At 65.2% G+C, this 52,258-nt stretch carries 68 protein-coding genes (1 of these 68 cut by a window edge); 32 read left to right on the top strand and 36 right to left on the bottom strand.

The genetic code is table 11. From position 1 onward, the window contains the following. On the bottom strand, positions 1-222 hold the 5' portion of the coding sequence (locus HB677_RS09865) for a hypothetical protein (RefSeq protein WP_213815537.1). Its footprint begins 339 nt before the window's first position; only the first 222 of its 561 coding nucleotides appear in the window; it begins with the start codon at positions 220-222; the stop codon falls past the left edge of the window. 74 nt (positions 223-296) lie between these two features. Next, positions 297-1,121 (bottom strand): pyrroline-5-carboxylate reductase, encoded by an 825-nt coding sequence (proC, locus tag HB677_RS09860; RefSeq protein WP_213815536.1) that lies wholly within the window; start codon positions 1,119-1,121, stop codon positions 297-299. Positions 1,122-1,144: 23 nt separating this feature from the next. On the opposite strand from proC, the gene HB677_RS09855 reads away from it, so the two are divergent. Beyond that, positions 1,145-2,107, top strand: coding sequence for a cation diffusion facilitator family transporter (locus tag HB677_RS09855; protein WP_213815535.1), 963 nt, complete (start codon positions 1,145-1,147; stop codon positions 2,105-2,107). A gap of 24 nt (positions 2,108-2,131) precedes the next feature. Here the strand turns inward: HB677_RS09855 and tadA are convergent, their stop codons facing one another. Further along, positions 2,132-2,584, bottom strand: a complete 453-nt coding sequence (gene tadA / locus HB677_RS09850) for a tRNA adenosine(34) deaminase TadA (RefSeq protein WP_213815534.1) — start codon at positions 2,582-2,584, stop codon at positions 2,132-2,134. Positions 2,585-2,612: 28 nt separating this feature from the next. On the opposite strand from tadA, the gene upp reads away from it, so the two are divergent. The 3 genes from upp (at position 2,613) to HB677_RS09835 (ending at position 4,988) form a co-directional block, all read left to right on the top strand. Further along, complete coding sequence (upp, locus tag HB677_RS09845) at positions 2,613-3,245, top strand: uracil phosphoribosyltransferase (protein WP_213815533.1); 633 nt, start codon at positions 2,613-2,615, stop codon at positions 3,243-3,245. Next, positions 3,232-3,840 (top strand): pentapeptide repeat-containing protein, encoded by a 609-nt coding sequence (locus HB677_RS09840; protein ID WP_213815532.1) that lies wholly within the window; start codon positions 3,232-3,234, stop codon positions 3,838-3,840. Before upp ends, HB677_RS09840 begins: the two co-directional genes overlap by 14 nt. 374 nt (positions 3,841-4,214) lie before the next feature. Next, complete coding sequence (locus tag HB677_RS09835) at positions 4,215-4,988, top strand: winged helix-turn-helix domain-containing protein (protein ID WP_213815531.1); 774 nt, start codon at positions 4,215-4,217, stop codon at positions 4,986-4,988. 10 nt (positions 4,989-4,998) lie between these two features. On the opposite strand, the gene HB677_RS09830 is transcribed toward HB677_RS09835, so the two are convergent. Further along, the gene (locus HB677_RS09830) at positions 4,999-5,295 is read right to left on the bottom strand and encodes a putative quinol monooxygenase (RefSeq protein WP_213815530.1); all 297 of its coding nucleotides are present in this window, start codon (positions 5,293-5,295) and stop codon (positions 4,999-5,001) included. A gap of 109 nt (positions 5,296-5,404) precedes the next feature. Between HB677_RS09830 and HB677_RS09825 the strand changes: the two genes are divergently transcribed. The 4 genes from HB677_RS09825 (at position 5,405) to HB677_RS09810 (ending at position 7,495) form a co-directional block, all read left to right on the top strand. Further along, the gene (locus HB677_RS09825; RefSeq protein WP_218624620.1) at positions 5,405-5,674 is read left to right on the top strand and encodes a hypothetical protein; all 270 of its coding nucleotides are present in this window, start codon (positions 5,405-5,407) and stop codon (positions 5,672-5,674) included. Between the two features lie 108 nt (positions 5,675-5,782). Beyond that, positions 5,783-6,226: an SRPBCC domain-containing protein gene (locus HB677_RS09820; protein ID WP_213815528.1), complete on the top strand. Its 444-nt coding sequence runs from the start codon at positions 5,783-5,785 to the stop codon at positions 6,224-6,226. A 34-nt stretch (positions 6,227-6,260) separates the two neighbouring features. Then, entirely contained in the window at positions 6,261-7,031 is a 771-nt protein-coding gene (locus HB677_RS09815; protein WP_213815527.1) for an MBL fold metallo-hydrolase, read from the top strand. Between the two features lie 65 nt (positions 7,032-7,096). Continuing rightward, positions 7,097-7,495 carry a RidA family protein gene (locus HB677_RS09810; RefSeq protein WP_213815526.1) on the top strand — a complete coding sequence of 133 codons (399 nt, stop codon included), beginning with the start codon at positions 7,097-7,099 and terminating at the stop codon, positions 7,493-7,495. A gap of 577 nt (positions 7,496-8,072) precedes the next feature. Here HB677_RS09810 and HB677_RS09805 read toward each other — a convergent pair. The 5 genes from HB677_RS09805 to HB677_RS09785 form a co-directional block, all read right to left on the bottom strand. After that, a complete protein-coding gene (locus tag HB677_RS09805; protein WP_213815525.1) occupies positions 8,073-8,282 on the bottom strand; it encodes a hypothetical protein in 210 nt (69 codons plus the stop codon). After that, positions 8,279-9,523 carry an inorganic phosphate transporter gene (locus HB677_RS09800; RefSeq protein ID WP_213815524.1) on the bottom strand — a complete coding sequence of 415 codons (1,245 nt, stop codon included), beginning with the start codon at positions 9,521-9,523 and terminating at the stop codon, positions 8,279-8,281. The genes HB677_RS09805 and HB677_RS09800 overlap by 4 nt, the downstream gene beginning before the upstream one ends. Positions 9,524-9,593: 70 nt before the next feature. Continuing rightward, complete coding sequence (locus tag HB677_RS09795) at positions 9,594-10,094, bottom strand: SRPBCC domain-containing protein (protein ID WP_213815523.1); 501 nt, start codon at positions 10,092-10,094, stop codon at positions 9,594-9,596. A gap of 376 nt (positions 10,095-10,470) precedes the next feature. After that, on the bottom strand, positions 10,471-10,818 hold the full coding sequence (locus HB677_RS09790) for a DoxX family protein (protein WP_213815522.1): 348 nt from the start codon (positions 10,816-10,818) through the stop codon (positions 10,471-10,473). 11 nt (positions 10,819-10,829) lie between these two features. Beyond that, positions 10,830-11,843 (bottom strand): LLM class flavin-dependent oxidoreductase, encoded by a 1,014-nt coding sequence (locus HB677_RS09785; RefSeq protein WP_213815521.1) that lies wholly within the window; start codon positions 11,841-11,843, stop codon positions 10,830-10,832. A gap of 63 nt (positions 11,844-11,906) precedes the next feature. On the opposite strand from HB677_RS09785, the gene HB677_RS09780 reads away from it, so the two are divergent. Further along, positions 11,907-12,275 (top strand): helix-turn-helix domain-containing protein, encoded by a 369-nt coding sequence (locus HB677_RS09780; protein ID WP_213815520.1) that lies wholly within the window; start codon positions 11,907-11,909, stop codon positions 12,273-12,275. A gap of 213 nt (positions 12,276-12,488) precedes the next feature. Here HB677_RS09780 and HB677_RS09775 read toward each other — a convergent pair whose 3' ends face one another. After that, positions 12,489-13,085, bottom strand: a complete 597-nt coding sequence (locus HB677_RS09775; protein ID WP_213815519.1) for a TetR/AcrR family transcriptional regulator — start codon at positions 13,083-13,085, stop codon at positions 12,489-12,491. Positions 13,086-13,176: 91 nt separating this feature from the next. On the opposite strand from HB677_RS09775, the gene HB677_RS09770 reads away from it, so the two are divergent. The 4 genes from HB677_RS09770 (at position 13,177) to HB677_RS09755 (ending at position 15,432) form a co-directional block, all read left to right on the top strand. Continuing rightward, the gene (locus tag HB677_RS09770; RefSeq protein ID WP_213815518.1) at positions 13,177-13,590 is read left to right on the top strand and encodes a nuclear transport factor 2 family protein; all 414 of its coding nucleotides are present in this window, start codon (positions 13,177-13,179) and stop codon (positions 13,588-13,590) included. Positions 13,591-13,664: 74 nt separating this feature from the next. Then, positions 13,665-14,030, top strand: coding sequence for a DoxX family protein (locus tag HB677_RS09765; RefSeq protein WP_213815517.1), 366 nt, complete (start codon positions 13,665-13,667; stop codon positions 14,028-14,030). An 86-nt stretch (positions 14,031-14,116) separates the two neighbouring features. Further along, on the top strand, positions 14,117-14,503 hold the full coding sequence (locus HB677_RS09760; protein ID WP_307852561.1) for a DUF6640 family protein: 387 nt from the start codon (positions 14,117-14,119) through the stop codon (positions 14,501-14,503). Between the two features lie 35 nt (positions 14,504-14,538). After that, positions 14,539-15,432: an NAD(P)-dependent alcohol dehydrogenase gene (locus HB677_RS09755; RefSeq protein ID WP_213815515.1), complete on the top strand. Its 894-nt coding sequence runs from the start codon at positions 14,539-14,541 to the stop codon at positions 15,430-15,432. Between the two features lie 64 nt (positions 15,433-15,496). Here the strand turns inward: HB677_RS09755 and HB677_RS09750 are convergent, their stop codons facing one another. From HB677_RS09750 to HB677_RS18950, 3 genes are all read right to left on the bottom strand, one after another. Beyond that, the gene (locus tag HB677_RS09750) at positions 15,497-16,093 is read right to left on the bottom strand and encodes a TetR family transcriptional regulator (RefSeq protein WP_213815514.1); all 597 of its coding nucleotides are present in this window, start codon (positions 16,091-16,093) and stop codon (positions 15,497-15,499) included. Positions 16,094-16,213: 120 nt separating this feature from the next. Continuing rightward, the gene (locus HB677_RS09745; RefSeq protein WP_213815513.1) at positions 16,214-16,846 is read right to left on the bottom strand and encodes a hypothetical protein; all 633 of its coding nucleotides are present in this window, start codon (positions 16,844-16,846) and stop codon (positions 16,214-16,216) included. Next, positions 16,843-17,613 (bottom strand): TnsA-like heteromeric transposase endonuclease subunit, encoded by a 771-nt coding sequence (locus HB677_RS18950; protein ID WP_213815512.1) that lies wholly within the window; start codon positions 17,611-17,613, stop codon positions 16,843-16,845. The genes HB677_RS09745 and HB677_RS18950 overlap by 4 nt, the downstream gene beginning before the upstream one ends. A gap of 515 nt (positions 17,614-18,128) precedes the next feature. Between HB677_RS18950 and HB677_RS09735 the strand changes: the two genes are divergently transcribed. Further along, positions 18,129-18,581 (top strand): MarR family winged helix-turn-helix transcriptional regulator, encoded by a 453-nt coding sequence (locus HB677_RS09735; RefSeq protein WP_213815511.1) that lies wholly within the window; start codon positions 18,129-18,131, stop codon positions 18,579-18,581. A 40-nt stretch (positions 18,582-18,621) separates the two neighbouring features. After that, entirely contained in the window at positions 18,622-19,977 is a 1,356-nt protein-coding gene (locus HB677_RS09730; protein ID WP_213815510.1) for a deoxyribodipyrimidine photo-lyase, read from the top strand. Here the strand turns inward: HB677_RS09730 and HB677_RS09725 are convergent. The 3 genes from HB677_RS09725 to HB677_RS09715 all read right to left on the bottom strand — a co-directional run bounded on the left by HB677_RS09725 (position 19,974) and on the right by HB677_RS09715 (position 22,836). Next, positions 19,974-20,867, bottom strand: a complete 894-nt coding sequence (locus tag HB677_RS09725) for a PfkB family carbohydrate kinase (RefSeq protein WP_213815509.1) — start codon at positions 20,865-20,867, stop codon at positions 19,974-19,976. The genes HB677_RS09730 and HB677_RS09725 overlap by 4 nt on opposite strands. Next, entirely contained in the window at positions 20,860-21,774 is a 915-nt protein-coding gene (locus tag HB677_RS09720; RefSeq protein WP_213815508.1) for a pseudouridine-5'-phosphate glycosidase, read from the bottom strand. The genes HB677_RS09725 and HB677_RS09720 overlap by 8 nt, the downstream gene beginning before the upstream one ends. Positions 21,775-21,879: 105 nt before the next feature. Further along, on the bottom strand, positions 21,880-22,836 hold the full coding sequence (locus HB677_RS09715) for an NAD(P)/FAD-dependent oxidoreductase (RefSeq protein ID WP_213815507.1): 957 nt from the start codon (positions 22,834-22,836) through the stop codon (positions 21,880-21,882). Between the two features lie 93 nt (positions 22,837-22,929). Between HB677_RS09715 and HB677_RS09710 the strand changes: the two genes are divergently transcribed. Further along, entirely contained in the window at positions 22,930-23,529 is a 600-nt protein-coding gene (locus tag HB677_RS09710) for a helix-turn-helix domain-containing protein (RefSeq protein WP_213815506.1), read from the top strand. On the opposite strand, the gene sigJ is transcribed toward HB677_RS09710, so the two are convergent. After that, a complete protein-coding gene (gene sigJ, locus HB677_RS09705) occupies positions 23,526-24,446 on the bottom strand; it encodes an RNA polymerase sigma factor SigJ (RefSeq protein WP_213815505.1) in 921 nt (306 codons plus the stop codon). The genes HB677_RS09710 and sigJ overlap by 4 nt on opposite strands. Positions 24,447-24,594: 148 nt before the next feature. On the opposite strand from sigJ, the gene HB677_RS09700 reads away from it, so the two are divergent. Further along, positions 24,595-25,443, top strand: a complete 849-nt coding sequence (locus tag HB677_RS09700; protein WP_213815504.1) for an alpha/beta fold hydrolase — start codon at positions 24,595-24,597, stop codon at positions 25,441-25,443. 16 nt (positions 25,444-25,459) lie between these two features. Here HB677_RS09700 and HB677_RS09695 read toward each other — a convergent pair whose 3' ends face one another. From HB677_RS09695 to HB677_RS09685, 3 genes are all read right to left on the bottom strand, one after another. Further along, a complete protein-coding gene (locus HB677_RS09695) occupies positions 25,460-26,119 on the bottom strand; it encodes a VOC family protein (RefSeq protein ID WP_213815503.1) in 660 nt (219 codons plus the stop codon). Positions 26,120-26,141: 22 nt separating this feature from the next. Next, positions 26,142-26,804, bottom strand: coding sequence for a DedA family protein (locus HB677_RS09690; RefSeq protein WP_213815502.1), 663 nt, complete (start codon positions 26,802-26,804; stop codon positions 26,142-26,144). A gap of 132 nt (positions 26,805-26,936) precedes the next feature. Then, on the bottom strand, positions 26,937-27,602 hold the full coding sequence (locus tag HB677_RS09685; RefSeq protein WP_213815501.1) for a response regulator transcription factor: 666 nt from the start codon (positions 27,600-27,602) through the stop codon (positions 26,937-26,939). A gap of 135 nt (positions 27,603-27,737) precedes the next feature. Here HB677_RS09685 and HB677_RS09680 point away from each other — a divergent pair, with 135 nt between their 5' ends. Beyond that, entirely contained in the window at positions 27,738-28,016 is a 279-nt protein-coding gene (locus tag HB677_RS09680) for a GlsB/YeaQ/YmgE family stress response membrane protein (protein ID WP_213815500.1), read from the top strand. A gap of 117 nt (positions 28,017-28,133) precedes the next feature. On the opposite strand, the gene HB677_RS09675 is transcribed toward HB677_RS09680, so the two are convergent. Together HB677_RS09675 and HB677_RS09670 are read right to left on the bottom strand one after the other, a co-directional pair. After that, on the bottom strand, positions 28,134-28,919 hold the full coding sequence (locus HB677_RS09675; protein ID WP_307852549.1) for an alpha/beta hydrolase: 786 nt from the start codon (positions 28,917-28,919) through the stop codon (positions 28,134-28,136). A gap of 62 nt (positions 28,920-28,981) precedes the next feature. Further along, positions 28,982-29,203: a DUF1232 domain-containing protein gene (locus tag HB677_RS09670; protein WP_213815498.1), complete on the bottom strand. Its 222-nt coding sequence runs from the start codon at positions 29,201-29,203 to the stop codon at positions 28,982-28,984. A gap of 95 nt (positions 29,204-29,298) precedes the next feature. Between HB677_RS09670 and HB677_RS09665 the strand changes: the two genes are divergently transcribed. Further along, positions 29,299-30,063: an alpha/beta fold hydrolase gene (locus HB677_RS09665; protein ID WP_213815497.1), complete on the top strand. Its 765-nt coding sequence runs from the start codon at positions 29,299-29,301 to the stop codon at positions 30,061-30,063. On the opposite strand, the gene HB677_RS09660 is transcribed toward HB677_RS09665, so the two are convergent. Next, positions 30,044-30,742, bottom strand: a complete 699-nt coding sequence (locus HB677_RS09660) for a triacylglycerol lipase (protein WP_213815496.1) — start codon at positions 30,740-30,742, stop codon at positions 30,044-30,046. The two genes, HB677_RS09665 and HB677_RS09660, sit on opposite strands and share 20 nt — an antisense overlap. A gap of 168 nt (positions 30,743-30,910) precedes the next feature. Here HB677_RS09660 and HB677_RS09655 point away from each other — a divergent pair, with 168 nt between their 5' ends. The 3 genes from HB677_RS09655 (at position 30,911) to HB677_RS09645 (ending at position 32,466) form a co-directional block, all read left to right on the top strand. Further along, positions 30,911-31,102 (top strand): hypothetical protein, encoded by a 192-nt coding sequence (locus tag HB677_RS09655; protein WP_213815495.1) that lies wholly within the window; start codon positions 30,911-30,913, stop codon positions 31,100-31,102. 81 nt (positions 31,103-31,183) lie between these two features. After that, on the top strand, positions 31,184-31,567 hold the full coding sequence (locus tag HB677_RS09650) for a VOC family protein (protein WP_213815494.1): 384 nt from the start codon (positions 31,184-31,186) through the stop codon (positions 31,565-31,567). Then, positions 31,567-32,466 (top strand): SDR family oxidoreductase, encoded by a 900-nt coding sequence (locus tag HB677_RS09645; RefSeq protein WP_213815493.1) that lies wholly within the window; start codon positions 31,567-31,569, stop codon positions 32,464-32,466. The genes HB677_RS09650 and HB677_RS09645 overlap by 1 nt, the downstream gene beginning before the upstream one ends. Positions 32,467-32,536: 70 nt before the next feature. Here the strand turns inward: HB677_RS09645 and HB677_RS09640 are convergent, their stop codons facing one another. Then, positions 32,537-33,268 (bottom strand): alpha/beta fold hydrolase, encoded by a 732-nt coding sequence (locus HB677_RS09640; protein WP_213815492.1) that lies wholly within the window; start codon positions 33,266-33,268, stop codon positions 32,537-32,539. A gap of 160 nt (positions 33,269-33,428) precedes the next feature. Between HB677_RS09640 and HB677_RS09635 the strand changes: the two genes are divergently transcribed. After that, positions 33,429-34,031 (top strand): TetR family transcriptional regulator, encoded by a 603-nt coding sequence (locus HB677_RS09635; protein ID WP_213815491.1) that lies wholly within the window; start codon positions 33,429-33,431, stop codon positions 34,029-34,031. A 16-nt stretch (positions 34,032-34,047) separates the two neighbouring features. Here HB677_RS09635 and HB677_RS09630 read toward each other — a convergent pair whose 3' ends face one another. Then, positions 34,048-34,884: a helix-turn-helix transcriptional regulator gene (locus tag HB677_RS09630; protein ID WP_213815490.1), complete on the bottom strand. Its 837-nt coding sequence runs from the start codon at positions 34,882-34,884 to the stop codon at positions 34,048-34,050. Positions 34,885-34,986: 102 nt separating this feature from the next. On the opposite strand from HB677_RS09630, the gene HB677_RS09625 reads away from it, so the two are divergent. Continuing rightward, positions 34,987-35,739 carry an SDR family oxidoreductase gene (locus HB677_RS09625; protein ID WP_213815489.1) on the top strand — a complete coding sequence of 251 codons (753 nt, stop codon included), beginning with the start codon at positions 34,987-34,989 and terminating at the stop codon, positions 35,737-35,739. 68 nt (positions 35,740-35,807) lie between these two features. On the opposite strand, the gene HB677_RS09620 is transcribed toward HB677_RS09625, so the two are convergent. Beyond that, a complete protein-coding gene (locus tag HB677_RS09620) occupies positions 35,808-35,963 on the bottom strand; it encodes a hypothetical protein (protein WP_213815488.1) in 156 nt (51 codons plus the stop codon). Between the two features lie 102 nt (positions 35,964-36,065). Between HB677_RS09620 and HB677_RS09615 the strand changes: the two genes are divergently transcribed. Then, a complete protein-coding gene (locus HB677_RS09615) occupies positions 36,066-36,683 on the top strand; it encodes a hypothetical protein (protein WP_213815487.1) in 618 nt (205 codons plus the stop codon). A gap of 28 nt (positions 36,684-36,711) precedes the next feature. Here the strand turns inward: HB677_RS09615 and HB677_RS09610 are convergent, their stop codons facing one another. Genes HB677_RS09610 through HB677_RS09595 form a run of 4 tightly spaced genes read right to left on the bottom strand, consistent with a single transcriptional unit; the run spans position 36,712 to position 40,609 of the window. Continuing rightward, positions 36,712-37,725: an ABC transporter substrate-binding protein gene (locus HB677_RS09610; protein WP_213815486.1), complete on the bottom strand. Its 1,014-nt coding sequence runs from the start codon at positions 37,723-37,725 to the stop codon at positions 36,712-36,714. Between the two features lie 24 nt (positions 37,726-37,749). Beyond that, positions 37,750-38,565, bottom strand: a complete 816-nt coding sequence (locus HB677_RS09605) for an ABC transporter ATP-binding protein (RefSeq protein ID WP_307852548.1) — start codon at positions 38,563-38,565, stop codon at positions 37,750-37,752. Further along, positions 38,562-39,638 (bottom strand): iron chelate uptake ABC transporter family permease subunit, encoded by a 1,077-nt coding sequence (locus HB677_RS09600; protein WP_307852547.1) that lies wholly within the window; start codon positions 39,636-39,638, stop codon positions 38,562-38,564. The genes HB677_RS09605 and HB677_RS09600 overlap by 4 nt, the downstream gene beginning before the upstream one ends. Beyond that, a complete protein-coding gene (locus HB677_RS09595) occupies positions 39,635-40,609 on the bottom strand; it encodes an iron ABC transporter permease (RefSeq protein WP_213815485.1) in 975 nt (324 codons plus the stop codon). Before HB677_RS09595 ends, HB677_RS09600 begins: the two co-directional genes overlap by 4 nt. 188 nt (positions 40,610-40,797) lie before the next feature. Here HB677_RS09595 and HB677_RS09590 point away from each other — a divergent pair, with 188 nt between their 5' ends. Beyond that, positions 40,798-41,136: a YciI family protein gene (locus tag HB677_RS09590; protein ID WP_213815484.1), complete on the top strand. Its 339-nt coding sequence runs from the start codon at positions 40,798-40,800 to the stop codon at positions 41,134-41,136. 15 nt (positions 41,137-41,151) lie between these two features. On the opposite strand, the gene HB677_RS09585 is transcribed toward HB677_RS09590, so the two are convergent. Next, positions 41,152-41,850 carry an NADPH-dependent F420 reductase gene (locus HB677_RS09585; protein ID WP_213815483.1) on the bottom strand — a complete coding sequence of 233 codons (699 nt, stop codon included), beginning with the start codon at positions 41,848-41,850 and terminating at the stop codon, positions 41,152-41,154. After that, positions 41,843-42,892, bottom strand: coding sequence for an LLM class flavin-dependent oxidoreductase (locus HB677_RS09580; protein WP_213815482.1), 1,050 nt, complete (start codon positions 42,890-42,892; stop codon positions 41,843-41,845). The genes HB677_RS09585 and HB677_RS09580 overlap by 8 nt, the downstream gene beginning before the upstream one ends. A gap of 70 nt (positions 42,893-42,962) precedes the next feature. Between HB677_RS09580 and HB677_RS09575 the strand changes: the two genes are divergently transcribed. From HB677_RS09575 to HB677_RS09565, 3 genes are all read left to right on the top strand, one after another. After that, the gene (locus HB677_RS09575) at positions 42,963-43,442 is read left to right on the top strand and encodes a MarR family winged helix-turn-helix transcriptional regulator (RefSeq protein ID WP_213815481.1); all 480 of its coding nucleotides are present in this window, start codon (positions 42,963-42,965) and stop codon (positions 43,440-43,442) included. 66 nt (positions 43,443-43,508) lie between these two features. Then, complete coding sequence (locus tag HB677_RS09570; protein ID WP_213815480.1) at positions 43,509-44,132, top strand: GNAT family N-acetyltransferase; 624 nt, start codon at positions 43,509-43,511, stop codon at positions 44,130-44,132. Positions 44,133-44,179: 47 nt separating this feature from the next. Next, positions 44,180-45,097 (top strand): 5'-3' exonuclease, encoded by a 918-nt coding sequence (locus HB677_RS09565; RefSeq protein ID WP_213815669.1) that lies wholly within the window; start codon positions 44,180-44,182, stop codon positions 45,095-45,097. 17 nt (positions 45,098-45,114) lie between these two features. On the opposite strand, the gene HB677_RS09560 is transcribed toward HB677_RS09565, so the two are convergent. The 3 genes from HB677_RS09560 to HB677_RS09550 all read right to left on the bottom strand — a co-directional run bounded on the left by HB677_RS09560 (position 45,115) and on the right by HB677_RS09550 (position 47,244). Further along, on the bottom strand, positions 45,115-45,930 hold the full coding sequence (locus HB677_RS09560) for an NAD(P)-dependent oxidoreductase (RefSeq protein WP_213815479.1): 816 nt from the start codon (positions 45,928-45,930) through the stop codon (positions 45,115-45,117). After that, positions 45,927-46,391 (bottom strand): MarR family transcriptional regulator, encoded by a 465-nt coding sequence (locus tag HB677_RS09555; protein WP_307852546.1) that lies wholly within the window; start codon positions 46,389-46,391, stop codon positions 45,927-45,929. The genes HB677_RS09560 and HB677_RS09555 overlap by 4 nt, the downstream gene beginning before the upstream one ends. 61 nt (positions 46,392-46,452) lie before the next feature. Next, positions 46,453-47,244: an SDR family NAD(P)-dependent oxidoreductase gene (locus HB677_RS09550; protein ID WP_213815478.1), complete on the bottom strand. Its 792-nt coding sequence runs from the start codon at positions 47,242-47,244 to the stop codon at positions 46,453-46,455. Between the two features lie 83 nt (positions 47,245-47,327). Between HB677_RS09550 and HB677_RS09545 the strand changes: the two genes are divergently transcribed. Beyond that, complete coding sequence (locus HB677_RS09545) at positions 47,328-47,870, top strand: MarR family winged helix-turn-helix transcriptional regulator (RefSeq protein ID WP_213815477.1); 543 nt, start codon at positions 47,328-47,330, stop codon at positions 47,868-47,870. A gap of 216 nt (positions 47,871-48,086) precedes the next feature. Beyond that, positions 48,087-49,331 carry an MFS transporter gene (locus tag HB677_RS09540; protein WP_213815476.1) on the top strand — a complete coding sequence of 415 codons (1,245 nt, stop codon included), beginning with the start codon at positions 48,087-48,089 and terminating at the stop codon, positions 49,329-49,331. 230 nt (positions 49,332-49,561) lie between these two features. On the opposite strand, the gene HB677_RS09535 is transcribed toward HB677_RS09540, so the two are convergent. Further along, positions 49,562-50,482 (bottom strand): NAD-dependent epimerase/dehydratase family protein, encoded by a 921-nt coding sequence (locus tag HB677_RS09535; RefSeq protein ID WP_218624609.1) that lies wholly within the window; start codon positions 50,480-50,482, stop codon positions 49,562-49,564. 179 nt (positions 50,483-50,661) lie between these two features. Here HB677_RS09535 and HB677_RS09530 point away from each other — a divergent pair, with 179 nt between their 5' ends. After that, positions 50,662-51,357: a TetR/AcrR family transcriptional regulator gene (locus tag HB677_RS09530; protein WP_213815475.1), complete on the top strand. Its 696-nt coding sequence runs from the start codon at positions 50,662-50,664 to the stop codon at positions 51,355-51,357. The last annotated feature ends 901 nt before the right edge of the window (positions 51,358-52,258 follow it).

Raw genomic sequence — 52,258 nt, 5'->3', positions numbered from 1 at the left:
AGCGGCCTGTCCCGCCGGCGGGACGTAGGCGCCAGCCGGGGGAACGTAGGTGCCGGCCGCGGGGGCGACGTACGGCTGGGGTTCGGTGAACGACTCGGTGACCGCGTCGCGGTTCACGGGGGTGGAAGCCTGAGCCACGACATCGGTCGATGCGGTCTCGGCGGAGTTCTCTGCGTCCGAGCCCTCGGGCGTCGGAGTGGCATCATTGCGTGCGTTGTCCATGGAAAAAGGATCACCGTGTTCCCTATGGACGCCCTATGAGGGTGCCGCGCAACCGCTGAGGTGCGGGGTGGCACTCAGCCGGCGGCAAGCTCCGTCGCTCTGGCGAGGGCCGCCGCCGTCGCGCGATCGAAGATGCCCTTGAGATCGGCCGTCGCCAGCTCCGCGATGGCCCGTTCGGTCGTTCCTCCCGGGCTGGTAACGCGGCGGCGCAGCTCCCCCGGCTCGATGGAGTCCGAGGCCAGGAGCTCGCTCGCACCCCGGAAGGTGCCGTTGACCATGATGGCCGCCTCCTCGGGGGTGAAGCCGAGGTCGATGGCCGTTCGCGTGAGCTCCTCAATGAAATAGAACACGTAGGCGGGGCCGGAACCACTGATGGTGCTGAGGGCGTCAATCTTTCCCTCCGCCACCTCGAGCACCGAGCCGACGGTCTCGAACACGGCACGGGCCGCCGCCACGTCCGCGGCGGTGGCGCGCGATCCGGCCGCGACGCCCGTCACGGCGAGTCCCACGACGGCGGGGGTGTTCGGCATCGCCCGGATGACGACGTTCGGCACGATCGCCTCCATGGTCGCGGTCGTCACGCCGGCCGCAACGCTCACCACGATGGTGTCGGCAGCCAGGTGCGGCGCGATCTCGCGCAACAGGTCGGCAATCATGTACGGCTTGACGCCGAGCAGCACGACGCGAGCGCCGGCTACGGCGAGCGCGTTCGCATCGGGGGTGCTCTCGAGCGCATACGAGGTGACAGTGGATGACTCGAGCGCGGCGGCCTTCGCCGGCGTGCGGTTGGTCACGCGGATGCCACCCGTCACTGTCACCGACGGCTGCAGCAGTCCGCTGAGGATCGCTCCTCCCATGGATCCGGTGCCGAGTATCGCGATTGAGGGAAGGGTAGCCATACCGACCATCCTAGGATTGACCCATGAGCACAGCGGGCGGAAACAGAGCAATCCTGGCGGCAGGCGCGGCAAACCTTGGCATTGCGGTCGTGAAGTTCATCGCCTTCGTGTTTTCGGGTTCCAGCTCGATGCTCGCGGAGAGCGTCCACTCCCTGGCCGATACCGGCAACCAGGCGCTCCTGTTGCTCGGCGGTCGCCAGTCCCGCAAGAAGGCCGACGCGGATCATCCGTTCGGCTATGGACGCGAGCGCTACGTCTACGCCTTCGTCGTCTCCATCATCCTGTTCTCCGTCGGTGGCGTGTTCTCGATCTATGAGGGCATCGAGAAGCTGGCCGAACCGCACCCCCTCGACAACTGGTGGCTGCCGGTCGTCGTCCTGCTCTTCGCGATCGGCGCCGAGGGCTTCTCGTTCCGTACCGCCATCAAGGAGTCCAACCACATCCGCGGCACCCAGTCGTGGATCGAGTTCATCCGCCGCGCGAAGGCGCCCGAACTCCCCGTCGTGCTGCTCGAGGACTTCGCCGCGCTGATCGGACTCGTGCTCGCCCTTCTCGGCGTCGGCCTGACCGTCATCACCCACAACGGCATCTGGGACGCCATCGGCACCCTCTGCATCGGTGTACTGCTGATCCTCGTCGCCCTGGTGCTCGGCTTCGAGACCAAGAGCCTGCTCGTCGGCGAGGGCGCCAACCCCGACGACACCACGAAAATCCGCAACGCCATCAACTCCAACCCCGAGGTCGAGGCGCTCATCCACATGCGCACCCTCTACCTCGGACCCGAGGAACTGCTCGTCGGCGCCAAGGTCGCGTTTGCGAGCAAGAAGAAGCTGGCGGATGTCGCGACCGCCATCAACGCGGTCGAGGCGAGCATCCGCGCCGCCGTTCCAATCGCGCGGGTGATCTACATCGAACCCGACGTGTACGTGCAGCCGGGCGAGGCGTATCCGACCACCGACGCGATCATCATTCGCGCAGCGGATTAACGCGCGCCGCGGTTCCCATCCGAGCTAGCGGCGGGCCTCAAAGAAGTCCAGCAGAAGGGCGGCGCACGCGTCCGCCTCGATCCCCGCGATCACTTCGACCGAGTGATTCAGCCGACGGTCCCGCAGCACGTCGTACACACTGCCGACGGCTCCCGCCTTCTCGTCCCACGCACCGAAGACGACCCGGGGAATCCGTGCCGACAGGATCGCGCCCGCGCACATCACGCACGGTTCCAGCGTGACGACGAGTGTCGCCCCGGTCAGGTGCCAGTCCCCCGTCGCGGCAGCAGCCTCGCGGATCGCCACGACCTCGGCGTGCGCGGTCGGGTCCTGGTGCAACTCGCGTTCGTTCCGCCCGCGTCCGATGACCACGCCGTCCGCGTCGAGCACCAGCGCCGCAACGGGCACATCGCCGGTTGCCACCGCACGGGATGCGTCGGCGATTGCCTCGCGCATCCACTCGGTGTATCGATCCATGGGCGGTCCCTTCCGATAGATTGAGCCTATGCGAGTACACGTTGCCGACCACCCGCTCATCACGCACAAGCTCACCGTGCTGCGCGACAAGAGGACCCCGTCGCCAACCTTCCGCGCCCTCGCCGAAGAACTTATGACGCTGTTGGCATATGAAGCCACCCGCAACGTCCGCGTCGACGTCGTCGAGGTGGAGACCCCCGTCGCCATCGCGAAGGGACTCGCGATCAGCTCGCCGCGCCCGCTGGTGGTGCCCATCCTGCGCGCCGGTCTCGGCATGCTCGAGGGAATGGTCAAGCTCATCCCCACCGCCGAGGTCGGTTTCCTCGGAATGGTGCGTGACGAAGAGACCCTGCAGCCCACGACCTACGCCGAGCGCCTGCCCGACGACCTCTCCAACCGCCAGTGCTTCGTTCTGGACCCCATGCTCGCCACCGGTGGATCCCTCATCGCCGCGATCGACTTCCTCCTGGATCGTGGAGCGGTGGATGTCACGGCCGTCTGCCTCATCGCAGCGCCCGAGGGCCTCGCCGCCGTCGAAAAGGCCATGGAGGGGCGCGACGTCACCATCGTGCTCGGTGCTCTCGACGAGAAGTTGAACGAGGTGGGATACATCGTTCCCGGCCTGGGCGACGCGGGCGACCGCCTCTATGGACTCGTCTAACCCACCGATCCACAAGGACCTCCGGTTCTCCGGAGAAGACTGGTACGGCCGGGAGTTCGGCGCGGAACGGTTCGAGAACTGCGTGTTCATCGACTGCGACATGACAGAGATCACCACCGTCGGCACGGTGTTCGACCACTGTGAATTTCGCGGTGTCGCCCTGAACGCCTCCGTTCACGACACCTCACGCTTCGACAATTGCGTGTTCTCCGACAGCTCGCTGTTTGGTGCGACGCTGCGCCACTGCAAGATGACGGGCAGCCAGTTTCGCGCCACCGCCATGCGGCCGCTCACGATCGAGGGCGGCGTGTGGTCGTGGGTCAACCTCTTCGGGGCGGACCTGCGAAACATCAACTTCGATCACCTCAATCTCGAGGAGAGCGACTTCGGCGAGGCGAACCTCGACAAGGCGACCTTCCGCGGGGCCGTGTTACAGAACGCCACCCTGCGGGGCGCCTCGATCGAGGGCGCCGTCTTCACCGGCGCCGATCTCTCGGGCGTGCAGCTGGCGGGCCTGAACTGGCGCAAAGCGCGGATCGATGGCCAGATCGCCATGCTGATTGCCGAATCGCTCGGTGCCATCGTGGACAACTGACGCACGAATTTCCCCCCGAACGGGGCAATTCGCGTGAATCCATCACCCGCGCTTGACTTTTGCTGCGCCCGTGCAAGATAGTTGCATTTATGACTTCCCACGCGATCGCCCTGACCTCCCCTGGAGCTCTTGGAGATACCGGCATGATGATGCCGACGCGTATGGTCATGTGTTGCCGAATGTGTGCCTAACCGGCCAACCTCGCCGAGTTTGTTGACTTCCCTCTCACAGGTGAAGTCCGAACTCCCGGACCGTCGTCCTGACTCAGTCGAACTGAATCAGTAGATCGGGTCCCACACCACACATCGCATCACAGCTCTCGAAGCATCCCCTCGTATTCGAGGTACTTCGAATCATTCAAGGACTCCATTTCAATGTCTATCGCAACCCTCGACCGTCCGACCACCTCCACCACCGCCTTCGCTCCGGCCCCGCGCCGCACGGTCGCCGAGCCGCGCACGGCGACCGCCGTCCGTCGGATCGCCTCCCCCGCGGCATCCGCCCCCGAAGCGGCTGCCACCGAAACCGCGCCCCGCCTGCGCGCCGTCCCGACCGGCCCCGAAGCCCGCGGCTTCGTTCTCTACGTCGGCATCGACGAGCTGAAGGCCGCCGCGGCCGGCACCGACCTCGGCACCATCGTCGAGCAGCTCAAGCAGCTCGCCGCCCAGCTTGTTCCGGCCTCCGAGACCTACGCGGCGGTGGCTCTGGCTCCCCGCGGCGCCGGCGGACGCGACGTCGACGTGGTGCGGCTCGCCCTGCAGGACCCCGCCGCCCTCGCCCAGCACCGTCACACCGAAGAGACCACCGAGGCCCGCGGTGGCGTGGTCATCGACATCTCCCGCAAGCGTCTCCTGCTCGACGGCGAGACCGCGGCGCTCACCTACAAGGAGTTCGAACTGCTGCAGTACCTCGTTCTCCGCGAGGGACGCACGATCGACCGCTCCGAGCTGATTTCATCCCTCTGGGCCGCTGGCGACGACGAGATCCCGAACGAGCGCACCATCGACGTGCACGTGCGTCGCCTCCGCTCGAAGCTCGGCAGCTACGAGGACATCGTGCGTACGGTTCGCGGCATCGGGTACCGCTTCGACCGCCACGCGGACGTGTCGGTGCGCCAGGCGACCACCCCGTCGCCCGACTTCTTCTAACGAGGTACCACTACTTTTCGCTGAGCGTCGTGTACTTCACGAGGGTGGGCGCAGCCGCGAGGATCGAGCCAAGTGAGGACGTCCCCTCGGGCGTCGCACGCCAGGCGCGGTATGCCGCGTCGCTCTCGGGAGAGTCCCAGCGCTCAATGACCATCACGCGCGTCGGGTCCGTTTCGTCCTGAAGAACCTCAAGCCCGAGGCATCCCTCAAACGCACGCGTCTGGGTGAGCACCTGGTCGATGATGGCCGGCGCCTCCTCGAGGGATTCGGGCGTGAGTGTGAGGTCGAGAAGCGCGGTAATCGTCATGATCGTCACTCTAGACCGGCGGTCTGACAAACCTTTGGCGTTTCCCCAGACACCGTACTAGTCTCCATTAACATTCGAACGTGTGTTCGAATCGCATGGAGGCGTTGTGATGATTGTTGACGCGGCTGTGGCCGTCTGGACCAGTGACGCGGGCGTTCCGGTGCGCCTTGTGTGGAACGGGACGCGGTACTCCGTGTCCGATACGCCGACGCGGCTCGAGCCGGAATTCGACTACGCCGCCATGACCCACCCTCCCCGGGTCGCCCTCGGCTGGCGCTTTCAGGCCACCAATGCCGAGCGGCATGAGGTGCGCGTCTTTGACGTGCGCCTGGTGGATGCGCGCAGGGACGAGTGGTGCCTCGTTCGGGTATACGACTGACGGGTCATCCGCCCCTCGTCGCCGGCAAATATTCGCCGTGCCACCGTTCCCCCGCAGCCGCTATTGTCGAGTCAATCGGTTTCCGCCTCTCACCCAAGGAGAACGTCAATGACTGACGGACTGACCATCGCCCGCACCTTTGCCGCACCGCGTGAGCGTGTGTTCCGGGCATGGACGACACCGGAAGACTTCTCGATCTGGTTTGGGACGGATGGAGTGGATGTCCCGCTCGAGACGCTCTCGATGGACGTGCGCACCGGCGGCATCTGGAAGGCAACGATGCACATCCCGGATGGCCCCACGATCAACTGGACCGGCGAATACATCGCCGTGGACCCGCCCTCGTTCGTGTCGTTCACCATGACCGACCAGCCGGATGACCCGGCCCGCGAGCCCGTCACCGTGAGCCTGATCGAGACCGCGGACGGCGGCACCGAGATGGTCATGACGCAGAGCGGCGGCAATCTCACCGAGGAGCAGTACGCCCAGACGGTGATCGGCTACAACGCGTTCTTCGACGTGATGGAGCGGCTGGTAACCAGCCAGGACTAAGCGTCGAGACCGTAACCGCTTGTACGCTCGGTGCATGTCAGGTCCTCTCGCGCTCACCATTCTCGGCAGTTCAACGCCGTATCCGAGCGCCGACAACCCCTGCTCGGGCTATCTCGTCACGTCGGGCTCCACCCGCCTCTGGCTTGAAGCCGGATCCGGCACGATCGGGCCGCTCCAGCAGCATGTGCGGCTGGACGAGATCGACGCAATCTGGATCTCCCACCTGCACGCTGACCACAGCGCAGACCTGCTCGCCGCGTACTACGCGCTGCTGTATTCAGACATTCACCGAGAAACTCCGCTTCCCTTCTACGGTCCCCCCGGTATCGCCGACCGGCTCGCGGGATACCACACCAACAGCGGATCGCGTGCGCCCATCGAGTCCGCCTTCGACGTGCACGAACATGTCGATGGAAGCGACGTGCGCGTGGGCGACCTGATGCTGTGCACTTCCGCCGTCGACCACGGGATCCCGGCATTCGGCGTGCGCATCTCCACCGGCAGCGCCTCACTGACCTTCTCCGGAGACACGGCCCCCTGCGCGAATCTCACTGAGCTGGCCCGCGGAAGCGATGCCCTGCTCTGCGAGTCCGAGAGCGCGGCGGCGCCAGTGGATGCCCCGCAGGTGCACCACACCCCGGAAGATGCGGGCACCACGGCCCGGGATGCCGGGGCGGGACGACTCATCGTCACTCACGTGGGCCGTTTCCTGGACCCGGCCGACGCGCTGACGCGGGCCGCCACCCGATACGACGGCCCCATCGAGTACGCGGCACCGGGACGCACCTTCACGATCGGAGCGTGAAGGCTCCCAACTTCACTACGCCTGACCGATTGCCCCCGCCGTCGCTTGGTGCAACCGTGGAACGCATGGAAATCACGCGCATTCAACCCGACGGACTCGTTGCGAGTCCCGCCTTCAGCCATGTCGCGATAGTGCCCGCCGGTGCCGCGACGATCTACGTCGGTGGTCAAAACGGTGTCGACACGACCGGAAAGGTCGTCTCCGACGACGTCGCCGAGCAGTCCAGCCGCGCACTCGACAACGCCCTCATCGCCCTCGAGGCAGCCGGCGCCAGCCTCGCCGACGTCGTGCAGTGGACGGTTCTCATCGACGAGAAGGCCGACATCAACGCCGCCTACGGAGCAATCGCACCCCGCCTCGGCGGCGCGGGAACTCCCCCGCTGGTGACCGCGGCACGGGTCGCCGGACTCGGCGTGCCCGGCGCCCTCATCGAGGTGAGCGCCATCGCCGCTCTACCCGGGTAATACCGACAGGGTGGAAGCGGTCTCAGATCATTCCGCCGATAGGGATTGGTCGTATAGCGAGATTTTGTCAGTGGTTAGCGCTAACCTCTCGGTGCCGGACTTCCGGCACCGACGGCAAAGGAGCCAGCGATGACCGTTCCACCCTATTACTCCAGCAATTCATCTGACCCGGACGTTTATCACGACCACGACAACTGCCCCACAGGGCAGCAAATTCCGCTCCGAAATCGAGAGCGTGGCACGAACGGGTACCGTCGCTGCACCCAATGTAGCCAGATGTAACTGTTGCTAGGAACAGAGTGGGGCGCTGGCTACGTGCGCCGCACTCTGTATCAGCCGATCAGCCTCTCATTGACGATCAGGATTCCAGCTGCCTAATCGCCCGCTAACCAAAGCTGACACTCCGCTGTTTTAGTTTAACGAACTCCTCGATCGGGTCGTCTATTGAGACGATTGTTTTGACCGGCACATCCACCATCCGCCAGCCGATCGATTAGACGGCTGACAATTTACTTGGTGTAATGCGGGATTTCCGTCGATGTCGGTGTGACCGCGGCAATAGTGGGCGCCTGCCGCGTTATTTGTGCAGGGCTGGCACGATCAGGTAAATGCCGTACAGCACTCCCAGGGCAGCCAGCGCGAAGCACGCATAGGCGCCGATCCGCGCACCCCACCGGCGGTTCTCGCCGGCCAGTAGACGCAGACCGAAAGAAAACAACGACACGAGCACGGCGGCCGACCCGATCGACACGACCGCAACAACGACGAAGGACCCCCAGTCGATCACGATGCGTCCTGTCCGTAGCCGAACAGGGATGACTCGTCGCTCAGCCTGCGGCGGGCGGCCAGCAACTCTTCGCTGCGCTTCTTCTGCGCGTTACGACGTTCGTTGCGCGTCATCACCGAGTTCATCGCGACATCCACTTCGAGCGCATTTGACTGCTCGGCCGGGCGCCGTCGCGACGCGACGAAGATCCCCACAATCACCGTGAGTCCGAGGACGGCGTCGATGAGCAGGCCCACGGGGCCGAGACGGGCAATCAGCTCGCACAGGCCGCCGACCGCGGCAGACGCCGGAAGGGTGATGAACCAGGCGACCACGATCTTGCCAGCGGTGCTCCACTGAATTGCGCCGCCGCGACGGCCAAGTCCGGCACCAATGATGGAGCCCGAAGCGACCTGCGTTGTCGACAGGGCGAATCCCAGGTGGCTGGACGCCAGGACAGTTGCTGCGGTGGATGCCTCGGCCGAGAAGCCCTGCGTTGCCTTGATGTCTGTCAGGCCGCCGCCGAGGGTCTGGATGATTCGCCATCCACCCGAATACGTTCCCGCGGCGATTGCGCAGGCGCAGACCACAACGACCCAGAAGGGCGGGGCAGATCCAGTCTGGAGGAAGCCACCCGCGATGAGCGTGAGGGTGATGACACCCATCGTCTTCTGAGCGTCATTGGTGCCGTGCGCGAGGGCAACGAGGGAGGACGTGAAGATCTGGCCCACCCGGAACCCGGCTCGCTTGTTCTTTTCCACCGGCCGTCTCGTGATGCGGTACGCGAGTCGTGTCGCCAGGAAGGCCGCGATGCCGGCGACCAGCGGCGCCAGCAATGCAGGAAGCACAACTTTCGAGAGGACCACGCTGAAGTCCACGGAGTCGAGCCCCGCACCGACGAGCGCGGCACCGATGAGCCCGCCGAACAGTGCGTGGGACGAGGATGACGGCAGCCCCCGCAGCCAGGTAACGAGGTTCCAGATCACGGCGCCGATGAGCCCGGCGAAAATCATGGAGGGAGTGATGTCGACGCCGCCCGGGCCCTCGCGGATGATTCCGCCGGAGATGGTCGCCGCGACGGCGGTCGACAGGAATGCTCCGACGAGGTTGAGCACTGCCGCGAGAGCGACGGCGACCTTTGGCCGAAGGGCACCCGTCGCAATGGGCGTTGCCATCGCGTTGGCGGTGTCGTGGAATCCATTGGTGAAGTCGAAGAAGATGGCCAACACGATAACCAAGACGACGACGTATGTGAGATCCACCCGCTGACTCTCCCACCCCGGCCCGTGCAATAGCAAACGTGACCGGCGTGGGCGCGGACAGCACGCGCGCTCACCCGGTGTCTTCGACCAGGGCTGCCATCTTGTCGAGGCACTGCTCGAGGCCTTCCCGCGAGAGGTCACGGCTCTCCGCCGAGGTGTAGCCGTACTCGGTCATTTCCAGCCGTGTGCGTCCGTCGCCAATGTCGGCAAGCATCACTTCCTGCTCGACCCCGTCAGGAATGCCTTCCGGGACGCCGGCCTCCTCCGGGGTGATGCGATTGCCGTCGGCGTCGGTGAAGGTGAACAGGTAGCCGAGTCGCTCCGGCGCTTGCACGTCGGTGATGTTCCAGACGCTGTGCTGCTCGAAGCCTCCATATTCCGCCGGGGCCCGCATTGTCACGAAGATGCGTCCTCCGGGACGCACGTCCGCCGTCGCCCAGGTGCACTCGAAACCGGCGGGGCCCCACCAGGCACGCAGGTCCGCCGGCTCGGTCCAGGCCTCCCAGAGTCGCTCGATCGGCGCATCGAATTCGCGGATCACGTGAACGTTGTACGTCGTCGTCTCGGTCATGTCGCTCCCGTCTCTGGCACTAAACCACACCAACATCGGACCACACGGGGCCGCCGCCCGGCAGGGGCTGACTGTCCCTTGCCAGCCAACTTGTCCAATTGACACTTGGCCTGTCATCGAAAATCCCCGGCAGTCCGGCCTGTTCGCCGCGCCGTTTCGCGGGCATGGTGGTAGAGCTGTGACAGCCAACCAGTCCAAATCGAAGGATCGAGAAATTCCTCGAGTTCGAGCAAAGAAGCTTTGGGGTAAGACACGTTTCCGCGACAAATCACGCCCCGGAAATCAGTCACTTCTCAACTCGGCTCGAGAGAAATTTTAAGTGCCTCGGAAAGCCTTACGTTTCTACGACACTTCTAATACTGAGTCGGGTTGATGGTCAGCTGGCTACCGCGATGAGCGTGAGAGTGGCCGCGGCCAGAGCAAGGAATGCGATAGCTCCATTACGGTCGGGATCGTGAGCGCGCAGGTGCGCGAGGATGGCCCCAGCGAAGTAGAGGACCGTTCCGATGGCGGCGGCGAGACCGATCGGTGGCAACCAGATCCCAGCGATGAGGCCGACGGTGGCGAGCAGTTCCACGATGCCCAGTACCGACATCTGCGATGGCGTCACGTGTACTGCTGCCATGGCCGTGACGATTCGCGGGGCTCGCACTAGTTTCATCATCCCGGAACCGAGCATGACGAGGGCGAGGAGGACGGACAAGGTGAGGGCGGCGATGTGCATGAATCGTTTCCTTAATTAGTGGTGGAATTGCGTGCTTGGCGCTGTACGGCGGGTAGGACATCGGCCGCGAGGCGATCCATGGAGGCGAGGACCGCTTCGCGCGGGAGAGCGCCGATATCGACCTGGCCCATGAATCGGTCAAGTCCGAGCGTGCCGTCGAGCCGCAGGAGTTTGTCGGCTACCTCGTGGGCGCTTCCGACAACAAGGGGGCCGTCCGGGCCCGCCATCTCGTCGAAAGTCTCCCTGTCCAGTTGGATCCCACGGCCGTCGGCGACGTAGGTTCGGTAGTGGGGGTAGAACGTGTCGCGGGCCTCGTGCGATGTGGGTCCGATGAACATGTGACTGACGATGCCCACAGCCAGCTCGGCCGGGTCATGCCCGTGCTGCTCGCCAGCTTGTCGGTAGAGGCCGACGGCCGGTAGTAGTTGAGCGGGTGTTCCGTGCAGGAAAGCGAGAGTCATGGGCAGTCCAAGGCGGCCGGCACGGGCAGCACTCGCCGGCGTTCCACCGACACCGAGGCGGAGGGGCAGGGGACGATCCAGTTGAGGGACCAGTGCGACGTGATCAAGCGGCGGCCGGAACCGACCCGCCCAGGTGACTTCGCGATTCTGGCGGAGTGCGAGCAAGAGATCGAGTTTTTCCTCGAAGACCGCGTCGTACTTGTCCATCGGGACACCGAAGATGTCGAACGGCTCTCGGTAGGCGCTGCGACCGGCAGTAATCTCGGCACGGCCACCCGAAACCGTGTCCAGTTGCGCAAAATCCTGAAAGAGGCGGACCGGGTCAAGAATGCTCAGCACGGAGACGGTGCTGGTGAGAGTGATCGATGACGTGCGGCTTGCGATTGCCCCGAGGACGACGGCAGGGGAGGAGACAGAGAACCGCGGGGTGTGGTGCTCACCAATTCCGTAGACGTCAAGGCCGACCTCGTCGGCGTGAATGCCGAAGTCGATGATGTCGCGGACACGGTCAGAGACCGTCGCACCGCGGCTGAGTTCTGTGAGTGAAAAGACGCCGAGTTCCATGACATCGACGCTAGAGATTCGTTAGTTACCGATTGGTACCTAACGCCTTGCTACGGTGATGGCATGAGCATCACCGCGGGCAGCGTCTTTCTGGCCGACTGCCCAGCACGCCTGGCTATCGAGGTCATCGCCGACAAATGGTCGGTGGTCACCCTTTTCGCCCTGAGCGACGGGCCCGTACGGCACGGCGATCTCGTCACCCTCATCGGTGGGATATCCCGCAAGGTCCTCACCCATACCCTGCGTCGCCTCCAAGCCAACGGGCTCGTCACCAGACAGGCTTTCGCCGAAGCCCCTCCCCGTGTTGAATACAGTCTGACCGAACTCGGCCTGAGCCTCCAGGAACCCATCGTGATGTTGACACAGTGGGCGCGGTCTAACGGGGAAGCGATCGTCGAGTTCAGAGAGACCGAATCCGACCTGCCCGGTTGAAGAGGATCGCCTCATGGACTCGCAACACAGACGCGTGAAGTGGCGTGGTCGCTGACCTTGAAGCAGTCCCAACGCTGAAGGGCCCCTCGGGCATCCCGAGCGGCGCTTACCGCTGCAAAATTCCCCCAGAAAGCGATGCGATTCGCAGCGAGCTCGTTCTGCTCCAGACCGCGAGAAAAATGCCTGCACGCTGAACGAGTTTTTGCGGCGTGTTTATGCGCGCAGTTGGACTTGCTCGAATGCAGCGCGGGTGTCAGCGACGAGGGTGTGCGGGTTGTTCGTCTGCCGTCGTCCGGTTTGAGCGCAGGCGAGGGCGATTTGGGCGGCGAAGATGGCGACGGATTCTTCGGTTCCTCGGGCAACGAGAAGTTGGCTGAGGGTGTCTGCGATGAGTTGGTTTTTGAGAGCGTCGCGTGCCCGGAGTTCGGGGTGTTTCGCGATCAGTTCGTAGTGCAGGGCGTATGCGGCGGCGTTGGCGCTCGCCTTCGTGCAGAGTTCGAGCACGATGGGCTGCAACTGGTCGATGGCTTCGGCTGGGGTGCGGGCGGTCTCGACCGACTTGCGTGACGCCATCTCGGTAATTGTGTCGAGCATCTGTTGCTCGTGGGCGAAAACGACTTCGGCTTTGTCGCCGAAGTAGCGGAAGAACGTGGTGCGGCCGACCTCGGCTCGAGCGGCGATGTCGGTAACGGACACGTTCTCAAAGCCGTGCGCGCTAAAGAGTTCTTCGGCGGCCTCGACAATGCTCTGCTGCGCACGGCGTTTCTTTCGCACAGTCAACGATTCGGGTGCGGCAGCGAAGTCAGACATGACCTCAGTCTACACAGAAAGGTACCCATCCCCGGTAGGTATTGAGTGTGCTACGGTACCCAGTACCACTTACTGAACGAAGGATCAGACCATGTTGAGTTCCGACGACCGCTACGAGATCTCTGAAACTCTCGCGCTGCACGCTCACATATCCGACGAGAACCACCTGGACCGTCTCGAGGAATTGTTCACCCCTGACGCGGTTTACGACATGTCCGCGTCGGGCATGGGAGCGTTTACGGGGATGGACGCGATTCACGCCGCAGCAGCAGGACTGGCCCAGAGCGGTCACGCCCCGCTGGCACATTTCGTGACGAACATCGTTGTTACCGGCAGGGGCGACAACGAGGCCGACGCGCTGTCCAAGGGCCTGATGATCATGGCTGATGGTTCCCCGCACGCCGTCACCTACGCCGATACCCTTCGACGCCACGATGGGCACTGGCGGATCAGCCACCGCATCATCACGCCGGCACGCGCGCCTCGACCCGCCGACGCGTCCTAGCCGCGGCAACATCGGCCCGGGGACTACCGGCCTTTCCGCCTCACCGCAGTGTCACCTCTTCTGGAGAAACGCCCATGACCATCGCCTTCTGGATTATCGCCAGTATCACCGCGTTCGCCTTCCTCGGCGCCGGCATCATGAAACTCGTACGTCCCGTCCCCGCGTTGAAAGCAGCAGGAATGGGATGGGTCGAAGACTTCTCACCCGCCAACGTCAAGCTCATCGCCCTCGCCGAAGCCATCGGCGCTCTCGGCCTCATCCTGCCGCCACTCACAGGTATCGCCATGATTCTCAGCCCGATCGCTGGCATCTGCCTGACCGTCGTTATGGCTGGAGCCGTCGTCGTGCACCTCCGTCGCAAAGAATCCCCCGGCGTCGCGATCGTACTCACCGTGCTGCCACTCGTAACCGCGATCCTCGGATTCGTCGTCCTCGCATGAAGCGCGCAACTCAACGATTCGCTCTCGCCCCCTCGCGTCGAGCGCCGGCCGCCGGGGCGACGTCCACGTTCGCAGGAAAGGCCGTGATGTCGGCGACCGCTGTGGCGCAGATGATCGGCCCATTCGTGTTCGATTTCAACGAGACCCACATCTACAACACTTCCTGGCCACCGCACGCAAAGTTTCACAACGCGCAGACGATGAGTTCCGGGGTGGTGCTGTCGGTAGCCACGCTGGTGAACCTGTGGCGGCCCGGCTCTGGGCGCGTGGGCTTGGACGCGGCCGCCCTGTCCGCGTCGGTGTACTGGGTAAGCCAGCTGTCCGCATTCTTCTACCCCGGGACGGCGGGCGTGGACCCGCCCGCGAAAGACAACTGGTCGCAGTTGCGGTACACGATCCCCATTCTGGCCGCCATCGGTACCGGTTACGCTCTGGCCCGTCGCGGCCTGAACACTGTCAGGAGAGCACGATGAGACGCCTGCAATACAACCGCTACGGCGGACCGGACGTGCTCGCGCTGGCAGAGGTGGAAACCCCCAGCCCCGGACGCGGTCAGGTGCTGGTGCGAGTGCGCGCGGCCGCCGCGAACGCCATGGATTGGAAAATTCGCAACGGCGAGATGCGGGCCATGACCGGAAGGAAGTTCCCTCGCGGCGTCGGCCACGATTTCGCCGGGGTCATCGAACGGGTCGGAGAGGGCGTAACCCGACTCCAGATCGGTGATGAAGTGTTGGGGGCGGCGCGCCTGCAACAAGCGGGAGCGTTCGCGGAGTTCGTGATCGCAAACGAGCAGTCCGTCGCCCACAAGCCCGACGCTCTCACCTTTGCGCAAGCCGCCACACTGCCCGTTGTCGGGCTCACTGCTTACCAGGCCGTTATCAACGCCGGCAGGCTGCAGCCGGGACAAGACATTTTCATCAATGGTTGTCTCGGTGGAGTCGGCCGAATAGCCGTGCAGGTCGCAACCGGTGTCGGCGCATCCGTGACCGGTAGCTGCAGGTCTGGGTCAGAAACAGACGCTTACCAACTGGGCGCTAACACGGTCGTCGCCTTCGATCTCGATTCCGCACCCCTGACCGGTCGGTACGATGTCGTCTTCGACACTGCGGGGACCCTGCCTTTCACCGCCGCACGCCGGATGCTCAAGCCCGGCGGGCGAATCATCGACATTGTCCCTTCGGCAGTGAAATTCGCGCGCAGCATCCTGCCCGGCCCCTACACGGCATTCATGGGTCGACCCAACAGCAACGACCTACAGCTCATCGCCGACGCCGCGGGGCGGGGAGAGATCGCTACCCACATCGCCCGCACTATCCCTCTTGCCGACGCCATCCCGGCATTGATCGAACTCGAACGCGACCACAGCTCCAGCGCGGGAAAACTCGTCATCACCATCCCATGATGGATGCCTTCCTCGGACTCGCGCCAGCGGGCTCTGAGGGCGAATGGCCGCTATCAGAAATGCCCTAGTTCGCGCCTGGAACCAGGAGAGCGCCGAAAGCGGCATCGAGCAATTCCGCGAGATCTTCTGTGCCTTTTTGCTCGCGCCACGTGTCAAGGGCGATGGAAAAGCACTCGAATGCTGCTGCGACTCGAACGAGTGCCGCAATCAACGCTTTCTGATCCGAGTTGCCCCGAACCAGTTCTCGCGCGACCTCTGGTCGCCATTCGAATTGCTTCTCTCGGAACCGAGCCCCAAGCGCTGGCGTGGCTTGGATGAGATCCAAGAACGCGATGACCTCTTTTTGGTCGTCCAAAAGGAACTGGATGGCCGGATCGAAAGCTTGCCGCAGGGCGAGCCAATCGTTGTCTTCTTCGCCCCTGGCTTTGAGGGCTTCGGCAACGATGTCGCCGATCGGATCGAAGACGAACAACACGACGTCTTCCTTATTCGCGAAATACCGCAAGAACGTGCTCCGGGACACCCCGGTTGCACCGGCAAGGTCCGCGAAGGTGACTTGGTCGAAACCTGTGGCGCAGAACTCATCGAACGCGATCCGAGCAAGCTCCTCTCGAACTGCGTGCCGGCTGACGGCTCGAACGCTCAAAGGCTGTGTAGGCATACATCGAATCTACCTCCCCAGTACCCAAAAGTACATTGAAGGTCTAGAGTGATACTCGGCGTCACACAAGACACTGAGACGCGGATAGATTCGCGTCTGCTTATGGCTGCCAAGCAGCCTTTACGAAACGAGAAATTGTGTCCTACGACAACCTGCCGGGGGCAAATCAACTTCTCCGACGCCGAACCGTTGAGCGAGCATCTGAGCAGTCAGCGCAATCAACCGCGTCCGGGTCCCCGTAGACGCGTTCCGTTGAGATTCCATAACTTCGGCCAATGCGGCAACTACCCGCTCGTCGATTCGTCGCCTCTCGCCGGCCACGCGTTGCTGGCGGTGATCGATCAATCCCGCGATACCGCTCTGTCGTAGCGCGTACCGCTTCCGTCGAAGGGTTCGATCCGTGATCGGGCGGCCAAGGGCTGCCAGTTCGGCAAGCTTGGTGACGGTTGCCTCGGAAGCGTCGGCTCCTGCTTCGATCCTCGACTCGAGCTCGCGCAGGTGTGTGAGCCAGAAGTCGGCTTCGGCCCGAGTGGAAGCGTCGAGGTATTGCAGGATCGCGATTTCGCGGACGTCGTTTGCGTGCCGGGCGGCCGTCTCTGCCTTCAGGAGGGGTTGTCGGACAAGCTCTGAGATCAGGATCTCCTTCGTGACGCCAGTGTCGATCTGGCACAACGCGGCTGAGACTGCGGAAAGGGCGCTGACCACATAGCGGACGTTCTCGATCACGACCTCCTCGCCCACCCGTATTTTCATGATTGAGTCCGACCCGGAACGTGAACGACCTGGTCCAGTCCGAGGGGTTTTCGCAAGTCGACATTTACTGTCCCCGCCCAGATCATCGAGTACACCCAGCCAGCGGCGGGCGACTCTTGAACGTTTCGCGACAGAGCTTGAATAAGGGCCCGCAGTGCCAGCGTTTGACCAGCGAGCGTCATCAGCTGATCAAGGGCTTCTAATGGCGGTGCCCATCGCCGATCTCGGTATCGGGAGAGCAGCCGAAGGTTCTGATCAAGAGTCGCGTCGAGGTCAGATACAACTCGATACCGGAGCCCCGCCAGCTCACACATTCGGCGGGTGGCGTCGAAACTTCGTACGGCGACATCATCTATCCGCTTCTCTGGGCGAACGTCGATGACTTCTCCGTCACCGTTAGCGTGCCGAAGGAAGAAGTCGGGAGCGTGTGATCGCGGCTCGCTGCCAGACGGCCAGACAATCCACATTGGTTGGCTAGAGATGGCAACGACGGACGAATCCCTGTCGAACTGCATCAACGCGGTTCGTTCGTAAAACGACTCGAATTCCACGTGCGAATTATTCGTCGACGACCAGTAGGAACCCGAATAGTTCCTCTTTCCTCGCCATGACGGGAATTGCCGCACGGGTGCACAGTGCTCGAAAGCGACCCGGGAAGCTTGGGTGAATTCGATCTGGTGTTGATGCCCGTTCAACAGATAGGCGGAATGAGGGGCGTCGGCCGCAGACAAGCTCTTGCGACGAAGGACTGCGATTCGTTCTGCCACGTCAAACCACCTTGGTCGGAGCGATTTCCTCCCGGCGACGTAAACCTGACACCAAAAACGCTACGCCCGGTGCTCTTAGAAATAGACGAACGACTCGCGCGTCGCGGACAACTTAGGTGGCACAACGGACACGAATCTGTCACGGCGGACAAGTTAGGTGGCAAACGGACAAGTTAGGTGGCAAAGGACACTGACGGCCACTTTTTCGTCACTTGGCAAATTCGCAGGAAAATAACGTTTGCATAACTAGCGCTCCGTTACCTTCCCGTTATATATTTCAAGGGCAGAAGTTGTTTGCTGTGGCAGCTTCTGCGGAATGTGATTGCAGGACACTCTTGGTGCAAGGGAGAGGGTCGGTTTCTAGCCTCTGAAACCGACCCTCAATCCTGTTTAACGGCCCGTTTTCTCGTCGTTGCCCCGGATTCGGGCCCCGTTCCGCGGTCAGCGGAACGAAGAGGCCGTCACAGGGAGGCATCCGTTCCCGACATTGTCTCGGCAGTGCATAGAGTTGAAGAGTGAACGATGAGTCGAAGACGGCGATCAACTCCTGGGAATCACTGTTCCGCGCGCAGGTGACGGTTCTGCGCAAGCTGAATCAGGAATTCCCGAGCGGAGAGCTCTCCCTCAACGAGTACGACGTGCTGTTCAACCTGTCACGGCAGGAGGGGCACAAGCTCCGCATCCGCGATCTCAACCGCCACCTGCTGCTGACCCAGCCCAGCGTGAGCCGGCTCGTCGACCGTCTGCTCGCCCGGGGGCTTGTGCGCAAGGAAAGCGACCCGGGAGATGGCCGCGGTACGTTCGTGTGCCTCACCGATGAGGGCTACGCCCTGTTCCGTCGTGTCGCCGTCAGTCACTCGGCCTCCATCGCCCGCCACGTGGGTGGCGCGCTCACCACGACCGAGTTGCAGCAGCTCAGCGTCCTGAGCGACAAACTTCGTCGTAGCATCGACGCCACCGAAGAGTAAACCCGGCCGTTCGCCCAGCCGCCGCTCGTACTCTGGAACGATGAGTTCCCCCATCACGATCGTCTGGCTCCGCGATGACCTGCGGGTCGCCGATAACCCTGCCCTGCTCGCCGCGAGCGAGCGTGGGGGTTCCGTCGTGGTCGTTTATCTGCTGGATGACACGAGCCGGGGCATCCGCCCGCTCGGGTCAGCAAGCCGCTGGTGGCTCCACCACAGCCTCACCTCCCTGGCGCGCTCACTCGAGGCCCTCGGTAGCCGCCTCATCCTGCGCCGCGGTGAGGCCGCGACCGAGATTCCCCGGTTGGTGGATGAGACCGGCGCCGACGCCGTCTACTGGAACCGCCGCTACAGCGCCGCGCGCGAGATCGACGCTGGGCTGAAGACGACCCTGCGGGAGCGGGGGCTCGAGGTCAAGAGCTTCCAGGCGAGCCTGCTATTTGAGCCGTGGACGGTGACGACGGCCGAGGGAAACCCGTACCGCGTCTTCACGCCGTTCTGGAATGCGTGCCTGCAGCGGGCAGATCCGCGGCTGCCGCTGGACGCCCCGGCGGGGCTGACGGCGCCGGACGCCGGGCTCGCCAGCGACGCGCTCGAGGAGTGGACGTTGTTGCCGACGGCCCCGGACTGGGCTGGCGGGCTGCGCGAGCGATGGGTGCCGGGCGAGGCATCCGCGTCAGACGCACTGGAGCGCTTCGCGACCCGGGTGTTGGCCGACTACCACCGGCGCGACGAACCCGCCCACGACGCCACCTCACATCTGAGTCCCCACCTGCGGTTCGGGGAGATCAGTCCGTTCCAGGTCTGGCACCGGCTGCGCGGCACGCTCGACGCGGGCGCGCGCAGGAACGCTGCCAAGTTTCTCAGCGAGATCGGCTGGCGCGAGTTCAACTGGAACATTCTCTACACGTTCCCGGAGCTCGCGCAGAAGAACTACCGGGCGCAGTTCGACGCGTTCCCCTGGGAGCAGCCGCGGCCCGAGGAACTCGAGGCGTGGCAGCAGGGCAACACCGGCATCGAGCTGGTGGACGCCGGAATGCGTGAGCTGTGGGCAACCGGCTACATGCACAACCGCGTGCGCATGGTGACGGCGAGTTTTCTCATCAAGAATCTGCTCGTGGACTGGCGCATCGGCGAGCAGTGGTTCTGGGATTGCCTGGTCGACGCCGACGAGGCGAGCAACCCGGGCAACTGGCAGTGGGTTGCCGGGAGTGGCGCCGACGCGGCACCGTACTTCCGCGTGTTCAATCCCGTGCTGCAGGCGTCGAAGTTTGACCCGCACCGCGAATACGTCTCGCAGTGGCTGCCCGACGGGGAACTGCGCCCTGCGCCGATCGTCGACCTCGGGGCATCCCGCAAGGACGCCCTCGCCGCGTACGAAGTCGTCAAGCGCGCCTAGCGGAGCGGCCGGCCGCCCATCTCGGTGACGGCCTTCGCTGCGACCTGCGACCCCGCGGCGGCGGCGAGCATGGGATCCCCGGTGACGACCCAGTTGGCGAGGAACCCGGCGGCGAACGCGTCGCCCGCGCCGGTGGGATCCACCACCTCGAGGTCGACCGCCGCCACGCGCGTGGGATGCTGCCCGCCGCGGGCGACGATGACGCCACCGTCACCGAGCGTGAGCACCACCACCGGGAAGGTGCGCGCCAGCTGTGTGGTGATGAGCCACGGGTCGTGCTGGCCGGTGAGCTGACGCCCCTCCTCGAGGTTGGGGAAGATGATCGAGGTGCCCCTGATCGCATCGAGAAATGCGCGCGGCCCAAAGTCCGCGAGGAACCCCGCGGAACCCGGATCGATCGACACCTCGACCCCCAGCGCCCGGGCACGCGTGATGAGCGCGGCAATGCCGTGCCCTCCCGGGTCGCCGAACAGGCTGTAGCCGCTGAAGTGCAGCACGCGTGCTCCGGTGAGCATGTCGTCGGTCACGGCCGTCGGGTACAGCGCGGCGTTGGCGCCACGCTCGGTGAGCATCGACCGGTGTTGACCGTCGACGATGATGACGATCGTGCCGGTGGGCAGCACCGGGTCGGCCACCAGGTGCGCGCGCGTACCGAGGTCGGTCAGCAGCGCGGTGTGCCGCGCGTGGTCATCGGCACCGACGCGACCGATGAAATCGATGTCCGCTCCGAGGTGCCCGAGCCACGCCGCGGTGTTGGCCGCGGATCCCCCCGCGCGAAAACGAATCGCTGACGGGGTGTCGGTGTCGGGACGCATCGCGGCGCTGGGAACCACGACGACGTCGTCAATCACGTCTCCGAAAATGACGATGCGAGCGGATGCCTCAGGCACGCAGTGCGCTCCAGGCGGTGGCGATCTCGGCCGCAACCCGCACGTTGTTGCGCGCAAGGTCAAGGTTGACCTCGAGACTGCGCCCGCCGGAGGCCTCCACGATGTACAGCAGAAGGAAGGGGGTCACGGCCTTGCCGGTGACTCCGGCGGCGTCTGCTGCGGCGAGCGCCTCGATGAGGACACGATCATGCTCCGCAGGGTCCCACTGCTGGTGGAGCGGGATCGGGTTGGCGACCACGATGCCCTGCCTCAGCTGCGAGTCATCCCGAGCCTGCATGATCAGGGCGATTTCGGCCGCCGTGTCCACCGACCAGTCGAGCGAGTATGCCGACTCGCGCAGCCAGAACCGGGGGAAGACCGTGGTGCCGTAGCCCACGACGGGGATGCTCAGTGTCTCGAGGCGTTCGAGCGTCGCGCCAATGTCGAGCACCGACTTCACGCCGGCGCTCACCACGGTGATGGGGGTGACGGCGAGGGTCGGGATGTCGGCAGACTCGTCGAAGCTTTCGCTCGCGCCGCGGTGCACTCCCCCGAGGCCGCCCGTCGCGAACACCCGGATGCCCGCGAGCGTCGCCAGGTGCGAGGTCGCGGCGACGGTCGTGGCCGCGCTCACCTTGAGGGCGGCAATGATCGGCAGGTCGCGCACGCTGGCCTTGGCGAGCTCGTCTTCCGCGATGCGCCGCACACCCTCAGCGTCGAGCCCGATCTGGGGCACGCCATCGAGCACCGCGATGGTCGCGGGCGTCACGCCGGCGGAGCGCAGGATCTCCTCGAACTCCAGCGCGGCCTCGTGATTGCGCGGGCGGGGCAGGCCGTGGCTGATGATCGTCGACTCGAGGGCGACGACCGGGCGGTTCTCCGCCAGGGCTGCGGCGACGGGTTCCGAGACGCGAAAGGAAGAAGTCATTTGCTCAGTAATGTACCGGTGCCGTTCGCCCGGCGGTGAGAACTTCTGCCCTGTGCCCCGGCGGACTCCCTCGAATTGGGGGCCCGCCGGAAGCGAACGCGTGGGTCAGCGGCTGGCGCGGTACACCTCGACCGCGGCCCGGGTGTCCGCGGCAATGAGGTCGGCGTTGATCGAGGCACCCGCCGCCAACCCGGCGGCGGCCGACGACACCACCTGGGCAGACAGATCGGTGACGTTGCCCGCTGCCCAGACTCCCGGCACGGCGGTCTGCCCCATGGCATCGGACTCCACCACCGTGCCCATCGGCGTCTCGGTCACCTCGAGTCCCAGCTGCACGAGGATCTCGCCCCGCGCGCGAAAGCTCGGCGCGACGACGAGTGCCCGAAGCGGATGCCTCGAGCCGTCCGCCATCACGACCCCGTCGAGCTCATCGTTCGCCACCGACACCGACGCCACCTCGCCGGTCACCACGCGGATACCCCGTGCCGCCAGCTGCTCGGCCTGCTCCGCGTCCGGCGGCTGCGCCGTGTGGACGAAGAGGGTGACGTCCTGGCTGAGCTGCCGGAACATCAGCGTCTGGTGCATTGCCGCGGGACCGGTACCGAGAATGCCGATCGCTTCATCGCGCACCTCCCAGCCGTGGCAATACGGGCAGTGAATGACGTCCCTGCCCCAGCGCTCGGCGAGCCCGGGCACCTCCGGCAGCGCGTCGATCAGCCCGGTAGTCACCAGCATGCGCTTCCCCCGCACGCGCGACCCGTCCGCCAGGTCCACGACAAAGCCGGCGTCGTCGCGGCGGGCGCCGATCGCCGTGGTGCGCTCCCGCACCACGGCGCCGTAACTGCGGGCCTCCTCCCGGCCGACGCGCGTCAGTTCGAGGGGGCTCATGCCGTCCCGGGTTAGCAGGTTGTGCACACCCGCGGCGGGCGCGTTTCGCGGCTCCCCCGCGTCGATCACGACAACCGAGCGGCGGGACCGCCCCAGGGCGACCGCCGCGCTGAGGCCCGCGGCACCCCCGCCCACGATGACGACGTCATACGAAGTTTCTGCGCCCTGGGGCATCCGGTTATCCATGTCCGTCAGCATCGGACGACGCGGGCCATTCTGACAAGCTTCGTTGCCAAAACGGCAACGAATTCGTGACAGGATGGGCGAATGGATGACGCGACCGAAGCGGTACTGGACTCTGTCGGACCCCGGCTGAAGGCGGTGCGCCTGAGTCGCGGCGTCACGCTGGCCGGTCTCGCCGCCGAGACGGGCATCTCGGTGAGCACCCTCTCGCGGCTGGAATCGGGTCAGCGGCGTCCGAACCTCGAGCTGCTGCTGCCGCTGGCCCGGGCACACGGCGTTCCGCTCGATGAACTGGTGGGCGCGCCGGCAACCGGGGACCCGCGCATTCACATCCGGCCGATCCAGCGGCACGGGCAGACGATCCTGCCGCTGAACCGTGGTGCGGTGGGGCTGCAGGCGTTCAAGCACATCATCGCGGCAGGCCCGCCGCAGGCCGACCCGGAGCCGAGGACGCACGAGGGCTTCGAGTGGATCTACGTGCTTCGCGGACACCTGCGCCTGGTGCTCGGCGAACACGACCTGGTGCTGCCGCCCGGCGAGGCTGCCGAGTTCGACACCCGCACCCCGCACTGGGTCGGTCGCGCCGATGCCAACGCCGTCGAGTTCCTCACGCTGTTCGGCAAGCAGGGCGAGCGCATGCACGTGCGGGCGAGCTCACGCGCGGCCAGTCCCGCTCGCGGCTAGTCCCCGACGCGGCCAGTCGATGCGCCCCAGGCGGTGAGTTTCTGCGGGTTCATCACGATCCACACGTCGCTCACCCGGTCGTCGGTGGCGCCCAGGGACACGATCGCGAACACCGCACCGCCCGCCCGCACCACGAGCGCCACCTCCCCATTCACGAGCTCCTCGGTGACATCGAGCGGGCCGGCCTTGGCCAGAACGCCCAGGAGGAACCGCGCCACGTTGTCGACCCCAACGATCGGACGCAGCGCCGCACTGACGAACCCGCCGCCATCCGACCGCGCCGTCACGCTCGGGTCCAGCACCGAGACCAGCGCCTCGATATCGCCAGACTCACACGCGGCGCGAAAGGCGGCGACCACCGCGGAGTGCTGCTCGGGCCTCGTGGCGGTCGCCCTGTTTGCCTGAATTTTCTTGCGGGCGGATGTCGCGAGCTGGCGGCACGAGTCGGCGGAACGCCCCACGACCTGCGCGATCTCGCCGAAGGGCATCCCGAAGACGTCGTGCAGCACAAACGAGACGCGCTCCGCGGGGGTCAGGGATTCGAGCACCACAAGAAGGGCCATGCGCACCGAGTCATCCACCGTTATCCGGTCGAGCGGATCCGGATCTTCGCGGTGTGCGGTGAACGCGGGCAGCGGTTCCGGCAGCCACTCACCCACGTAGCGCTCGCGGCGGGCGCGGGCGGACCCGAGCTGGTCGAGGCAGATACGGCTCGCCACGCGCGTGAGCCACGCTCCCGGCACCCGGATCGCTGCGCGCTCCTCCTCGCTGAGGCGGTACCACCGCAGGCAGGTCTCCTGCACGACATCTTCCGCCTCGTGCACAGTGCCGAGCATGCGGAAGGCGAGGTTCAGCAGGTGCCGCCGCTCCCCCACGAGGTCCTCGATCGGGTCGGCTCCGGGGACCGTGTCGGGCATGGGGTCATCCTTCCGTCGCGGGGGTCAGCCCCATCGTACGAGCCGGGGGTGCCGGGTCAACCCGTCACCGGTATGACGAGGTAGCCCGGGTGATTGTGATGCGCCGCACCGCTGGTGCGCGGGAGCGGGCGGGTCGTAGGCTCGGCGGATGACGCAGGAACGCGACATCCACTCTCCCGACGGACGCAGGCTGCACGTCTACGGCGACGACGCCGTGGCGGGCGATGACCGTCTCGTCGTGTTCTGGCATCACGGTACCCCGAACGTCGGGCCACCCCCGCAGCCGCTGGCCGCCGAGTCGGCGCGGCTCGGCATCCGCTGGGTGTCGCATGACAGGCCCGGGTATGGCCGGTCGTCCCGGCAGCTGGGCCGCAGCATCGCGTCGGTCGCCGGCGACGTGACCGCGATCGCCGACGCGCTCGGAATCGAGCGGTTCGCCGTCATGGGTCACTCGGGTGGCGGCCCGCACGCGCTTGCCTGTGCCGCCCTGCTGCCCGACCGGGTGCGGGGCGTCGTCGCCGGGGCATCGCTCGCGCCGTTCACCGCCCGGGGCCTCAACTGGTTTGCGGGCATGGCGCCCGCGGGCGAGGCGGAGCTCGCGGCGTCCGTCGCCGGGCGGGCGGTGCTCGAACCGCTGCTGCTCGCGGCGGAGTTCGACCCCGAGTCGTTCATCCCCGCCGACTACGCGGCGCTCGACGCGGAGTGGGAGTGGCTGGGCGAGGTGGCCGGCAGGGGTCTCGACGCGGGCATCGGTGGCATGGCCGACGACGACCTCGCCTACGTGCGCCCGTGGGGATTCGACCCGGCCGACGTGAGGGCGCCAACCCTGCTCATGCACGGCACCGCCGATCGCGTGGTTCCCGTCGCGCACGGTGAGTGGCTGGCACGGCACTGCGCCGGTGCCGAGTTCTGGCGGCGCGAAGGAGACGGTCACATCTCGGTCCTCACGGCGGCGGAGTCGGCGCTCGCCTGGCTGCGCGAGAACGCGCTGGAGTAGCCCCGCGCCGGTCGGCTCAGTCGCCGGCGTAGTCGTCCGGCCACGGCGCGATGTCGACCTCGTTACCCTCGGGGTCGGCGAGGGTCCACCATTCCGGGGCATCCGCATCGTTCACGACGCGACCGCCCGCGGCGAGCGCGGCGGCAATGCGGGACTCCGCCTGGTCTCGCGGCAGGTAGAGATCGATGTGAATACGATTGCGCTGCGGCCGCGGGGCATCCATCTGCTGGAACCAAATGTTCGGCCCGCGCCCCAGCGGGTCGATGAGGTCCGCCTCGGCGATCTGCACGTAGCCGAACGCCGCTGCCCAGAACGGCAGCACGGTCGGGATGTCGAGCGCATCGATCGCGATCTGCACCCAGCGCGCTTGCGACGGGTCGGCGGGGATCTCCAGGTCGCGCGCGGCCACGGAGATCGCGCGCGCCAGCGGCACATCCAGGGCGCTGAGGTCATCGAGATCGTGGGTGAACACCCGCACGAGCACGCCACCGTAGCGCAGGTCCACATTGGGATGGTGCCCGGCGGCCTCGGCGATCTCACCGATTTTATTGATGAGGCGGATGCCCCGGGCGAAGGTTTCCGTGACGAAGAAGGTCTGTGCCCCACCGGACACCACCCGCCAGTCCTCCACCCCGTCACTGTCGTGAAACTGACGGCCCGTGATGTGTTCGGTCATGTTCGCCGTGCCTCCCGCGCGCTCAACCCTGAGTTCGTGTCGCCAATATAGCGCTGGGCTCCGCGGCTGCGCGACGGGTTTCGCCGGCAAGCTTGCGCGCACCGACCCGGCGGATGACGAGATCCGTCAGCCAACCAACACCGAGGGCGATCACCACGGCGACCGCGGCGCCGATCAGCGGCTGGTCACGCAGCCACGCGCCGGCGACGGCCCCGACGAGCACCGAGTAGCCCGCCCACGCAACCGCGGACACGGCGCTCAGCGCGACGAACCGCCGGCGCGGGAACCCCGCGGATCCGGCGAGCACGTTGACGGTGACCCGGCCGACCGGCACGAAACGTGCGGTGAGGATGACGGATGCCGCGCGCCGATCGAGCGCGCCGCGCACCCGCTCGAGCGCCCGCGTTGCCCGCGCACCCCGGGTCCAGCGATACCGCCCCAGGTCGATACGCCGCCCGATGAGGAAGGCGATGTTGTCGCCAAGGAACGAGCCGACCGCCGCGGCGGCCAGCACCGCCCACACGTTCGGGGCTCCCGTCGCGATACCGATGGAGGCGAGGGCGACCACCACCGTCTCTCCGGGAATGGGCGGGAAGAATCCGTCGATGGTGACCAGAACCACCACCGCGAGAAGCACGAACGGTGAGCCGGCCCACGAAACGATGAGCTCGTTGAGGGTGTCCATGAGGGTCCGATCTGTCAGCGCGATCAGCCTCGAAACGGAGGCGTTGTCGTCTCTAACGACGCTATTGACCGCGCCGGATCGGCACTATCGAGCTACCCGGTGCACCGGGGTGGGGCTAACCCCCGAATCGGGTCAAGGGCCGCCGAGCCAGTGGTCGATGCGGTGATGGTCGGGAGTGAACCCGTGGGCAACGCCCCACAGAACCGCCTGCGTGCGGCTGGTGGTGTCGATCTTGCGATAGATGTTGCGAATGTGGGACTTGACCGTGTTCGGACTCAGGTAGGTGAGCGCGGCGACCTCCGCGTTGTTCTTGCCCTGGGTGATCAGCGCGAGAATCTCGGACTCCCGGTCGGAGAAGCCCTCGTGACGGCCCGGCCAGTCGAGGCCGGACGCTCCGCTCGCCTTGCGCGGTGCGGGGCTGATGATGGCGTCGCCCGCATGCACCCGTTCGATAGCCGCGACCAGCTCGCGCGCGGGAAGGGTCTTGGAAAGATAACCGTGGATGCCCTGCCGCTGCGCGCTCTCGATGAGGTCGGGGTGGAAGTTCCACGTGTACACGACGACGCGCCGCGCCCGGGGATTACGCACCAGCGCCCCGAGCTCCTCATGGTCGGATTCCGGCTGCGCAAAGGAGTCGTAGAGCACGATGTCGACCTCGTCGTCCAGTGCGGCGTTCGCGTCGATCTCGCAAATGGTAATGCGGTCGCGATAGTTGTCAAACATGTGGGCGAGGCCCGCGAGCACCACGTCGTAGTCGTCGACCAGTGCGACGCGAATGGGAGTGCCCTGCTGAGCCATACAGCCAACCTACCCCTCGAAATGGGCATCATAGTCACCCCTAGGGGTGTTAACGGTCACCCCTAAAAACTGCTTGGCTTGAGTCATCCGCTCAGCAACCCGCTGGCACCCCGCGCTCTAACAAAGGATGCACTCATGCTCGGTCTCATCATCAGCCTCATCGTCATTGGACTCGTCGCCGGCGCCCTCGCCCGCCTCATCGTTCCCGGACGCCAGAACATCTCCATCGGAATGACGATCCTCCTCGGCATCGTCGGTTCCTTCGTGGGAGGCTTCCTCGGCTACCTCATCTTCAACCACGACTCAAACGACGGCTTCTTCCAGCCCGCCGGAATCATTGGCTCGATCATCGGTGCCATCATCGTGCTGCTCATCTGGACCCGCACCGGAAGCCGCCGCACCTCGCGTCGCTAATCCCCCGCAGCTCTACCGCCGTCGCGGCGACCGGATCCTCGGTCGTCGCGACGCGGCATGTCCGGGGCAGAGCAGGGCAACGCCGGGGCAAGACGCGGCGCCGCCCGCCTGGCGCGTCTAGTGCCGGCGGGCCCACTCGACGATCAGACGGATGCCCTGCGCAAACTCGGGGATCTCCGGGCGGTCGAAGAACGCGTGTCCGATATCGGGGAGCACGTGATATTCAACCGGCACGGCGGCGTCGGTCAGCTCGCGGGCGAATTCCCCACCCGAAGCACGCAGCGCGTCCCGGTCGGCGTCGATGAACAGCGTGGGCGGAAAATCACCGGGCGGATGACCCCCGGGAAACGCATCCGGCAGCAGCAATGCCGCCCGGGTCCCCGCGTAATTGAGATTCATCAACCTGACGAGCCGCGGAACGTGCGTGTAGCGACGGTACCCGCGAAGACGGCGGACGAGTTCGGGCGCGCGCCGCGGCATGAGCGCGTGGAACGTGCCGTACGCCAGGAACACCCCACGCACGCCGCCGCCCGTGCCGGATTCCCGCCGGCGCAGCACGGCGGCCGCCACCAGACAGGCTCCGGAGCTTGCGCCGCCGAGGATCACGCCCGAGGGCGCGGTGCCGACCACCTCGTTCACCACGGCGACGACGTCATCGACGGGCACCGGATACCGGAATCCCCGGAGTCCCGGCACACGGGGCGCGAGCCGATACCCGACCGTGGTCACCGGGAATCCCGCCCGCGCCAGCGACCTCGCCACCGCATCGGATTCGGACTGATCGAGCCCACCACTCACGAAGGCGCCGCCGTGCACCCAGACGATCGGCACGGCATCGGTCGCTGTCACATCGGTCGGGGGTGAGTAGCGCCGCACGGGAACAGGCCCGTGCGGGCCATCCACCACCGCATCTTCCGTCGTGACCGCCGGACCGCTGTCAACCGTGGCCCGGCGCGGCACGCCCATCACCGGGCGGGAGGCGGCGTCGCTCCGCCGGTACGCGGATCGCCGCGCCCGGTCAGCAGCTTGTAGACGGCGAAGCCCGCGCCGAGCAGCACGGCAAGGTCATCGGTGAGACCCAGCGGTCCGGTGAGCAATTCGGGAATCACGTCGATGGGCGAGATCCCGTAGACGAGCGCGGCAACGGCAACCAGAACGGCGGAGATATTTCTGCGACGACGACTCATCTGTACAGGGTACGAGCATCCCCCTGACATCTACAGCCCCGATGCTGCCCGTACGATGACGCCATGGCCTTCCCGGTGAAACTCTCCTCCCCCTCGTGCGCCCGGTGATCCGCGGAAGCCTCGGCATCCGCACGTTGCGCATGCCCTCGAGGGTGGCAGCGGATGCCCCGACCTTCCTGCTCCTGCACGGCATCGGCTTCTCGCACCGCTCGTTTTCTGGTCTCGCCCGCGAGCTGTCGCTGACCGGCCACGTCATCGCGTTTGACCTGCCCGGGTTTGGCGCGAACCCGCGCCCCGACCGGCCCCTGTCCATCGAGGACACCGCGACGGCGATCGGAGCGCAACTCGCCGGGATGGGGACCGGCCCCGTCATCGTCGTCGGCCATTCGATGGGGGCGCAGTTCGCCCTCGAGCTGGCACGCCAGTCGCCGGCGGCCGTGTCCCATGTGGTTCTGATCGGTCCGGTAGTGGATGTCTCGAAGCGATCCCTGCGCGCGCAGGCAGCCGACCTCGCGCGTGACTCAGCCCTGGAGCCACCGCGCACGCAGGTCATGGTCGCCTTCGATTACCTGCGCTGTGGCATCCGCTGGTTCCTGACCGAGTCCCAGTTCATGCGCGACTATCCGACCGAGCGGGCCATCTCGGCCGTGCCCCACCCCATCCTCCTGCTCCGCGGGGAGCACGACCCACTCGCAAACGCTGCGTGGTGCGAGACGCTCGCCCGCACCGCGCCCGATGCCCGGGCGGGTTCGATTCCCGGTGCACGGCACAACGTTCCCCACTCCGATCCGGTGGCGACGGCGACCGCGATCGTGGATTTCGCCGCGGGTGAGCCCGGCTTTACTCCGCCAGCTGGATGAGCTCGGCGATGACCCGGGGGTTCGCGAGCACGCGGAAATGGCCTCCGGTGTCCAGTTCGACGTTCCTGGCACCGTCGAGGTAGCTCCCCGCGGGGATATGCGGGTCGAACCGTCCGTACACCGAGACGATGCGAGCGTTGACCTGCCGCTCACGGGCGAGCCCCACGATGGTCGCGTCGGTCGGCGAGAAAATGCGCAGGCTCGGCAGCAGCAGGAATCGGGCATACGACGAGCCGCTGAACGGAGCCGCGACCGCCACCATGCCGCGCACCCGCGAGGTCGCGGAGCCGTGCACCATGATTTCCTTGCCGATCAGTCCGCCCTTGCTGTGCGCCGCGATGATCACATCATGAAGATCATGCTCGGCGAGGTAGTCGGCGACGTGCCGGGCGGAGTCGATCACGGGTCGACGGTTGCGGTGCAGCAGTTCGATGACGTGAACGGGATGGCCCCGGTCGTGCAGGGCCGTCACGAGTGGCTGCATGAACTGCCAGGTCTCGTAGATTCCGGGGATCACGAGGATGGGCGCGCCGTCACCGGACCGGAACGATGCGGGCTCTGCACGGTCGACAACACCACGAACCTGCGCCGCCGCGGCATAGACGTAGTCGGCGATCCACCACCCCAGCGTCGTGGGGGTGAGCCGGGGGCGACGGACGGCGCGTGTGGCATCGCTCATGGTTCCCACCGCCCCGTTCTGCTGCTCGTCCCGCCCAGCGTATGCTGCTGCCGCCGACTGAATGGCGGCTGGACAATCGCCCACCGGCGCGCGAAGGTGTCGCCGTGCAATCGACTTGCGCGGGGTGCGGAGCTAGGATTTTTGCACCAATTCGACCAGGAGGTCATGATGACAACGGAGTCTCAGCCCGGCGCAACGGGTCCCAATCTGGGCAAGGACGGCACAATTCCCAACAGCGACGACGGCATCGCCGTGGGTCACGATCCGGAGAAATCCAACTTCAATCCGGAGGAAGACCAGCAGGTCGACGTCGACGTCGATGAGTCCGACGATGACGCGGGCAATCCGCCCATACCTTAACTCCGAGTCATCCGGAGCACCCTTGATGCTGGCGGTCGGCCTCCCGAGACTGAAGAGACATTCAGAACGGAAGGCCACATCATGCTCAACGCATATCCCGTCGGAGTCGTACTGCTCTCGACCGACCTCGCAGCATCCAAGTCGTTTTACGCGGACAAGCTGCAGCTGGCCGTCATCGACGAGGATGACTCGGCCATCAGCTACCAGTCGGGTCAGACCCGCCTCACCGTGACGGCGAGCACGACCGGAAGCAAGGACGAGCAGACCAAGGCATCGTGGCAGGTCGCCGACCTCCGCGCCGAGCTCGATGAGCTGGCTACCCGCGGTGTCACGCCCGAGGACTACGACACCGATGAGCTAAAGACCGTGGATGGCATCGCCGACCAGGGCAAGGTCTGGGTGGCGTACATCCTCGATCCCGATGGAAACGCCCTCGGCATCGAACAGCCCAAGAGCGCCTCCTGATGCCCACCGACCAGTACGAGTTCGGAGATCCCACCACCCGGTACCCGGTGATTTCGCCGCCGGTGCAGCAGCAGCCGGAGCCAGGCCTCCAGTCGCAGATGACCCCGGTGCCCGATCTTGGCGAGGATAGCTATCGCGGAAGCGGACGCCTGACCGGCAGGAAGGCGCTCATTACGGGTGCCGATTCCGGGATCGGCGCGGCCGTGGCGATCGCCTTCGCGCGCGAGGGAGCGGATGTCACGCTCTCCTACCTTCCCGCGGAGGAGTCAGACGCCCGTCACGTGATCGAAGTAATCGAAGCCGCCGGGCGCAAGGCAATTGCCGTGCCCGGCGACCTCACGTCCCGCGAGTACTGCCGGGAGCTCGTCGCCGCGGCGGTCGAGGGTATGGGCGGCCTCGACACCGTGGTGAACGTGGCCGGCAAGCAGGTCTGGCAACCCACGCTCGACGACCTGTCGGAGGACCAGTTTGAAGAGACATTCCGCACGAACGTGTTTGCGATGTTCTCCATTGTGAAGGCCGCGCTACCCCACCTGCGGCCGGGCTCCACGATCATCAACACCGCGTCCCTCGAGGCCTACGTTCCCGCGCCCGATCGGCTCGACTACGCGAGCACTAAGGGCGCGATCAACAACCTGTCCAAGGGTCTCGCCCAGCAGCTGATCCCGAAGGGGATCCGCGTCAACGTGGTGGCTCCCGGCCCGACCTGGACTGCTCTGCAGGTGAGCCGCGGTGTCGATCCCGAAACACTGCCCGACTTTGGGTCGAGCGAATCCCCGATGGGCAGGGCGGCGCAGCCGGCGGAGCTGGCCCCGGCTTACGTGTTCCTCGCGTCGGCCGAGTCGAGTTTTGTTGTCGGTGACACCCTCAACGTCAACGGCGGAATGGTCACGCCTTAACCGGGAAAGCCCCGTCATCACCGGGATGCGGGGCTTTCGTCAGGGTGCGATAGACGCATCACTGGGGTTATTACTGTGCCGTGCTTACTGCGGCGCCCTCGATAACGTCGACGATGTCGCGCGGGTGGGTCACCATCGACAGGTGGCCGCTGTCCACCTGCGTCACGGTTGCACCAGCGCGCTCCGCCATGCGCAACTGCAGCGCAAGCGGGATGCTGCCATCGCGGGTTCCGGCGACGTACCAGGACGGGAGCGTCTCCCATGCCTGTCCGGCCGAGGCCGGAGCGCCGACGGCGCTGAACGTGATGGGGCGCTGCTTGGCGTAGAACTCGGCCTGCAGTTCCTCGCTCAGTCCGGTAGCGAACGCCGGCTCAAACGGTCCGCGCTGGATGTACAGATCGACGTCGCCCTCGGGAGCTCCCGGGTAGGGCGCCATGTCGAAGAGCTGCGACGGGTCGACGGGTCCGGCGCTGTTGAGCAGGTCAAGGAGGCTCTCTCCCTCGATCGGGACGAACGCGTTGACGTAGACGAGACCACGCACGGTCGGAGCACTCAGCGCAGCGGAGCCGATGAGGGCTCCACCGTAGGAGTGTCCTACGAGGATTACCGGGCCCGTTGTACGGGTCTGCAGGTACGTGGCGAGATAGTCCGTGTCACCGGCGAGCGACCGCAGCGGGTTGGCGAACTCCTGCACTGTGTAGCCCTCCTCGGTCAGCAGCCGCTGCACTCCCGCGAAGGAACTCGCGTCGGTCCATGCGCCGTGAACGATCACGATGGTGGGGAGAGTGGATGAATCGGTCATGATGTGTGCCCTTCTTACTGACGACACTGGTGCGCGCCGTACTGTCACCCCAACTGAGGGTTGAGGCGTTTTATGCCCGTTATGGCAGAGAATGCCAACTATGGCGACGTACGCTCTGAGAGAACGGGAATGCCAGCGCTGGCACCGTAAGCTCGGAGGCATGAATTCTGAAGGAACCGTCCGCGCGGACCTGCGCGAATTGGGCAAGTCGGCCATCCGCGCCGAGGTCGCACAGCGGGCCATTGCGCTCCTCGACGAGCGGGGGTTCGACCAGACGACGGTCGAAGACATCGCGATCGCGACCGGCATCTCCCCGCGCAGCTTCTTCCGGTACTTCCCCACGAAGGAAGACGTCGTCATCGGCGACCTCATGGCCATGGGTCTCCTCGTCGAGGCGGCCCTCCGGGAGCGCCCCGCAGACGAGTCGCCCTGGGCGGCGCTGCGGGCGTCGCTGGAGCCGTTGGTGCGCACGGCCGCCGGCGATCCGGCGAATGTGCTGCGCACAACGCGCGTCGCGATGAGTACGGCAGGACTCCGCGCCCGCAGCATCGAGCGCCACACCGCCTGGGCGGCCGTGCTTACTCCGATAGTCGAGGAGCGACTGACCGCCACCAGCGCGCACCCGTCGATGGCCGCCGGAGCGCTCGCTCAGAGTGCTCTCGCCTGCCTGTTCGTCGCGACCGCGGCCTGGGCGGAGGCGGACGGGGCCGACTCCTACGGCGACCTGCTCGACGAAGCCTTCGCGGCGGTGGGGACGCTCTGAGCCGTCGGTTCTTGTCTCAGCTGAACTGCTGCTGTCCCACGACGGCAAGCAACTCCAGCTTCTCCGCAGCCTCGGTGCGGGGAGCCGCGGTCAGCACCAGCAGAGCCTGACCCTGGTCCTCAGTGAAGAGCACCTGACAGTCGAGTTCGATCTCACCCAGTTCGCGGTGTACGAGAACCTTGTGGTCCTCGAACCGGGTGGCAACGTCCTGCAGGTCCCAGATCGCGGTGAACTCCGGGCTGATCTTCTGCAGTTCCCGCACGAGAGCGCCGGCGCGGGAATGCTGCCCGGCAGCGCCATACGCCGCGCGCAGATTCGCCACCTGAGCGCGGCTCTGCCGGTCACGATCGACGGCACGATATACCTCGCGCTCCGAGTCATCCGTAAACCATCGATAGACGCCGCTGCGCGCGGGTCCAGAGAATCCGGACTGGTCCCCAAACAGCGCCAGGGCGAGCCGGTTCTGCGCCAGCGTTTCGCCGAGGCTCGACAGGATCAGGGCGGGGCTGTTGTCCAGCCGGTCGAGTACGCGCATCAGGGCGGGTGCCACATGGGTGTCGAGCGGGGTGCGCGCGGGTGCGCCGCGGCCGGCCAGGCGGTAGAGGTAGTCCCGTTCCTCGTTGCTCAGCCGAAGCGCCCGCGCAAGGGCGGCAAGCATCTGCTCGGATGGCTGCGGTCCGCGCTCCTGTTCGAGCCGAACGTAGTAGTCGGTGGACATGCCGGTGAGGCCCGCAACCTCTTCCCGCCGCAAACCGGCGGTCCGCCTTCGCTGGCCGGCGGACAGGCCGACGTCCTCGGGGCGCAGTGCATCGCGCCGGGAGCGGAGGAATTCGGCGAGCGCGTGGCGGTCCATGCATCCATCATCCGCCACCGGCGGCACACCAAACAGGGATCGGGAGTCCTACGACAACGGCTCCTCTCCCCCGCCCGACCCCTCCGCCGCACACTGATCAGCATGAACATCACCGGAAACACCATCTTCATCCCCGGCGCCACGTCGGGCATCGGCCTCGCTCTTGCGCTTCGCCTCAAGGCAGCGGGCAACACCGTCATCATCGGCGGTCGCCGCACCGACCTGCTCGAGCGCCTCGCCGCCGAGCACGGACTGTCGACCGTCGCGATCGACACCACCGACCCGTCCTCCGTCCTCGCCGCCCGCGACCTCGTCGTCGCCGAACACCCCGACCTTAACGTGCTGGTTGCGATGGCCGGGATCATGGCATTCGAGGACATCCACACCGCGGGCTTCCTCGAGACTGCCGAGCGCATCGTCGAGACGAACATCCTCGGACCGCTGCGCCTGGTCGCGGCATTCACCGAACAATTGCAGGGACGACCGGATGCCACGCTCGTCACCGTCTCGTCGGGACTCGCTTTCACTCCGCTCGCGTACTTCCCCACGTACAACGCATCGAAGGCGTTCATTCACCAGTACAGCGAGACCGTCCGGCTTCAGTTCGCCGACACCTCGGTCTCCGTGATCGAGATCGTTCCGCCCGCGGTGCAGACCGAGCTCGTCGCCGGCGGATCATCCAATGAGCACTACCTGCCGCTCGACGCGTTCGCTGACGAGGTGATGTCGCTGCTGGAAGCGCAGCCCGACGCGCACGAGATCCTCGTCGAGGCCGTCAAGTTCCTCCGGTTCTCTGAGGTGGAAAACCGGTACGCCGGCGCCATCGCCGCGCTCCACGCGCCCGCACACGCCTAAGTCTCGACGACACACAAGCCCCGCAATCCTTCGATTGCGGGGCTTGTGCGTGGAGGGTGTAGGCGGCGCTACTTGACAGCCGCGTCGTTGCTGTCCGGATCAATCGCGTCGGCCACGGCCTCTTCGGCCCCCGCGCCGCTCGAGTTGAGACGATCGTCTTCGGGGAAGCCGGAATCGCTGTCGTTTGTTCCCTGCGTCTTGGTATCGCTGTTGTCGGTGGTCATGTAACCACACTATGTTTTCCGTCGACCGCGGGCGAGGGGGTTTTCAATTCGCGCGGTCCGTGACAAGCACCGATAACGTGATCCCCACCGCAACGAGAGAGCGTGAGCAGCCGAACCATGAAGTTGTATTCCGACTACCCAAGACATCGCACCCGTCAGATCGTCGCCGATCTCTTCGCGCTCGCCGCCATTGCGGCTTCGGTGTGGCTGGGGTTCGTCATCCACGGCCTTGTCGATGGGCTGAAGTCGTTCGGCGCGCAGATGGAGGAGTCAGGCTCGGGCTTTCGCAGCACCATGACAGACATCAGCGACAACCTCAGTGGCATTCCCCTCATCGGTGGCGGAGTAACCACTCCCTTCGACAACGCCAGCAATGCGGGCAAGGCCCTGGAGAGTGCCGGCCAGGCCGAGCAGGTCGCCGTTCACAATCTGGCGATCGGCCTTGGACTCGGAATCGCGGCGCTGCCGATTCTCACCATCCTCTTGTTCTGGCTGGTCCCGCGACTTCGCTTCGCCCACCGCGCGGGCTCCGCCAGGTCCATGTCCACGCAGCCCGCGGGTGTCGACCTGCTCGCGCTGCGGGCACTGGCCGGACAGAAGCTGTCGCGAATCTCCGCGGTTCATCCCGACCCGATGTCCGCCTGGCGCAACGGGGACGAGGTCGCCATGCGCGCCTTGGCGAATCTCGAGCTCAAGTCCTCCGGCGTGCGCGTGCGCTGAGCGCCGGAGGACCAAACGCCGCGCGGAATCAGTCGGTGACGACCTTCGCCTCGCCGAGGTACCCCGCCAGCTGCTTCATGTAGGAGGCCTGCGACACGTAGTCGAGTCCTGCAGACAACCAGGGGTAGACCTGGCCGGACTTGATCGCCGCGGTGTTCGCCAGCGTCGGCTGCTTGCTGAGCTCGTCCTGCTGATATCCCGACTGGTTGAGCAGGATCAGGTCACCGCCCACCTTTCCCGCGTTCTCCCAGCTGTAGATTCCCCAGTAGTAGCCCTCCGGAGTCGGCTCGATGAAGTCGACACCGAGATCCTTGTAGATGTCGAGCGCGGGGTCCTCGTCCGCCTTCACCACGTAGTAACCATCGGCATCGGCATACACCGTTGCGACCGTGAGCTTGGACTCTTCCGCGACCTGCTTGAGCTCGGAACTCGCATTGTCGTACGCGGCCTTGGCCGTCGCCAGCGTGTCATCGTCGGCGCCCAGCGCCGTGGACAGCTTGACGATGCTGTCGATCACGTCGGCCCCATCGCCTCCCATCACGACGGTCACGATGGGCGCGATCTTCTCGATCTGCTTCTGCTGCTCGAGGTCGGAGAACCCGAAGTCGGGCTGGGTCGCGTCGATCGTGCCCTTCTCATCGACCGGGTAGACGTCCGCGATGATCAGGTCGGGCTGCAGCGCGGCCAGCGCTTCGAGGTCGAACGCCCCGAACTCGGTGCCGATTTGGGTGATGGATGTCACGTCCAGGTCCTTATAACGCGCATCCTGCGTGATATCGAACGACCCAAACGTCCCGATGGGATTCACCCCGTAGTTCATGAGGGAAACCATGGTCTCGTTCTGGCCGACGATCGTGGTGGGCTTGTGATCGAGCGTGACGGTCTTGCCGAGGTCGTCGGTGAACGACCATGTCGTCGACGAAGAGCTCGCCGTGTCCGACGTGGACGATCCGCTGGCACACCCGCTGAGCGCGAGTGCGGCGGTGACGAGGGCCGCGACAGCGAGCACGGACCGGCCGCGGTACTTGGGAAGGAAGGTCATGGTGATGGCTTTCTATTGGGGTGGTCAGTCGGCTTCGGGAACGATGAGGGGCGTGCCGGTAATGGGATCGGGGATGACCCGGGCACGAAGTGAGAAGGCGCGGTGGAGTATCTCGGGCGTGAGCACCTCGGCCGGGGCTCCGTCGGCGACGATGGAGCCCTCGTGCAGCACGACGATGCGATCGGAGTAGCGGGCTGCGAGCGACAGGTCGTGCAGCACCATGACCACGGTCGCGTTGGTGTCGCGTTTGATCTGTCGCACGAGACGCAGCACATCCAGCTGATGGGAGAGGTCGAGGAACGTCGTCGGCTCATCGAGGAGCAGGATTCCCGCCTGCTGCGCGACAACGAGTGCTATCCAGACGCGTTGGCGCTGACCACCGGACAGAGAGGCGACATCGCGGTCCGCGACATCCATTAATCCCGTCGCCTCCAGCGCCGCGTCCACGACCGCCGCGTCTTCGGGAGACCACGAACGCGCCCACGTCTGGTGGGGGTTGCGGCCGCGCAGCACGAGGTCGCGGACGCTGATGCCGGGCGGGGCGCTGGGGCTCTGCGGAAGCATTGCGAGCTGCCGCGCGACCTTCTTGGTGGAGAGCGAGGCGATGGGCACGCCCTCGAGGTGGATGGACCCGGAGGTGGGCTTCAGGATCCGGCCGAGCGACTTGAGCAGAGTGGATTTGCCGCACCCGTTGGCCCCGACCAGCGTGGTGATGGTTCCCGTCTCGATACTCAGATCGAGAGAATCGATGACGACCCGCCCGTCGTAGCCGAGCGTGACTCCGCGCGCCTCCAGCGCCGGCGCGGCCCGGACCGCGGTGGTGTGTTCGATGGTGGTCACGATGACAACTCCTTGCGGTGACGAACGAGCAGCCAGATCAGATACGGGGCACCAACGACGGTGGTGAGCAGGCCAACGGGAACTTCCGTGGGAAAGATCGTGCGACCGGCGAGATCGGCGACGAGCACGAGACAGGTGCCCATGAGCCCGGACAGCAGCAGTGGCGGCCGCGACGTTCCCGCGGTTCGGAGGGCGATCTGCGGAACGACGAAAGCGACGAATCCGACGGGACCGGCGGCGGCAACCGCGGCCGCGGTGAGTACCACCGCGAGGGCAATGACGATGAGCCGGTGTCGCTGCAGATGTAGTCCGACGGCAATCGCCGTCTCGTCACCGAGCTGCGAGACGCCGAGCGCGGTGGAAGTGACCAGGGACAGCGCTACGCCCAGCACAGCCACGATGAGCAGGGGCCACACACTCGGCCACGAGCTTCCGCTCAGGCTGCCGACGAGCCAGACGGATGCCTGGGATGCCTGAGCGATCTGTGCCCGAACCAGCAGATAGCTCGTCAACGCGGTGAGTACCGAGGCGACACCAATCCCGACAAGGATCAGCCGATAGCTTTCGACTCCCCCGCGCCATCCCAGTCCGTAGACGACCGCAGAGGCAATCAACGCGCCCGCGGTGGCGGCGAGGGGGATGCCCCCGCCGAGCAGTGCAGCGCTCACCGAATAGGTTCCGCCGCCCAGAACGATGGCGGCGACAGCACCCGTTGAGGCTCCGGCCGTCACGCCGATCACGTCGGGGGTGGCGAGCGGATTTCGAGTGAAGGTCTGCGTGAGGGCGCCAGCAACCCCCAGGGCGAGACCCACGAAGGCGCCCGTGAGCGCACGCGGCAACCGGAGCTCGGTCACGATGAGGCGCTGCACGCCCGTGCCGCCCCCGCCCAGGGCGCGAATAACGTCAACGACGCTCAACGCGGATGACCCGATGGTGATGCCAGCGACGAAGAGAATGAGGGCAAGCACGAGTGCGGCGATCGTCGCGATGACGACCCGGGGCCTCCAGGCGAGGCCGACCGGCCCGACACGAATTCCCCCGGCACGGCGCACGCCCGTGAGCTGCCCGGTCACAGCGCCACCAGCGATCGGCGACGAGCAATGACGACGAAGAACGGTCCACCGATCAGTGCGAGAACAATGCCGACCTGGACCTCGGCGACCCCGCCGATAAGGCGGCCAACGACGTCCGCCGCGAGCACAAGGGCGATGCCGAGGAGCGCGCTTGCCGGCAGTACGAAGCGGTGGCCCGTGCCGACAAAGGGACGCACCAGGTGGGGAATAACAAGTCCCACGAATCCAATCGGCCCCGCGGCAGCGGTCGCCGCCGCGGTGAGCAACGTGATCGAGGCGAGGCCCACGATTCGCGCCACGAGAACGTTCTCGCCCAGGCTCCGTGCCATGTCCGATCCGAGACCCAGGTTGTCGAGCGCCCGCGTATTGAGGAAGGCGAGCAGCAGCCCTGCCACCGCGAACGGAACCACGGACCAGATGACGCCGACGTCCCGACCCGACAACGATCCGACGACCCATAAGCGATACGCCTGAAGGGAGTCCTTGTCGGCGAGGACGATGTACGACGTGAATGCATCGAGCAGGGCGGATACGGCGGCCCCGGCGAGAGCGAGGGGAACGGGACTGGCGGTCCCGGAACCGGCGGCCGTGATGGAAAAGACGGCGACACTCGCGATGATGGCACCGGCGAGGGCGAACCACACGGTAATTCCGGTTCCGACGACACCGAAGGCGTACACGCCAATCACGACCGCTAGTCCCGCTCCGGCCGATACGCCGAACAGGCCGGGGTCCGCCAGAGAGTTTCGGGTGTGGCCCTGCATGACCGCGCCCGCGACCCCCAGGCACGCGCCCACGACGATGCCCAGCATCGTGCGAGGAATCCTGACGCCGAAGACAATGGTCGACGCCTCGTCGGATCCCCGGTGGATGAGCGCATCCACAACCGCGGGCATCGACAGGTGGTTGCTACCGAACAACACGCTCGCCAACGCCGTGACGGCGGCAAGGCCCGCGAAAACCGCAATCATGCCAATCCGTCGTGCGATAACGCTGCGATGCTGCCCACCGGGAGCGCCAGGCGGGCGCTGCGCGGTCGACGGGGCTGTGGTCACTGAGACAGCTTAGGCTGTCCTAACCTCCCGATTTGCCCGTTCTGATTGAGCTTTCGCCGCGATACGGGTTGCCTCGCCGCGGAACGGCGGAGCAGCATCGAGATATGACCAAGTACCTCATCTCTTTCCCCGGCGAAGCACTGACGTTCACGGGCGAAGAACTCGCCACAGTCAGCGATGACTCCCACGCAGTAATTCAGCAACTCAAGGATGCCGGCGTCTACGTATTCGGTGGCGGGATCAACGAAGACGTCGCACCGGTGCTCGTCACCGCCGACGGGTCGGTCTCCGCCGACACCTATCCGGGCTCCCGACTCACCGGAGGATTCCTGGTTCTCGAGCTGCCTGACCGCTCGGCCGCCGAGGAGTGGGCCGCGAAGGTCGCCACCGCCTGTCGATGCTCACAGGAAATCCGGGAATTCGGGTTCGACCCGGAAAGCTAGACGCTGCACGTCCCGCTATGCGGCGGGAGCGTCCGCCCGCGCGGTCGCAACCTCAATACCGCGGTTGGTCTCCGGGAAACGCTCGAGCGCCTCACGAACGGCAGACGCACTGGAATTCGCCCCAAACAGCTCAGCACCCGGTTCGAGGGAAATGCTGTCATGGAGGGTCCCCGCGAGCACCGGATCGAAACCGACAGCGTCGACTAACGCGGCTGCGATAGCGAGGTCCGCCGCGTCATCTCCCGCGATGGCCAGACTTCGACGGCCGGGCGTCCCCGCTGGCCGGGCACCTTCGTCCAGGTCGTGGTACCCCATATGGTTGAACGACTTCACCACCCGCGAATCCGCAAGGAACGCCTGCACCAGCTCGCTCGTCGAGGTGCGGGGATCACGGAGATCGTCACGAATGCCGTCAATCTCCCACCAGTAGTTCATTGCGTCGAGCACCAGCTTTCCCGAGAGCGCCTCAGGTGACAGCGAGCGGTACTTGCCCAGGGGCAGCGCAAGAATGACGATGTCGGATTCGCGCACAGCCTCGTCCGCCGTCGTGGCGACGGCGCCGGGCACGAGAACTTCGATGGTGAGGGCGATCCGCGACGCGGGACCAGATCCCGCGATGAGCACGCGGTAGCCCGCTGCGATCAGCAGCCGGGCGAGGACTGTCCCGACTTTGCCGGCGCCGAGTATGCCGATGGTCTCAACCCGGTCAGACATTGACCGCCTCCTGGGCGAGGATTTCGCGCACTCGCGGTGCGACTTCGGTGCCCAACAACTCAATGGTGCGAGCTCGGGCGGAACGAGGGAGGCCAATGACGTCGTACTTCAGGTCGAATCGACTGATGTGCAGCACGCGGGTCATCTGGGCGATTTTCTGGGCAACCGTTTCCGGCGAACCGACGAACAGCGCGCCCGTAGCCAGTTCAAGGTCGTACCTTTCGCGGGTCGGTGGATAAAAGCCGCGCTCTTTGCCCATCATTTCCACCATAGGCTTCCACGACTCCCACCACAGGTCAGCGGCCTCCTCATCGGTGTCGGCCACCAGCCCGAGCGCGTGCTGCCCCACCGGCTGCGCCGGCTGTCCGAATTGCGCAAGGGCCCGGAAATACAGGTCCACATGGCCCGCAAAGCGTTCCGGTTGCCCGCCGATGATCGCCAGCATCAGCGGAAGTCCGTACCTGGCCGCCCGGACCACGGAGTTTGGGCTACCGCCGACACCAACCCAGGTAGGGATTCCGCCGGGGCGCATCTGAGGATGCAGCGTCTGGTTCGTCAGCGGCGCACGCACCGTGCCGGACCAAGTGACCGGTGACTCGCGCTGCAACATCATGAACAGCTCGAGCTTCTCTTCGAAGAGCTCCTCATAATTGGCGAGGTCATAGCCAAAGAGGGGAAAGGACTGCGTCTGGGAGGCGCGGCCGAGAACCATCTGGGCGCGGCCGTTGGATATGGCGTCCAGAGTCGAGAACTCGTTGTACAGGCGCACAGGGTCATTCGTGCTGAGAACCGTCACGGCCGTGCCGAGCTTGATCCGGCTTGTTGCGGAGGCAATTCCCGCAAGGAGCACTGCCCCAGCCGAATCGACGTAACCCTCCCGGTAGTGCTCTCCGATGCTGAACACGTCAAGCCCGACCGACTCGGCCAGCTTTGCCTCGTCGATGAGAAGCCGAACGGTTTCCGCGTCGCTGAGAATCCTGCCGTTGTCCGTCGGGACATCACCGAATGAGTTGAGTCCAAATTCGAGCGGAAAAGCGGTCACGAGGTCCTCCAGATGTAATTGACATGTCAATCATCTGTCGATATTGTTGACATGTCAATCGGAGGAAGACATGAGTTCAGGTCGCCGGTCGCCGAACGCCCACGAATTGCGGGTCTGGCGAGAATTTATTGAAACCGGAGACCGGTTGAGATCCCTGTTAGGTTCGCGCCTGCAGTCCGAATCTGATTTGTCGACGGGCGATTACTCGGTACTGCTGGCGCTTTCCGAAGCGACGGGAAAACGCATGCGTCCTTCCGACCTCGCCTCGCACATTTCGTGGGAACGCAGTCGCCTCTCCCACCACCTCGGCCGCATGGAATCACGGGGGCTCGTCGGCCGCGAGAAATGCCTGACCGACAACAGGGGCACCGAGATCGTGCTGACAGAGTCGGGAGCACGGCTCTTCCGACAGGCATCCGCCCCTCACCTCCGGGCAGTCCACGAACTGTTCATTACCGCGCTGGACCCGGAGCTTCTGGCGAAGGCGGATGACGTGACGCGTGCGTTGCGCGATCATCTGGATGGTCGCTCGCTGCCCGATCCGACCTGACCCCTTCAGCGCGCGGGCCTCCCCGATTTAGCATGAGGTGGACACGCACGAACGGAGGTCTGACTCGTGGCCAATACTCACGTGATTAAGCCGCTCACACCCGAGACTTATCCCGCGTGGCTCGGCCTTGCCGACAAGCACAATGGCGTCTGGGGAGGGTGCTATTGCACGTACTTCCACAGCGACACCGCGAGGACCTCCAAGAACGACTTCGACCGCCCGACCTTCAAGCAGCGTCTCGTCGCGGAGGGCGTTGCACACGCGGCGCTCGTGTTTGATGGGGAGGCGGCCATCGCGTGGTGCCAGTACGGCAGCCCCGACGAACTTCCGGGTATCTACCACCGCAAGCAATATGACGCGGGCGAGACCCATCCCGCTCCGTGGCGCATCACCTGCTTCTTTGTTGATCGTGACTACCGCCGGTCGGGCGTCGCATATGAAGCTCTCGAGGGTGCGCTGCAGTTGATCGCGGCGGCGGGTGGAGGTGAGGTCGTGTCCTTCCCGAACGAGCTTGTGCCAGGGAAGAGGACGTCCTCGTCATTCCTGCATAACGGCACTCGCGCGATGTTTGAACGTGCCGGGTTTACCTTCGAGCGGCACATCGGCAAGAGCAAAACCGTCATGCGAAAGACGATCGCAGCCGCGAACCCTGCAGTCGCGTCTGCAGAGCGCCGTGGCCCCCAGTCGTAGTACGGCGTTCCACGTGCGAGAATTCGTCCGTGACCGAACATCGCCGGATGCTGCTCGACACCGCCGCCATGTACTTCCGCGCCTTTCACGGCGTTCCCGACACGGTGAAAGCTCCCGGAGGCGAGCCAGTCAACGCGGTCCGCGGCCTGCTCGACATGATCGCGAGGCTGGTCACCGAGTTCGAGCCAACCGAGCTGGTGGCCTGCTGGGACGACCAGTGGCGTCCGTCCTGGCGGGTCGCCCTCATCCCGTCGTACAAGGCCCAACGCGTTGCATCCGAGACGAAGGCCGGCTCGGTGGAGGAGGTTCCCGATCTCCTCACCGCGCAGGTGCCAGTCATCCGCGAGGTCTTGGATGCCCTGGGAATCCCCATCATCGGCGCTGCCGATCACGAGGCGGACGACGTTATTGGAACGCTGGCCCACCGCGCCCGCATCCCCGTCGACGTGGTCACCGGTGATCGTGATCTTTTCCAGGTCGTCGACGATTCCCACAATGTGCGGGTCATCTACACGGGACGCGGGATGTCCAAACTGGAAATCCTCACCGACTCGACGCTGAAGGCCAAGTACGGCATCACTCCGCAGCAGTATTCCGATTTTGCCGTCATGCGGGGTGATCCCTCAGATGGCCTTCCCGGCGTCACCGGCGTCGGAGAGAAGACGGCAGTGTCGCTACTGGGTACCTGGGGTGACCTCGATGGAATCATCGCCGCCGCCGCAGATGGCTCATCCGCGATGGGCGCACCAATCCGGTCGAAGATCCTTGCCGCCACCGACTACCTTGCGGTTGCACCAAAGGTCGTCGAGGTTGTGCGAGATCTCGAGCTGGCGGCTTTCGACGCACACATCCGGCCACGCACGCCCGAACAGTCGGAGGTCCTCGACGGACTCGCGAAAAAGTGGGGGCTTGGAAGTTCGCTCCAGCGAGCGAGGCACGCCCTCGACGCCATCCCCGCCTCCTAGCCGACAGACACTCGAAGCTAGAGCAGTCCGCGGCTCGCTGCCTGGTAGATAGTAGGGACGGTTGGCTGGAAACCGAGGCTGCGGGCGAGCGAGATGTCCATCTGCCCCTTCCACGGCTGCGCGAGAGGTTCTGCGGAGGTGTCGTACGCGCTGCCAACAATCTGCGCCATCTCATAGACACTGAGGGGCGACTCGTCTGCGATGTTTACCGTCAGACCGTCCATTGCTCCGGTGAGCGCGAGCGTGAAAGCCGTGGCGACGTCGGCGTGGTGGACAACGCTGAGCTTCTGCGCCGGATGCCATCCCATGCTCGTCGCCTGCGCGGGCAGTGCTTCCAGATGACCATCTCCGTCGCCATAGATGAAGGGAAGGCGCAGGATCGCATGCGTGAGCCCGCTGGCACGCAGGAGCTTTTCGGCCGCAACCTTGCTGGCGGGGTACGCGAGGGTCGGGTCAATAGCGTCGTTTTCCCGGCCAGGACGAGCGCTGCTCGCGTCGTAGACATTGGAAGTGCTGGCGAGGAGAAATCGTGCGTGCGGGGCGGTCTCGCTGACGGCCGCGATGACATTGCGGGTGCCTTCCAAATTCACCTTCCACACCTGGTCCTCGTCACTAGTCCGGAACAGTGCCGCCAGATGAATGACGGCCGTGACGCCGTCAACGGCCGCAGTCAGGGTTTCCGGGCTGAGGATGTCGCCCTCGACCCGATCCGCGCCAGCGGGAGTCACTTTTCCGGGGCGAACAAGGACCCGGCAGTCGATGTGGGCAGCGACGAGACGGGCGAGTAGGCGCGGGCCAACTAAGCCCGTTGCGCCGGTGATGAGGATAGTCATGATCGTGCGACTTCTTTCTTGTGGTCGAGGAGTCGGCGGGTGGCGTTCTCGAGTAACCGGTTCATCGTTGCGATGTCGGCTGGATCCTCGTCGGCGAAGGCGATGCCGCCGATGAGTGCTCCGATGTCGGGCAGCGTGTTCAAAAGGCGCAGGCCCGCGGGGGTCAGTGACAGTAGCTTCTGTCGTTGGTCGTCAGGGTCAGGAATCTGGATGACCAATTCTTTTCTCACGAGCGCAGACACAACACCGCTGAGAGTCGCTCTCTCGACGCCGAGCTCACGCGTGAGATCTCGCTGCCCCAGATGCTCACTAGTGCTGAGTCGGTAGAGGACGTACCACTGTGTATTGCCGAGGTCGAAGGGGCGGAGCACCGCCTCCATGAGGGCACGGCTGGCGAGGAAGTACTTCTTCGCCCACCCCCCGGGCATATCCAGTTCAAAAGCTTCAATATTGTTAGGCACCAGACAACCATGTCAGGTGCCTAACAATATTGCAAGCTCCTCAATGCAAGTTTGTATTGGCTCAGAGCGTCGCGGTGAGTACGCCGCCATCGGCTCGCAGAGCGGCACCATTCGTGGCCGAGGATAGGGGGCTCGCGAGGTAGACCACGAGATTCGCAATCTCGGTCGGATCGATAAAACGCTCGAGCAGCGAGGTCTGATTTCCCCCGATAATCGCCGCCTTCAGATCCTCCACGGACACGCCCTGCACCGTCGAAAGCTGCTGAACGACGCCCGCGACACCATCGGAATAGGTCGGCCCACCAACGATCGTATTCACCGTGACGTTGGTGCCTCGGGTGAGCTTGGCCAGACCGTTGCTCACTGCGAGCATCGCGGCCTTGGCCATGCCGTAGTGCACCATGTCGGCCGGAATGTTCACGCCCGATTCGCTACCGATGAAGATGATGCGACCCGAGTTCTCAGCGATCATTCCACCCAGAAGTTGGCGCGAGAGGCGAACCCCGCTCATGACGTTCACGTCAAAGTAGCGCTGCCAATCGTCATCGGAGATGTCGGCAAAAGGAGCAAGACCGAACAGTCCGACGTTATTGATCAGAATGTCGACGGCGCCCAGCAACTCGAGCAATCGCGCCACATCGTCCGGGCGTTCGAAGTCCGCGGCGATACCGGAGACATCGGCGCCGGGTACTGCAGCACGCAGCTCACGAACAGCGGCCTCCACGCCTTCCGTCCGCCGACCGTTGACAACCACTGACGCACCCTCGGACAGCAACGCCCTCGCGACAGCGAACCCAATCCCCTGGGTGGAGCCACTCACGAAGGCACGCTTTCCCGCCAATTTCATATCCATATCGAATCCTTTCACTTGCTTGGTCAAGTGAAAAGCTAACACGTTGACTTGCCCAGGCAAGTCATGCGAAATAGTCTTTGTTCATGGCAAACGATCGCGACCACGCAGCTCTCGCCGGCGACGAACTCCAGACCTGGTCGGCTTTTGCGACCGTGCTGGAGTGGCTACCGGCCGCGCTCGACGCACAGCTGATCCGCGACTCCGAAGTGACGCACTTCGAGTACGGAATCCTCTACGCGCTGGCGACAGCTCCGAACCACACTCTGCGGCTGAGCGTCCTCGCGGGGTATGCGAACAGCTCGTTGTCACGCCTGTCACGGGCAACCACGCGACTCGAGGCCCGTGGATGGCTGCACCGCGAGCCCGACCCGAGCGATGGACGGTACACGCTGGCCGTACTTTCCGACTCGGGCCGGAAATGGGTCGATCTTGCTAGCCCGGGGCACGTCGAGACGGTGCGTCAGCTGGTACTCAACTCGCTTACGCCCACCCAGGTCAAGCAGCTTGGTGCCATCAGCGCTCGGATCACGCAGGCAATCCGCACCGAAGGCGCCTGGCATCCAGACGCCGCTCGCGAGGTGCGACCGGATAGTCCAGCGCGCAGTTCCCGGCGAGCGCGAAAGTAGATCGCCGACGGCTATATTGCGGCAGCCGAATCGTCCGATAAGACGCCGTCCGAGCGAAGTTAGAGCCGAGTTGGAAGGGTTGGCTCTGTGCTCGCTTCATCGCCTGGGCGGGTGCCTCGGTGTGCGCGATCACGATCGCCACTGGTCACCTCGGGCACTGCTGGGTCGCGCCCCAGCGTATGGAATGAAACGGGCAGCGCACGGTTGTATCCCTGCATGACCTTCGCGCAGGCAACAGAAGCCCCCACTCGCACTGACCGACGCGGCTGGTTTGGAGTGCTTTCCGTGGCCCTCGGCTCGTTCGTGCTCGTGCTCAGCGAGTTCTTGCCGATCGGGCTGCTTCCCTCAATCGCGACCGATCTCGGCGTCAGCGACGGCACCGCGGGCCTTGTCATCGTGGCGACGGGCCTCGCCGGCGCGATCGGCGCTCCCGTAGTGACGGTGTTCACATCGCGGGTCGACCGCCGCATCGTGCTGCTTTCCCTCACCATCCTGCTGGTGGCCTCCAACATCCTGGGTGCCTTGGCCCCAAATCTGCCAGTGCTGCTGTTGGCCCGCGTGCTCCTCGGTCTCGCTCTCGGAGGCTTCTGGGCTATCGGCGCGGGCATCGCGAGCCGGCTCGTGCACGAGGGCGCGGTCATCAAGGCCACCTCCTTCATCACCGCTGGCATCTCCATCGCAACCGTCGTCAGCCTTCCACTCGGCGCGTTCGTGGCGACGGTCGCCTCGTGGCGCGTGGCATTCCTGATCGGCGCTGCCCTCGCGGCGGTGGCCCTCGTCGCGCAACTGATCCTGCTCCCCAGCATCCCGGCACTGCAGCGGGTGCGCTTTGCCACGCTCGGCGGCCTGCTCACGTTTCCCCGCGCACGCATCGGGCTCATCGCTGCGGCACTCGCTTTCTTCGCCCAGTTCTCGGCCTACACCTATGTCGCGCCCTACCTGAAGGACCTCGTGCGCGTCTCTCCCTCGACCATTACCGTCGCGCTGCTGGCCTTTGGCATCGCGGGGATAGCCGGCAATTTCGTTGCCGGCTACACGCTGAATCGAAACCTCGCTGCGACCCTCACGGTGACGAAGGCCGCACTCGCGGTTTCAGTGATCGCGCTGCCGCTTCTCGCATGGTCGCTGCCCGGCGTGTTCGTGCTGCTCGTTCTTTGGGGATTCGTTTGGGGAGCGCTTCCTCTCGGACTACAGACCTGGATGTCTGGTGCCGCACCGAGTGCTTCCGACGGCAGCCTCGCGCTGTTCGTCACGACCATCCAGCTCGCCATCGCGGGCGGATCGGTGGTGGGCGGCGTCGTCGTGACATCGTTCGGCCTCGCGGTCGACTTCTACATCGCCGGAGGTTTTGCGGTGCTGGCGATCATCGTGCTGCTGTCCTTCGGACGCCAGCGCCGCACTTCAGAGCCCGCCGCGCCGATCGCCGGCGGCACAGCCGCGGTGCCGTGCGTCGCCAGCTAACAGCTCTCGATGAGTCTCAACCCTGGTTCGTTCCCGAACGACTAAGCACAGGTCATATCGCGTGAGGTCTGAGCGTTCGCACGAGGCAGGACTCCCCTCGAGGACCACGCGCTTCAGGATGTCAGTTGCTCCCATCGAGGGACGCATCGGCAACAGCATGACCAGAAGGGCGTCCAGCACCCCGGATGCCACGACGACTCGCTCCGGATTGTGCCCGATCGCGACGCGGTTCACAGTCTCGCTCCAGGTCCGGCGAGTTCATCCAAGGTGCGACGCAGACTGTCGTTCCAGTCGGAGGGCGTGATTCCCAGCCTCCGCTCTACGGCGGACCCATCGAGGATATAGGGACGGGTGAGCTGGTAGCTCAATTGAGCGACCTCCCTCGCCATCGGCGAGACGACGCCCAATGCGTTCAAAAGCATTGGAGGTGTGCCTTTCACGGCGACACGCGGCCGTCCCGCCGTATCCATCAGGTCCCCTATGACCTCCGTCTGGGTCCTCGGCGGGCGGCCGGGCACATGCCAGATCGATCCATAGGAGTCAGGATCGTCAAAAACCGCCACAAGAGTCCTGGCCGCATCTCTCACGTCGGTGTAGCTGTGCGGCATGTCGACTCGACCGATCATCCGGACCGTGCGCCCCGCCAGCGCCGCCGGAAGCACGCGACTGATGTGCCCGAGGCCGCCCCCGATCCAGTCGGAGGACCGAACTTCAAACGCGCGAATCCGCCCAGCCTGATGCGCCGTGAGGGCATCCTCCCAAATCCGAGCACGAAGAACCCCTTTATGCTCCCGCGCTCCATTAGGCAAGTCTTCCGTCATGGGTACCGTGACCGGGCCGATCGGGTACAAATTCCCCGTCATCGCATAAACGGCACCGGTCGCTTCTGCCGCCGCCAGCAGCGCTGACGCCATCGGCGGCCAGAGCTTCTCCCACACCGGGTAGTCACCGGGGTTGGCCGTGTTGAATAAACCGGCCGCACCATCGGCGGCGCGGGTGAGCGCCGCAGTATCGGTCGCGTCCAAGGAAATATACGTCGCGCCGACAGCACCGGTGTCGCGACCAGAGCGTGTCCCAATAACAACGTGGTCTCCACGCTCGAGAAGAAGAGAAGCGACATGGCGGCCGACGGGACCGCCCCCCGATAACAAGATGGTGGGTTGGCATGCGTGATCCCTTTTGATCGAAATTAGTGCGACGTTCCGCGAGTGGAATTCGCTAACTGAACACCTGTTGGCTAGTTCATTGAACAGGTGTTGGTTAGCTATGTCAATTGGTAGAATCGCTGTGAGCGCACGATCGAAGAGACGAGAGGAGGCGGGGAACCACCATGGCAGCCAACGAGCAGAGCCTCCCACGCACTCGGAACCCGCGCGGGCAAGGGCAAATCCTCCGCCAACAGCTCATAGACGCGGCAGCACATCTGCTCGCTACCCTCGACCAACCCGAAACCCTCACCCTTCGCCAGGTTGCCCGGACAGTCGGCGTTGCACCCGCCAGCATCTACAGCCATTTCGCCGACTTCGAAGCACTCTTCAACCATGTTCTCGACCTGAGATACGACGAACTCATCTCCCTCATGAAGGTCGCCGACAAAGCACCAACCGCCCTTGCCGAGCTCGTTTGGCGCTGTGCAACCTACATTCGCTGGGGCATTCACAATCCCGGCGCGTATCGAACACTTTTCGGCGGTCGTGTACCGCCAGGCGTCACCGCAACTTCCCATCGCGTCGGCCTCGAATTGCTCGAAGCGCTGACCGCATCGCTCGCCGCCACCGTCGCCGATATCGGCGACGAATCCCCCGACACGATCCGCCAGCGCGGTATCCTCCTATGGACATCAATGCACGGACTGGTAAGCGCCTACTGCGAACACCCCGGCGTGGTCTGGCCCCGCATCAGCGATTTAATCATCGGAACAGTCGCACTCCACAGCTCGCGCCCCCTTCCGGACATCGCCCACTCACTCCAGCAGCTCACCGACCTCACCATTTCAGCAGGAGCAACCGGGACGGCAGCCCACTAACTCCACAGCGGCGCCGACTCATGTCATCGCTCCTCCCAGCGACACCCGTTCCGATCGAGGCGAACGAGAATGCAGCATCGCGCGAACTAAAGCGACAACGCCAATATCGCGATACGCCCCCTCTTTGAGATGCAATCACCGATCACTCGGTCAACCAACCTGCCCGGGCAGTACAGCTAGCGGGGGCGGAGTGCATCGATGCCCTTGACCAAGAGAGCGACCCCGCGGTCGAAGTGTCTGTCTTCGTCTCCACAGTGTGCCAAGCTGCCAGCGGAGGCGATTACGTTCTCAAAGCGGCCTGCCGCGAGTGATTCAAGCCGACTCCGCATTGGTTGCATTTCTGCGGCTTCATCATACGAAGTGCCCTCAATCGCATGCCTGCGCCCCGCTTCTACGTGTGCGCCTACCGACCAGAGCACATGAAGCGTCATATCCGCTGCCGGTCGGTCGCCGCTCGGCTCATGTCGATGGGCGCAAACGTTCGCGGGCCGACGCAATCTGCCGGGCCCCCGGGCTCACGTCGAGACGTGAATCTAGGACAGGGTTGGTTTTGGTCGGCGGTGCAAAAGGCGAAAAGGAGGACCCGACCTTTCCGGACGTAACACCGCACGACCTTCGGCATACGGCGGCGAACCTGGCGATGCGCGGGCGCTAATCTCAAGGCAGTGCAAGGAATGCCCGGCCATGCCTCCGCAGCGATGACCTTGGACACCTACGGGGCTGTTCGAAGACGATCTTGACGCTGCTTCCGAGCGTATGAAAGTTGCCCGGAGTAAAACACTTGTGGGGATTTTGTGGGGTTTAGCCCCAGATGGAACGGAAAAAGCCCCGTAATCACTGGGATTACGGGGCTTTCGGTGCGTGCGCCCGGAGGTGTGCAGGTTCACGTGATCGTTCATAC

The sequence above is a fragment of the Glaciihabitans sp. dw_435 genome (assembly GCF_018449675.1).
Taxonomy (GTDB): domain Bacteria; phylum Actinomycetota; class Actinomycetes; order Actinomycetales; family Microbacteriaceae; genus Glaciihabitans.
The sequence above is the reverse complement of the archived record's forward strand: the minus strand, read 5'-3'. Positions and strand labels throughout refer to the sequence as shown.

Coding starts and splice junctions, on each gene's coding strand:
- proC (WP_213815536.1), bottom strand. CDS start 1,121: ATGGCTACCCTTCCCTCAATCGCGATACTCGGCACCGGATCCATGGGA.
- HB677_RS09855 (WP_213815535.1), top strand. CDS start 1,145: ATGAGCACAGCGGGCGGAAACAGAGCAATCCTGGCGGCAGGCGCGGCA.
- tadA (WP_213815534.1), bottom strand. CDS start 2,584: ATGGATCGATACACCGAGTGGATGCGCGAGGCAATCGCCGACGCATCC.
- upp (WP_213815533.1), top strand. CDS start 2,613: ATGCGAGTACACGTTGCCGACCACCCGCTCATCACGCACAAGCTCACC.
- HB677_RS09840 (WP_213815532.1), top strand. CDS start 3,232: ATGGACTCGTCTAACCCACCGATCCACAAGGACCTCCGGTTCTCCGGA.
- HB677_RS09835 (WP_213815531.1), top strand. CDS start 4,215: ATGTCTATCGCAACCCTCGACCGTCCGACCACCTCCACCACCGCCTTC.
- HB677_RS09830 (WP_213815530.1), bottom strand. CDS start 5,295: ATGACGATTACCGCGCTTCTCGACCTCACACTCACGCCCGAATCCCTC.
- HB677_RS09825 (WP_218624620.1), top strand. CDS start 5,405: ATGATTGTTGACGCGGCTGTGGCCGTCTGGACCAGTGACGCGGGCGTT.
- HB677_RS09820 (WP_213815528.1), top strand. CDS start 5,783: ATGACTGACGGACTGACCATCGCCCGCACCTTTGCCGCACCGCGTGAG.
- HB677_RS09815 (WP_213815527.1), top strand. CDS start 6,261: ATGTCAGGTCCTCTCGCGCTCACCATTCTCGGCAGTTCAACGCCGTAT.
- HB677_RS09810 (WP_213815526.1), top strand. CDS start 7,097: ATGGAAATCACGCGCATTCAACCCGACGGACTCGTTGCGAGTCCCGCC.
- HB677_RS09795 (WP_213815523.1), bottom strand. CDS start 10,094: ATGACCGAGACGACGACGTACAACGTTCACGTGATCCGCGAATTCGAT.
- HB677_RS09790 (WP_213815522.1), bottom strand. CDS start 10,818: ATGCACATCGCCGCCCTCACCTTGTCCGTCCTCCTCGCCCTCGTCATG.
- HB677_RS09785 (WP_213815521.1), bottom strand. CDS start 11,843: ATGGAACTCGGCGTCTTTTCACTCACAGAACTCAGCCGCGGTGCGACG.
- HB677_RS09780 (WP_213815520.1), top strand. CDS start 11,907: ATGAGCATCACCGCGGGCAGCGTCTTTCTGGCCGACTGCCCAGCACGC.
- HB677_RS09775 (WP_213815519.1), bottom strand. CDS start 13,085: ATGTCTGACTTCGCTGCCGCACCCGAATCGTTGACTGTGCGAAAGAAA.
- HB677_RS09770 (WP_213815518.1), top strand. CDS start 13,177: ATGTTGAGTTCCGACGACCGCTACGAGATCTCTGAAACTCTCGCGCTG.
- HB677_RS09765 (WP_213815517.1), top strand. CDS start 13,665: ATGACCATCGCCTTCTGGATTATCGCCAGTATCACCGCGTTCGCCTTC.
- HB677_RS09760 (WP_307852561.1), top strand. CDS start 14,117: ATGTCGGCGACCGCTGTGGCGCAGATGATCGGCCCATTCGTGTTCGAT.
- HB677_RS09750 (WP_213815514.1), bottom strand. CDS start 16,093: ATGCCTACACAGCCTTTGAGCGTTCGAGCCGTCAGCCGGCACGCAGTT.
- HB677_RS09745 (WP_213815513.1), bottom strand. CDS start 16,846: ATGAAAATACGGGTGGGCGAGGAGGTCGTGATCGAGAACGTCCGCTAT.
- HB677_RS09730 (WP_213815510.1), top strand. CDS start 18,622: ATGAGTTCCCCCATCACGATCGTCTGGCTCCGCGATGACCTGCGGGTC.
- HB677_RS09720 (WP_213815508.1), bottom strand. CDS start 21,774: ATGACTTCTTCCTTTCGCGTCTCGGAACCCGTCGCCGCAGCCCTGGCG.
- HB677_RS09715 (WP_213815507.1), bottom strand. CDS start 22,836: ATGCCCCAGGGCGCAGAAACTTCGTATGACGTCGTCATCGTGGGCGGG.
- HB677_RS09710 (WP_213815506.1), top strand. CDS start 22,930: ATGGATGACGCGACCGAAGCGGTACTGGACTCTGTCGGACCCCGGCTG.
- sigJ (WP_213815505.1), bottom strand. CDS start 24,446: ATGCCCGACACGGTCCCCGGAGCCGACCCGATCGAGGACCTCGTGGGG.
- HB677_RS09700 (WP_213815504.1), top strand. CDS start 24,595: ATGACGCAGGAACGCGACATCCACTCTCCCGACGGACGCAGGCTGCAC.
- HB677_RS09695 (WP_213815503.1), bottom strand. CDS start 26,119: ATGACCGAACACATCACGGGCCGTCAGTTTCACGACAGTGACGGGGTG.
- HB677_RS09690 (WP_213815502.1), bottom strand. CDS start 26,804: ATGGACACCCTCAACGAGCTCATCGTTTCGTGGGCCGGCTCACCGTTC.
- HB677_RS09685 (WP_213815501.1), bottom strand. CDS start 27,602: ATGGCTCAGCAGGGCACTCCCATTCGCGTCGCACTGGTCGACGACTAC.
- HB677_RS09680 (WP_213815500.1), top strand. CDS start 27,738: ATGCTCGGTCTCATCATCAGCCTCATCGTCATTGGACTCGTCGCCGGC.
- HB677_RS09670 (WP_213815498.1), bottom strand. CDS start 29,203: ATGAGTCGTCGTCGCAGAAATATCTCCGCCGTTCTGGTTGCCGTTGCC.
- HB677_RS09660 (WP_213815496.1), bottom strand. CDS start 30,742: ATGAGCGATGCCACACGCGCCGTCCGTCGCCCCCGGCTCACCCCCACG.
- HB677_RS09655 (WP_213815495.1), top strand. CDS start 30,911: ATGACAACGGAGTCTCAGCCCGGCGCAACGGGTCCCAATCTGGGCAAG.
- HB677_RS09650 (WP_213815494.1), top strand. CDS start 31,184: ATGCTCAACGCATATCCCGTCGGAGTCGTACTGCTCTCGACCGACCTC.
- HB677_RS09645 (WP_213815493.1), top strand. CDS start 31,567: ATGCCCACCGACCAGTACGAGTTCGGAGATCCCACCACCCGGTACCCG.
- HB677_RS09640 (WP_213815492.1), bottom strand. CDS start 33,268: ATGACCGATTCATCCACTCTCCCCACCATCGTGATCGTTCACGGCGCA.
- HB677_RS09635 (WP_213815491.1), top strand. CDS start 33,429: ATGAATTCTGAAGGAACCGTCCGCGCGGACCTGCGCGAATTGGGCAAG.
- HB677_RS09630 (WP_213815490.1), bottom strand. CDS start 34,884: ATGGACCGCCACGCGCTCGCCGAATTCCTCCGCTCCCGGCGCGATGCA.
- HB677_RS09625 (WP_213815489.1), top strand. CDS start 34,987: ATGAACATCACCGGAAACACCATCTTCATCCCCGGCGCCACGTCGGGC.
- HB677_RS09620 (WP_213815488.1), bottom strand. CDS start 35,963: ATGACCACCGACAACAGCGATACCAAGACGCAGGGAACAAACGACAGC.
- HB677_RS09610 (WP_213815486.1), bottom strand. CDS start 37,725: ATGACCTTCCTTCCCAAGTACCGCGGCCGGTCCGTGCTCGCTGTCGCG.
- HB677_RS09595 (WP_213815485.1), bottom strand. CDS start 40,609: ATGATTGCGGTTTTCGCGGGCCTTGCCGCCGTCACGGCGTTGGCGAGC.
- HB677_RS09590 (WP_213815484.1), top strand. CDS start 40,798: ATGACCAAGTACCTCATCTCTTTCCCCGGCGAAGCACTGACGTTCACG.
- HB677_RS09585 (WP_213815483.1), bottom strand. CDS start 41,850: ATGTCTGACCGGGTTGAGACCATCGGCATACTCGGCGCCGGCAAAGTC.
- HB677_RS09575 (WP_213815481.1), top strand. CDS start 42,963: ATGAGTTCAGGTCGCCGGTCGCCGAACGCCCACGAATTGCGGGTCTGG.
- HB677_RS09565 (WP_213815669.1), top strand. CDS start 44,180: ATGCTGCTCGACACCGCCGCCATGTACTTCCGCGCCTTTCACGGCGTT.
- HB677_RS09560 (WP_213815479.1), bottom strand. CDS start 45,930: ATGACTATCCTCATCACCGGCGCAACGGGCTTAGTTGGCCCGCGCCTA.
- HB677_RS09550 (WP_213815478.1), bottom strand. CDS start 47,244: ATGGATATGAAATTGGCGGGAAAGCGTGCCTTCGTGAGTGGCTCCACC.
- HB677_RS09545 (WP_213815477.1), top strand. CDS start 47,328: ATGGCAAACGATCGCGACCACGCAGCTCTCGCCGGCGACGAACTCCAG.
- HB677_RS09540 (WP_213815476.1), top strand. CDS start 48,087: ATGACCTTCGCGCAGGCAACAGAAGCCCCCACTCGCACTGACCGACGC.
- HB677_RS09530 (WP_213815475.1), top strand. CDS start 50,662: ATGGCAGCCAACGAGCAGAGCCTCCCACGCACTCGGAACCCGCGCGGG.